The 42,972-nt window shown below is 39.4% G+C and carries 41 protein-coding genes and 2 tRNA genes; 21 read left to right on the top strand and 22 right to left on the bottom strand.

Annotated features, from left to right (window positions below):
• Positions 1 to 153: 153 nt before the first annotated feature.
• The 7 genes from QL229_RS18945 to QL229_RS18915 are packed head-to-tail and all read right to left on the bottom strand — an operon-like array spanning position 154 to position 6,406.
• On the bottom strand, positions 154 to 1,008 hold the full coding sequence (locus QL229_RS18945) for a fumarylacetoacetate hydrolase family protein (RefSeq protein ID WP_138558457.1): 855 nt from the start codon (positions 1,006 to 1,008) through the stop codon (positions 154 to 156).
• A 20-nt stretch (positions 1,009 to 1,028) separates the two neighbouring features.
• The gene (locus tag QL229_RS18940; RefSeq protein WP_138558458.1) at positions 1,029 to 1,805 is read right to left on the bottom strand and encodes a glucose 1-dehydrogenase; all 777 of its coding nucleotides are present in this window, start codon (positions 1,803 to 1,805) and stop codon (positions 1,029 to 1,031) included.
• 22 nt (positions 1,806 to 1,827) lie between these two features.
• Positions 1,828 to 2,685: an amidohydrolase family protein gene (locus tag QL229_RS18935; protein ID WP_171040456.1), complete on the bottom strand. Its 858-nt coding sequence runs from the start codon at positions 2,683 to 2,685 to the stop codon at positions 1,828 to 1,830.
• An 11-nt stretch (positions 2,686 to 2,696) separates the two neighbouring features.
• The gene (locus QL229_RS18930) at positions 2,697 to 3,728 is read right to left on the bottom strand and encodes an aldo/keto reductase (protein ID WP_281547313.1); all 1,032 of its coding nucleotides are present in this window, start codon (positions 3,726 to 3,728) and stop codon (positions 2,697 to 2,699) included.
• A gap of 23 nt (positions 3,729 to 3,751) precedes the next feature.
• Positions 3,752 to 4,900, bottom strand: a complete 1,149-nt coding sequence (locus QL229_RS18925) for an alpha-hydroxy acid oxidase (RefSeq protein ID WP_281547312.1) — start codon at positions 4,898 to 4,900, stop codon at positions 3,752 to 3,754.
• Between the two features lie 20 nt (positions 4,901 to 4,920).
• Positions 4,921 to 6,105, bottom strand: a complete 1,185-nt coding sequence (locus QL229_RS18920) for a UxaA family hydrolase (RefSeq protein ID WP_138558462.1) — start codon at positions 6,103 to 6,105, stop codon at positions 4,921 to 4,923.
• Position 6,106: 1 nt separating this feature from the next.
• Positions 6,107 to 6,406 carry a UxaA family hydrolase gene (locus tag QL229_RS18915; RefSeq protein WP_138558463.1) on the bottom strand — a complete coding sequence of 100 codons (300 nt, stop codon included), beginning with the start codon at positions 6,404 to 6,406 and terminating at the stop codon, positions 6,107 to 6,109.
• Between the two features lie 317 nt (positions 6,407 to 6,723).
• Between QL229_RS18915 and fucP the strand changes: the two genes are divergently transcribed.
• The 3 genes from fucP to QL229_RS18900 all read left to right on the top strand — a co-directional run bounded on the left by fucP (position 6,724) and on the right by QL229_RS18900 (position 9,389).
• Positions 6,724 to 8,139: an L-fucose:H+ symporter permease gene (fucP, locus tag QL229_RS18910; RefSeq protein ID WP_138558464.1), complete on the top strand. Its 1,416-nt coding sequence runs from the start codon at positions 6,724 to 6,726 to the stop codon at positions 8,137 to 8,139.
• Between the two features lies 1 nt (position 8,140).
• Entirely contained in the window at positions 8,141 to 8,494 is a 354-nt protein-coding gene (locus QL229_RS18905) for an L-rhamnose mutarotase (RefSeq protein WP_138558465.1), read from the top strand.
• A gap of 109 nt (positions 8,495 to 8,603) precedes the next feature.
• Entirely contained in the window at positions 8,604 to 9,389 is a 786-nt protein-coding gene (locus tag QL229_RS18900; RefSeq protein ID WP_249930250.1) for an IclR family transcriptional regulator C-terminal domain-containing protein, read from the top strand.
• A gap of 155 nt (positions 9,390 to 9,544) precedes the next feature.
• Here the strand turns inward: QL229_RS18900 and QL229_RS18895 are convergent.
• The 4 genes from QL229_RS18895 to QL229_RS18880 all read right to left on the bottom strand — a co-directional run bounded on the left by QL229_RS18895 (position 9,545) and on the right by QL229_RS18880 (position 12,274).
• Positions 9,545 to 9,621: transfer RNA gene (locus tag QL229_RS18895), tRNA-Val, on the bottom strand.
• 110 nt (positions 9,622 to 9,731) lie between these two features.
• Positions 9,732 to 9,808 (bottom strand) — tRNA-Val (locus QL229_RS18890).
• A gap of 113 nt (positions 9,809 to 9,921) precedes the next feature.
• Entirely contained in the window at positions 9,922 to 10,941 is a 1,020-nt protein-coding gene (locus tag QL229_RS18885) for a DUF3080 family protein (protein ID WP_138556869.1), read from the bottom strand.
• Positions 10,916 to 12,274, bottom strand: coding sequence for an MATE family efflux transporter (locus QL229_RS18880; protein ID WP_138556870.1), 1,359 nt, complete (start codon positions 12,272 to 12,274; stop codon positions 10,916 to 10,918). Before QL229_RS18880 ends, QL229_RS18885 begins: the two co-directional genes overlap by 26 nt.
• Positions 12,275 to 12,372: 98 nt before the next feature.
• Between QL229_RS18880 and QL229_RS18875 the strand changes: the two genes are divergently transcribed.
• Complete coding sequence (locus tag QL229_RS18875; protein ID WP_135924366.1) at positions 12,373 to 13,014, top strand: riboflavin synthase subunit alpha; 642 nt, start codon at positions 12,373 to 12,375, stop codon at positions 13,012 to 13,014.
• Here the strand turns inward: QL229_RS18875 and QL229_RS18870 are convergent.
• Both QL229_RS18870 and QL229_RS18865 read right to left on the bottom strand, forming a co-directional pair.
• Entirely contained in the window at positions 13,011 to 13,214 is a 204-nt protein-coding gene (locus tag QL229_RS18870; protein WP_135924367.1) for a CPXCG motif-containing cysteine-rich protein, read from the bottom strand. The genes QL229_RS18875 and QL229_RS18870 overlap by 4 nt on opposite strands.
• A gap of 209 nt (positions 13,215 to 13,423) precedes the next feature.
• On the bottom strand, positions 13,424 to 14,284 hold the full coding sequence (locus QL229_RS18865; RefSeq protein WP_138556871.1) for a fructosamine kinase family protein: 861 nt from the start codon (positions 14,282 to 14,284) through the stop codon (positions 13,424 to 13,426).
• A 112-nt stretch (positions 14,285 to 14,396) separates the two neighbouring features.
• On the opposite strand from QL229_RS18865, the gene QL229_RS18860 reads away from it, so the two are divergent.
• Positions 14,397 to 15,092 carry a DUF445 domain-containing protein gene (locus QL229_RS18860; RefSeq protein ID WP_138556872.1) on the top strand — a complete coding sequence of 232 codons (696 nt, stop codon included), beginning with the start codon at positions 14,397 to 14,399 and terminating at the stop codon, positions 15,090 to 15,092.
• 56 nt (positions 15,093 to 15,148) lie between these two features.
• On the opposite strand, the gene QL229_RS18855 is transcribed toward QL229_RS18860, so the two are convergent.
• On the bottom strand, positions 15,149 to 15,511 hold the full coding sequence (locus tag QL229_RS18855) for a DUF3718 domain-containing protein (RefSeq protein WP_135924370.1): 363 nt from the start codon (positions 15,509 to 15,511) through the stop codon (positions 15,149 to 15,151).
• A 355-nt stretch (positions 15,512 to 15,866) separates the two neighbouring features.
• Here QL229_RS18855 and QL229_RS18850 point away from each other — a divergent pair, with 355 nt between their 5' ends.
• From QL229_RS18850 to QL229_RS18840, 3 genes are all read left to right on the top strand, one after another.
• On the top strand, positions 15,867 to 16,652 hold the full coding sequence (locus tag QL229_RS18850) for a hypothetical protein (protein ID WP_135924371.1): 786 nt from the start codon (positions 15,867 to 15,869) through the stop codon (positions 16,650 to 16,652).
• 112 nt (positions 16,653 to 16,764) lie between these two features.
• The gene (locus tag QL229_RS18845; protein WP_135924372.1) at positions 16,765 to 18,147 is read left to right on the top strand and encodes an amidohydrolase; all 1,383 of its coding nucleotides are present in this window, start codon (positions 16,765 to 16,767) and stop codon (positions 18,145 to 18,147) included.
• An 11-nt stretch (positions 18,148 to 18,158) separates the two neighbouring features.
• Positions 18,159 to 19,397, top strand: coding sequence for an amidohydrolase family protein (locus tag QL229_RS18840; RefSeq protein ID WP_135924373.1), 1,239 nt, complete (start codon positions 18,159 to 18,161; stop codon positions 19,395 to 19,397).
• A gap of 57 nt (positions 19,398 to 19,454) precedes the next feature.
• Here the strand turns inward: QL229_RS18840 and QL229_RS18835 are convergent, their stop codons facing one another.
• Complete coding sequence (locus tag QL229_RS18835; RefSeq protein ID WP_135924374.1) at positions 19,455 to 20,654, bottom strand: Nramp family divalent metal transporter; 1,200 nt, start codon at positions 20,652 to 20,654, stop codon at positions 19,455 to 19,457.
• A 292-nt stretch (positions 20,655 to 20,946) separates the two neighbouring features.
• Between QL229_RS18835 and QL229_RS18830 the strand changes: the two genes are divergently transcribed.
• The gene (locus QL229_RS18830) at positions 20,947 to 21,363 is read left to right on the top strand and encodes an MAPEG family protein (protein ID WP_138556874.1); all 417 of its coding nucleotides are present in this window, start codon (positions 20,947 to 20,949) and stop codon (positions 21,361 to 21,363) included.
• 62 nt (positions 21,364 to 21,425) lie between these two features.
• Here QL229_RS18830 and QL229_RS18825 read toward each other — a convergent pair whose 3' ends face one another.
• The 3 genes from QL229_RS18825 to QL229_RS18815 form a co-directional block, all read right to left on the bottom strand.
• Positions 21,426 to 22,718, bottom strand: coding sequence for an Ig-like domain-containing protein (locus QL229_RS18825; RefSeq protein ID WP_138556875.1), 1,293 nt, complete (start codon positions 22,716 to 22,718; stop codon positions 21,426 to 21,428).
• A 22-nt stretch (positions 22,719 to 22,740) separates the two neighbouring features.
• Positions 22,741 to 23,253 carry a porin family protein gene (locus QL229_RS18820; protein WP_135924377.1) on the bottom strand — a complete coding sequence of 171 codons (513 nt, stop codon included), beginning with the start codon at positions 23,251 to 23,253 and terminating at the stop codon, positions 22,741 to 22,743.
• Positions 23,254 to 23,424: 171 nt separating this feature from the next.
• Positions 23,425 to 25,272 (bottom strand): ABC transporter ATP-binding protein, encoded by a 1,848-nt coding sequence (locus QL229_RS18815; protein WP_138556876.1) that lies wholly within the window; start codon positions 25,270 to 25,272, stop codon positions 23,425 to 23,427.
• 159 nt (positions 25,273 to 25,431) lie between these two features.
• Here QL229_RS18815 and QL229_RS18810 point away from each other — a divergent pair, with 159 nt between their 5' ends.
• The 4 genes from QL229_RS18810 to QL229_RS18795 all read left to right on the top strand — a co-directional run bounded on the left by QL229_RS18810 (position 25,432) and on the right by QL229_RS18795 (position 29,206).
• Positions 25,432 to 26,262: an alpha/beta hydrolase family protein gene (locus QL229_RS18810; RefSeq protein WP_138556877.1), complete on the top strand. Its 831-nt coding sequence runs from the start codon at positions 25,432 to 25,434 to the stop codon at positions 26,260 to 26,262.
• A 1-nt stretch (position 26,263) separates the two neighbouring features.
• Positions 26,264 to 26,662, top strand: coding sequence for a VanZ family protein (locus tag QL229_RS18805; RefSeq protein WP_348649210.1), 399 nt, complete (start codon positions 26,264 to 26,266; stop codon positions 26,660 to 26,662).
• A 61-nt stretch (positions 26,663 to 26,723) separates the two neighbouring features.
• Positions 26,724 to 27,626: a GGDEF domain-containing protein gene (locus QL229_RS18800; protein WP_135924380.1), complete on the top strand. Its 903-nt coding sequence runs from the start codon at positions 26,724 to 26,726 to the stop codon at positions 27,624 to 27,626.
• Between the two features lie 182 nt (positions 27,627 to 27,808).
• Positions 27,809 to 29,206, top strand: a complete 1,398-nt coding sequence (locus QL229_RS18795) for a M28 family peptidase (protein ID WP_138556878.1) — start codon at positions 27,809 to 27,811, stop codon at positions 29,204 to 29,206.
• Here QL229_RS18795 and QL229_RS18790 read toward each other — a convergent pair.
• Positions 29,199 to 31,355, bottom strand: a complete 2,157-nt coding sequence (locus QL229_RS18790; protein ID WP_281547311.1) for an ATP-binding protein — start codon at positions 31,353 to 31,355, stop codon at positions 29,199 to 29,201. The genes QL229_RS18795 and QL229_RS18790 overlap by 8 nt on opposite strands.
• 224 nt (positions 31,356 to 31,579) lie before the next feature.
• On the opposite strand from QL229_RS18790, the gene QL229_RS18785 reads away from it, so the two are divergent.
• The 4 genes from QL229_RS18785 (at position 31,580) to gdhA (ending at position 35,687) form a co-directional block, all read left to right on the top strand.
• Positions 31,580 to 32,728 (top strand): hypothetical protein, encoded by a 1,149-nt coding sequence (locus QL229_RS18785; protein ID WP_281547310.1) that lies wholly within the window; start codon positions 31,580 to 31,582, stop codon positions 32,726 to 32,728.
• Complete coding sequence (locus QL229_RS18780; RefSeq protein WP_281547309.1) at positions 32,725 to 33,768, top strand: LruC domain-containing protein; 1,044 nt, start codon at positions 32,725 to 32,727, stop codon at positions 33,766 to 33,768. The genes QL229_RS18785 and QL229_RS18780 overlap by 4 nt, the downstream gene beginning before the upstream one ends.
• A gap of 2 nt (positions 33,769 to 33,770) precedes the next feature.
• Entirely contained in the window at positions 33,771 to 34,253 is a 483-nt protein-coding gene (locus QL229_RS18775; protein ID WP_138556883.1) for a hypothetical protein, read from the top strand.
• A gap of 81 nt (positions 34,254 to 34,334) precedes the next feature.
• Complete coding sequence (gene gdhA / locus QL229_RS18770; RefSeq protein WP_138556885.1) at positions 34,335 to 35,687, top strand: NADP-specific glutamate dehydrogenase; 1,353 nt, start codon at positions 34,335 to 34,337, stop codon at positions 35,685 to 35,687.
• 150 nt (positions 35,688 to 35,837) lie between these two features.
• On the opposite strand, the gene QL229_RS18765 is transcribed toward gdhA, so the two are convergent.
• The 3 genes from QL229_RS18765 to QL229_RS18755 all read right to left on the bottom strand — a co-directional run bounded on the left by QL229_RS18765 (position 35,838) and on the right by QL229_RS18755 (position 39,292).
• Positions 35,838 to 37,553: an AMP-binding protein gene (locus QL229_RS18765; protein ID WP_281547308.1), complete on the bottom strand. Its 1,716-nt coding sequence runs from the start codon at positions 37,551 to 37,553 to the stop codon at positions 35,838 to 35,840.
• A gap of 214 nt (positions 37,554 to 37,767) precedes the next feature.
• A complete protein-coding gene (locus QL229_RS18760; RefSeq protein WP_135924387.1) occupies positions 37,768 to 38,214 on the bottom strand; it encodes a DUF3010 family protein in 447 nt (148 codons plus the stop codon).
• 64 nt (positions 38,215 to 38,278) lie between these two features.
• Positions 38,279 to 39,292 (bottom strand): endonuclease/exonuclease/phosphatase family protein, encoded by a 1,014-nt coding sequence (locus tag QL229_RS18755; RefSeq protein WP_138556888.1) that lies wholly within the window; start codon positions 39,290 to 39,292, stop codon positions 38,279 to 38,281.
• Between the two features lie 246 nt (positions 39,293 to 39,538).
• On the opposite strand from QL229_RS18755, the gene thrS reads away from it, so the two are divergent.
• From thrS to rplT, 4 genes are all read left to right on the top strand, one after another.
• Positions 39,539 to 41,449, top strand: coding sequence for a threonine--tRNA ligase (thrS, locus tag QL229_RS18750; protein WP_135924389.1), 1,911 nt, complete (start codon positions 39,539 to 39,541; stop codon positions 41,447 to 41,449).
• A gap of 57 nt (positions 41,450 to 41,506) precedes the next feature.
• Positions 41,507 to 42,070, top strand: coding sequence for a translation initiation factor IF-3 (infC, locus tag QL229_RS18745; RefSeq protein ID WP_082389338.1), 564 nt, complete (start codon positions 41,507 to 41,509; stop codon positions 42,068 to 42,070).
• Between the two features lie 211 nt (positions 42,071 to 42,281).
• Positions 42,282 to 42,482: a 50S ribosomal protein L35 gene (gene rpmI / locus QL229_RS18740; RefSeq protein ID WP_054554888.1), complete on the top strand. Its 201-nt coding sequence runs from the start codon at positions 42,282 to 42,284 to the stop codon at positions 42,480 to 42,482.
• A gap of 15 nt (positions 42,483 to 42,497) precedes the next feature.
• Positions 42,498 to 42,857, top strand: coding sequence for a 50S ribosomal protein L20 (rplT, locus tag QL229_RS18735; RefSeq protein ID WP_036968189.1), 360 nt, complete (start codon positions 42,498 to 42,500; stop codon positions 42,855 to 42,857).
• Positions 42,858 to 42,972: the final 115 nt, after the last annotated feature.

The following is a 42,972-nucleotide window of genomic DNA, read 5'->3' as shown; positions in this document are numbered from 1 at the left end:
AAAGCCGAATATATGGCAGCAATGAACTTTGAAATTCTATCAATTACTGTCTTGCAATCGGAGATAGTCCATATATGGTATTAAATAAAAATCCGATATGCTGTCGCTCTATCGGATTTTGGTCCTGATCAAATGTAATTTGGGATTTATTACTTAGTGTAATTTCTTATAATCAACGACCCGTTGCTGTTGTACACCTAAGCCTTCAATGCCTAGGGTTACAACATCACCATCGTTCAAATAAATTGGCGGAGTTTGCCCTAAACCAACTCCCGGTGGAGTGCCTGTAGAGATAACATCGCCTGGTTGTAGGCTCATAAATTGGCTGAGATAGCTAACAATAAACGCAGGATCAAATACCATGGTTTTAGTATTACCATTTTGGAATTGGGTATCGTTTACTTTTAACCACATATCTAAATTAAGTGGATCAGCAATCTCATCTTTGGTTACTAGCCAAGGACCAAGTGGACCAAATGTGTCACAGCCTTTACCCTTATCCCATTGGCAGCCACGCTCTAGTTGAAAGTTACGCTCAGATACATCATTACAAACACAATAACCAGCTATGTAGTCATTGGCATTTTCAACATTGACATAGGAGGCGTGCTTACCAATGACGATGGCAAGTTCAACTTCCCAGTCTAATTTTTCGCTGTTTTTAGGTTTGATAATATTATCGTTAGGTCCACTGATGGCGCTGGTGGCTTTACTGAATACTTCAGGCTCATTTGGGATTGCCATGCCAGATTCTGCAGCATGATCTGCGTAGTTCAAACCAATGCAAATGAACTTACCAACGTTAGCAACGCATGCGCCGATTCTTACTGACTCATCTACAATAGGCAGTGATGTAAGGTCTAAGCGTTTTATTTTTTCTAGGCTCTCAACTGAAAGAGCGGCTCCATTAACATCATTAATAATGCCACTTAAGCAACGAATTTTACCGTCACCATCTATAATACCGGGTTTTTCTTGGCCTTCAGGGCCATATCTGAGTAGTTTCATAATGATTCTCTTTACTTCAGTTAATTATTAAGTGTGACGAAACCGCCATCAATCGGGAAATTACTGCCTGTTATAAATGCAGCGTCGTCTGAGCATAAGTAATCAACAAGTCCTGCGATTTCTTCAGGTTTACCCATGCGACCAATAGGTTGGCTTTTTGAGAGCTTTTCAAACATCTCAGCCTGATTATCTGGGTAGCTTTGTGCTAAAAAGTTATCAACAAAAGGGGTATGAACACGACCAGGGGCAATACAGTTACAACGAATACCGTATGATAAATAATCCTTTGCTACAGAGTAGGTCATAGTTAAAACGGCACCTTTAGTCATTGAATAGGCAAACCTATCGGCAATTCCTACGGATGAAGCAACAGATGCTAGGTTAATGATGACGCCGCTCTGTTTTTCTTTCATACTTGCAATGGCTGCATGCATACAGTTATAAACACCTTTAACATTGATGTTATAGAGTCTGTCTAAGTCTGACTCTGTGGTATTTTCGATATTGCCAATGTGGGCTATACCTGCATTGTTTATCAGAATATCAATGGCATAGTGTTTTTTTATAGTTGCAAACAACTCTGCAACTTGTTGATGGTTCGCTACATCCACTGCAAATGCTTGTGCAGATCCACCGTTTTCATTTATTTCTTGCATCACTGTGTTTGCAGCATCGATATTTAAATCAACAACAAGAATATGTATATTCCGTTTCGCTAAACGTAAACAGATACTTCGACCTATTCCGCTACCACCTCCTGTTACTAAGGCAATTTTTTTTGAGCTTTGCTGATTCATAATGTGTCCTTAAAAGGTGTGATTAGAGTAACTTATAAAAATTTCGCGCATTTTCTGACCATATCAACTGCCGTTCTGCTTTGGGCAATTCATTGATCAATGCCTGACTAATGTCATGCCACAAAGCATAACTGCCATTCATGTTGACAACAGGCCAATCACTTCCCCAAAGAATTCTTTTCGGACCAAACAATTGATAAATGAGCTGAAAATATTGACGATAAATAGCAACATCAACACAATCTGTTGCAGCTTGTGTCATTAGTCCTGAAAGCTTAATAGAAACATTTTCTAACTCTGCCAAGCAGGTTAACTGGCGTTGCCATTTCGTTGACATAGGTTTTGTTAAGTCAGGTTTAGCAAGGTGGTTAACTACAATATTTAATTGTGGATAGCGCTTTGCAATTGATGTTATCTGCTCAAGATGTATATCAAGTATAAGTGCATCAAATGTAAGGCTGTTGTTTGCTAAAAAATCAAAAATAGCAGCAAAATCGTCATTGAGTATCCAGTCAGGGTCGTCAATATCTTGCAACATTGGACGAATACCTTTGAAATAGGGATTTTTACTTAATGACGCTAAATGAGAAATGACATCGTTGGCTTGAAAATCAACCCAACCGACGACACCTGCTATGAAATCAGTTTTTTTAGCTAGCTCAAGCAAGAAGTATGTCTCATCTATTGAATCTGCTGCTTGAACCACAATTGTGCTCGTTATGCCATATAACTCTAATGCTGGAGCTAGTAATTCAGGCAAATAATCTTTATAGATACAAGTAAAGTCAGAAGTTAGCCAGTTATAGTCTCCTCGGCTTAATTGCCAAAAGTGTTGATGGCTATCTACTTTTTCTATTATTGAGCTAGATGTTGATTTCATAATTACGCTCATTACATCGGTACTGGGGCATTTTCAGCAAGTAACTGTTCAGATTTTAAATCTTGCCAAAATGCACAAGGGATCACTTCATTAAATAGCTGTACAGTTTTTGCAACTCGCTTTGCATTGCCAAGGCCTGGAATAACCGATGCAACTGCCGGGTGTGCAAGCGGAAATTGCAGTGCAGCAGCAGCGAGAGTGACATTATGGTCTAGACAAATTTGCTCAATTTTATCTACTTTTAAAATTACTTCTTTAGGGGCAGGGTTGTAGTTATAAAAGGGCGTTTTGTTAGTGCGAACGCCAGTTGCTAATATGCCCGAGTTGTAAGGACCACCGAGAATTATCGACGTAGCATTTGCAATGCATTGAGGAAGAAACTCGTTGACTGGTTCTTGTTCAAGTAATGAGTATCGGCCGGCTAATAAAAAACAATCAAACTGGCCAATATTCATGGCACGCTTACAAATTTCTACCTCGTTTACACCTAAACCAATCGCTTTGATTTGTCCGCTACTTTTAAGTTCATCAAGTGCTCTATAACCACCTTGCTCGAACTGCATAAAATAAAATGAATCTCTATCTCCATGAGTATCTCTACCAAGATCATGAACCAGAAGAATATCAATTTCAGCGAGCCCTAAACGTTGCTGACTATCCTCGAATGAGCGCATAATGCCATCGTAGCTGTAGCCATATTGAGCATCAAAAGGCATTGGAGTAGCAAAACCATGGCGAAGCTGCGTTACATCCGCTTTCGCGTCTGGTTTAATGAGTCTTCCAACTTTTGTGGATAATATATAATCCTGTTTTGGAAGTTCTCTTAGTGCATCTCCCACTCGACGTTCACTTAGTCCTGCACCATAACGCGGAGCTGTATCAAAATAGTTAATACCTATATCAATCGCAGATGATAAAGTGTTTTTAGCTTCTTCATCACTGACTGGTTGATATAAATTACCCATAGACGCAGCCCCAAAACCTAACGTTGATATATTTAGGTTTGTGTTACCAAGTTGACGAGTGTTGAAAACGTTTTTCATAATACTCCTACCATATTGTTCAGCTATTTAACTAGGAAGCTTGGTAAGTCCGTTACTTTTTCACAGCCTAATTGGTTCATTATCTGCGTTACCTGCATCATCAATGCATTAATGGTATGAATGCCTCCTTTATCACCTAATGCGCCAATGCCATATACAAAAGGTCTACCCAGAAAAGTAAAATCTGCTCCACTTGCTAGGGCACTCACAATATTAGTGCCGCTTCGTAAACCGCTATCCATAAATATCTTTATGTCTTTTGAATACTTAGATGCGATAGTTTGTAGTGGTTTTACTGGTGATTCACCTGCATCAAGTTGTCGACCACCATGATTAGAAATTACGACAGCATCAGCGCCAAGTTCTATAGCCGATTTCACATCTTGTTCACTAATTAATCCTTTTATTACTAATGGCCCTTGCCACATATCTCGTATAGGCTTTAGTCCCTCAATATCTACACGGCCCATAACCGTTTTATTCATAAATGCTGCAAGTTCATCAGTTGGCATGTCTTTAGGCATATAGGGTTTTAGGGTTTGCATTTCAGGCTTGCCGGCAAGCGCTGTTTCGTAAAACCAACGGGGTCTACTTAGCATTTGCATGATGTTTGAGAGTGTCATTTTAGGTGGCATCGCCAAACCATTGCGGATATCTCTTGGGCGATAGCCAAATGTTGGCACATCAACTGTGACAACCAATACAGGGTAGTGTGCTGCTTTTATGCGACTTAATAGATCTTTACGAATGCTCTCATCTGTTGGGTTGTATAATTGGAACCAAGCATGACCCTCAGACACTTCTGCAATACGCTCAAGGCTAGATGACGAAACAGTACTTAATACATAAGGGATATTTTTTTCAGCGGCAGCTTTAGCCAGTATCTCAGGCGCTTTTGGCCACATTAGGCCTTGCAAACCAACGGGTGCAATTCCAAAAGGAGCTGAGTAGGTGTGGCCAAATAGTTCAACGGATTGATCGCTGCCAGAAAAGGGCTTTAATAATGTACTACGCAATTGTACAGCATTGATCTCGTCTCGATTTCGCTGAACACTTCGCTCTTCCATACAGCCACCTTCAAGGTAATCAAATGCAAAGCGTGGTATGCGTTGTTTGGCTTTTTTCTTGAGGTCCGATATATCAGGGTATTTATGATTAAAGTAATTATTCATGATGATGTCCTCTGCTCACATTAATTCAAGCAAGCAGGTCCTATGCTGTCGAATGTTTTATAAGTTAACAAAAATTCCTGATGTCCCATTTGTTCAGATTTACTTTGTTCACCACTTGCAATGCGGACAATAAGATCAAAGATTTCATCTCCCACTTGCTCTACCGTTTTCTGACCTTCGATAATACTTCCAGCATTTATATCCATGTCATCACTTAAGTTTTTGTATGTTTCAGGGTTTGCGCAGATTTTAATTACTGGCGAAATAGCTGAACCAACAACGGAGCCACGACCGGTTGTAAATAATGTGATGTGGGCACCTGATGCAATCATTTCGATGATTTCTTGATTATCAGAAATGTTTGGAAATCCAAATTTAGGGTCTCCATCAGGGACTACATCCATCAAGAATAAGCCTTTTTTGTGGGGCTCTTCACCCGGTTTAATAATGCCATTAATTAACGAGCCACCTGACTTAGCATAAGCTCCCATTGATTTTTCTTCTTGTGTTGTTAAGCCACCCTCTGCATTACCCGGAGCAAAGCTGCCATAGCCCATTTTTGTGTAATATTTCTCAGCTTTTATGACACAAGATACAAGCTTGTCTGCAAGGTCTTTCGATTCGGCCCTTTGCGCCATTATTTGCTCGCAGCCCACAAGTTCGCCGGTTTCTTCAAAAATGCAGGTTGCATTTTGCGTAATTAAACGGTCGAAACACTTACCAACAGCAGGGTTTGCGCTGATACCACTGGTGCCATCTGAACCACCACAAATTGTGCCAATAACTAATTCATCAACTGTCATATCAACAACAGGGCATGAAGAAATTTGTTCTAGCATAGCCGCAGCTTCTTGAACCCCTTTATCAATGGTGTTTTTTGTTCCGCCATTATTTTGAATAACAAGCGTACTAACGGGGCGACCAGACTGACTGATAGCTTCACTTAAGTGTTCACGGTTGAACCCTTCACATCCCAAAGAAACGAGTAACACACCGCCAACATTAGGGTGGGTACACAGTTTAGTCATCATAGAAAGTGCATAATTGTTTGGATAGCAGCCAGGAAAGCCAATAAGTTGGATGTCTTGGTTATTTGACTTATTAACAATTGTTCTTGCCACATGGTGTGCACATTCAACTAAGTAGGCTACAACCACTGTGTTACGAATACCTTTTTTACCATTACTTCTTAAATAGCCCTGCATATTAATCTCCACTAACTGAGTGCCTAGTGTGGCTTGCTATATAGTCACTCTTCATATTGTGAAGGTGCACATGCTGTCCTTTTTCAATATCGTCAGTGGCAGATCCGATAGGCACACCGTATTTTAAAATTTGTTCGCCTTTTTGAATTGCACGGCAGGCAACTTTATGACCAACAGTGACATCTGTATTTAGCGTTAGATCATCATTTGCAATGGTGATCGCTTCACCAAGGTATGCAGCCTGACAACAAACAATGACGTTGTCTTGTTCATGCAGTAACACAAATTTATTTCCAGACATTCAATCCTCACAATTAAAGTTTGTTGGTACACTAGCAAATTATTTTAAGTATGAATTATTTTTTCATATTTAAAATATTTGTAATAATTAAACAAGTCAACATCTTTCTTTCGTCTCTAGCCACTGTCATTTGTTGCTACAGACAGAAACCTTTAAAAAAACAGTAAATAAGTAATTGTTTTTTATAGATATATATAAAATAATATTTTTCTTATATGAAATTTAATTGTATATATGAATTTATCGTGCAATCTTTTAAACATGAACTGTACTAAGCAGTTCGTATTAACAGCATCTAACTAAGAGCGTAATTAACAATGAACACATATCAATTAGGTACAAAAGATGGAGGGGAAACTGCACCATTAATCGCAACGGATATGCTGATACCTTTTATTCTGGTTGCAGCACTTTTTCCTCTTTGGGGCTTTGCAAATGACATTACCAACCCGCTGGTAAAAGCGTTCAAAGATATTTTTCTAATTTCAAATGCACAGAGTTCTCTTGTGCAATTTGCTTTTTACTTAGGGTATGGAGTGATGGCTATTCCTGCCGCATTGTATATTCGGCGCTATTCGTATAAATCTGGGATACTACTTGGACTTGGGCTATATGCACTGGGTGCATTACTATTTATTCCTGCCAGTTATTACATGGAATTTAATTATTTTTTGGCTTCTTTGTGTATTTTAACCTGTGGATTGGCACTCTTAGAGACAACTGCAAATCCTTATATTTTATCGATGGGAGATGAGCGGACAGCCACAAAGCGGTTAAATTTAGCGCAAGCATTCAACCCTGTTGGTTCGTTGATGGGCATGTTTGTTGCTTCAACTATGATTCTAAATAAGCTTGAAATAGAACAGTTTAGAGCTGAAGAAAAGTTACAACATCCAGAATATGCACATTGGCTCCCCGCAGTTGTTGATGAAAAGCTTACCGAAGCACTTTATACCTTTTCAAAAGAAGAACCATTTAATCATATGGCGATGCAGGCAGCTGATTTGGCGACAATACGCGACCCTTATGTGGTAATTGCGATGATTGTTATTGTCTTATTTTTTATCTATTTATTTTATCGCTTGCCTAATACACAGGCTGTTAAAGTAAATCAAAGTGACAATAGCGCGAAGGAGGTTTTTGTAAAACTTATTAAAAATAAGCGCTATGTTGAAGGTGTGATTGCTCAAGTTTTTTATGTTGGCGCACAAATTATGTGCTGGACTTTTATTATCCATTACGGGATGACTGAAGTAGGCTTAACCGCTTCTGAAGCGCAGAATTACAACATTGTTGCTATGTGTGTTTTTCTGGCCAGTCGCTTTATTTGTACGTTTTTACTTAATTGGGTTAATGCCGCATTACTGCTGATGATCTTTGCAATTGCTGCAGCGAGCTTGACGTTTGCTGTCATTTTTACTGGGGGCATGCTCGGATTGTATTGTCTTATTGCTGTTTCGGGGTGTATGTCTTTAATGTTCCCAACAATTTATGGTATCAGTTTAGGCGGTTTAAAAGCCGATGCAAGTATCGCATCCTCAGGCTTGGTTATGGCGATTGTCGGAGGAGCGCTAATGCCACCTCTACAGGGGCAGATGATTGATGCAGGGCCACTGATTAAGTCACTAAGTGCAGTACAAACCTCTTTTTTACTACCTTTAATTAGTTTTATGGTGATAGCTGTTTTTGCTTATCGCGTTATCTATATACATAAAACATCAGTGGAGAAATGAAATGCAATATTGCTTAACATTAGAGCTAGAAAACAACGATGATTTAATAGCCGAATATGAGAAATACCATGCCCCGGGAAATGTATGGCCTGAAGTTGTAGCGGCAATCAAAGAAGTGGGTATAACGAACATGGCGATTCATCGGCTAGGCACACAATTAATTATGATACTTGATACCAGCGATGATTTTAGTTTTGAACACAAAGCCAGATTCGATGCTCAAAATAGTAAAGTTCAAGAATGGGAAGCATTAATGGAAAAGTTTCAAAAGGTTGATACGTCATCCAGTAAATCTGCTAAGTGGAAGCTTGTTGAGCGGATTTTTTCACTGGATGAACAAATAGCAGCTTATTAAATGGGTATGGCGCTTTTTCTCATAAATGAAACTAATGTATACTTTTGTTATCTGAGGAAATTTTATAACTAGTCTCAAAAACTAGTGAGTTATATTAAGGTGAATATCAGTGGAAAAAGAAACGGATTCTAAATCACGGAAAAAAGTGTATTCAGCTCCTGCGCTTGAAAAAGGATTGGATTTGCTTGAATTGCTGTCAAGTGAAGTGGACGGTCTCAATATCACAGATATCACAGCACGACTCGATCGTTCGGTCGGCGAGTTGTTTAGAATGTTGGCGGTATTAGAGCAACGTGGCTATATTGAAACGCCAGCGGGAAGTGATAGGCATAGATTAACCTTAAAGCTTTTTGGGCTAGCCAATCGGTTTCCACCTATTAAGCGTTTAACATCGCTAGCTAACCCTTTGATGCACAGATTATCTTATACCATAGAGCAATCTTGCCATTTAGTGATTTACTACGAAGGTAAAGGTCATGTTGTAGTGCAGCAAGATTCACCTTCGGCGCGTATCTTTAGCGTTAGACTTGGCGCTGAAGCACCCTTAGTAAATACCTGTTCAGGGCATTTATTGTTGGCGTTTTCTGAACGAGAAAAGCGTGATTTAATGCTAAGTCGTGTGCCAAGTGACCACCCACAAGCAAATTCTGAACAACTCGAGGATATAATCAATCGCGTTAAAAGTCAGGGTTATGAGAGTGTAATTAGTGCGCAAGCTCATGGAGTAAATGATATTGGTTATCCGGTGTTTGATGCCACAGGTCAAATCGCAGCGGCATTAGTTGTGCCATTTATTGATTTCACTGACGGCTCTCATACAACTGATATGGCAATGATCCACGAAAATATGCAGGTAACAGCTTCAGAGTTGTCGAAGTTATTAGGGTATGAGTGATCCCAATTATCAAATTAGAATATTTAGAATTGGTACGACTGAGTGGATTCGAACCACCGAGCTTTGGAGCGGGCGATCAAGAGTGGTAGTGCGCTAACTAGCTGAGCTTTGAGATATTGTAAATTAGTAAATTAGTAAATTAGTAAATTTAGAATTGGTACGACCGAGTGGATTCGAACCACCGACCCCCACCATGTCAAGGTAGTGCTCTAACCAACTGAGCTACGGTCGTACAGAAGTGTCAAAATCAAGAGTGGTACAACCGAGTGGATTCGAACCACCGACCTTTGGACCGGGCCATTAAGAGTGGTAGTGCTCTTTCCTTTGGTTATACCTAAATCGTGGTACAACCGAGTGGATTCGAACCACCGACCCCTACCATGTCAAGGTAGTGCTCTAACCAACTGAGCTACGGTTGTATTTTGATTTAAAAAGTTGTCAGCTTGGCTAAACAACGGAGGCTAATATATAGCGACTGCTTGTGTGAATCAAGCAGCTTTAGCTATTTTTATGTTAAGTGCTGGTTTTTTACTCATAACGGACTAATTTCGCACGCTCGATAAAAACCTTGCCACCAAGTTACATGGCTTTTAGCAGAGCGCTTAAGATTACGTAAAATTGCCTCATTACTTTCGCTATCTACTAATGGGCTCATTTCAGTGTCACGCCATATTTGATGATAAAGTGGTTGTAGGGTTTCTAATCTTCCCACCAAGAATGATTGATAAGGTTGTAACTGCTCCAAATAAAACTTTTTAAACACATTACTTAGCGTTTGTGCTTTTTGTTTATTCTTGTTGGCAGGACAGAGTTCATCATTTGTGTACTGCATAAGCAGCTCTGTTAATTGTTGATTGTAATGTGTTTGGGCTCGAGCCGCCGAAATTAACAGCTTGTTGTATTTAAAACGGTTTAACACTTCAAGTTGGCTGATGATTTTATCGGGCTCCATATCGTTTATTTTGCTGGTAGTAATTTGATTGTTTAATTTAGCAATCTGCTCCAATGCGCTCACGGTTTCGCTAAAACCTGACGTATTTTCATCAATATAAGTCGAACTTAGCTGCCAGCTTTGTTTAAACTCGGTTTCGTTGAACAGCATAGCTTTAAAGTAGTTGGCTAAATTTGCTTGTTTTGTTGCTGCGGTGAGTTTTATTTTTTCAAAAAGTTCATCTTGTTCATCAATGCTTTCTAAGCATTTATTTGCGCTTTGTATAAACTTAATTTGATAACTCAAAACATTAGCGGGTGTTGCCGTTTTGCCAAGCTGATTATTGTGCTCAGCAATCAGAGTTGCAAGTTTACACTGACGTAGCTGGGCAAGTTCAAGCATGCCGATCGTTGCTTTGTCTTCATCGTCATAAGCGAAGTGCTTAACAGTTAGCATACTTGGTTTAGATAGCTTAAAACCTTCGTTTTTAAGCACGTTATTTAGTCTTTGCGCATAGGTGTGATTTACATCACCAGAAGAGGGTGTGCAGGCAATAAGTGCCACACACACTAGAGCAATAATAGAGTTTAGAAGGCTATTGGTTTTGCAAAAATGGTGCATGTTTAAATCGCCTATGAACAGTGAACATCAACATAATTGCTGCGGCACTTAACCCCACAATAATGCCTATCCAAAAGCCATGAGGGCCCATTGCTGGAACAATTAAATCTGTACGAGCAAGTACGAATCCAAGCGCAAATCCGATCAGCCAATATGAAACAAATGTTATGTAGCCAATAGGGGCTGTGTGCTTTAATCCGCGTAAAATGCCGTTAGCTGAGACCTGTAAAGCGTCTGGCAATTGGTAGATGCAAGCCAATACCATAATTGAAGAGGCAAGTGCTAATACCTCAGGATTATCTGAATACAATTGGCTGATGATATCACGAGCAAAAAAAGTAATACTGGCTAGCATAAATGCAATTACAGCTGCCAGAATATAGCTAGTTCTTACTGCATTTCTTAATTGCTCAAAATGCTGCTGACCAAATAAATTGCCAATACGTATACTTATCGCAATTGAGAGACTTAGTGGCATCATAAATAGCAAGGTGGTAACACTGGCTGCAATCTGATGGCCAGCGACTGCGACAGCACCTAAATGAGCTATAAATAAAGGAATACAAGCAAATAAGGTTACTTCAAAAAAGGTAGCAAGTGAGATAGGAATACCTACTTTGGTAATGATCCACATTGTTGAGAATTTTGGTAATGCAAAATTAGCGAGGAGTTCTTTAGCATTCACTTTTTTACTGAAATGACAGTAAATGACTTGAGTTAGTGCCATAGAAGTAAATACAAGTGCTGTGGCTATACCGCATCCGGCACCACCGTAGGCATCAAACCCTAATTTACCGTGGATAAATACATAGTTTGCAGGAACATTTACAGCTAAACCGATTAGACTGATATAGAAGGCTGGCTTTGTCATACCCATACCCTCAGTAATATTGCGATACACGCTAAATAGCAAAAAGCCCAGCATTCCCCATTTAACAAAGTAAATATATTGCTCAGCCAGAGATGTAATCGCAGCGCTGGTGTCCAGTTGATTTAATACGCTATCAGCAAAACCTGCCACTAAGACACCTATGAAACTAAGTATCAGTGCTAAATATAAGCCTTGTTGAAAATAATGACTAATTCCTTGTTTATCATTTGAACCTGAAAATTGCGCAATAATTCCTGTAAGCGCAAGTAAAATTCCTTGAAGGGCAAGCATTAATGGGTTCCAGATACCAGTTGCAATTGATAAAGCAGCTAAGTCAGTTGCGCTTACTTGACCTGCCATTACTGTATCAACCACAGTCATTAAAATAAGTGTAACTTGCGCCAAAAACACAGGGATGGCTAAAGAAATTAAGCGCTTGGCTTCCCAACTACAAAAAAGCATAAAAAACACACAACTAAAAAAACAGACAAACATTGTAATCTATTCATAGATCAATAAAAATCGCAGTTATCTATTTAGTGAAGAAAAGAAGTGTTGCTATGTTTACCGGAATTGTACAAACCCAAGCTATTGTAAAAAAAGCGATTCACGAAGGTGGAATTTTACGACTCACTTTACAGGTAGCTAATGACTATGCTGCTAACTTAACTTTGGGGGCGAGTATTGCTATTAATGGCTGTTGTTTGACAGTCGTGAGTTTTGAAAAACAATCAGCAGAGTTCAGTTTTATTGATTTTGATGTAATAGATGAAACACTAAGACTAACTAATTTAGGTGCATTAACTGAGCATGACACAGTAAATTTTGAGCGTTCAGTTACCTTTGGCACAGAATTAGGAGGGCATATTGTTTCTGGTCATATTCATTGTATGGCAGAAATTATTGCAATTAATCATGATCAAAATAATTGTAAAATGCACTTATCACTAGCAGCTGATTGGCAAAAATACGTACTCTACAAAGGTTTTGTTAGTGTTAATGGCGCAAGTTTGACCGTTGGCGAAGTTGATGAACAGGGCTTTTGGTTGCACCTAATCCCAGAAACACTCGCAATCACAAATTTAGATAAGTACAGTGTTGGTGATAAGCTTAATATCGAAGTTGATCAACAAACCTATACCATTATAAACACCGTAGAAAATTACCTATCCCAACAAGAACATAGCAAACGAGCAAATTAAAAAATTTGCTCGTCGTCGCTGTCAACGAAAAGTTCTAGTTTGTTGTGTGCGTAATCAATATGCATATTTAAGTGGATCGGGTTACAGCATGCGCTGCAATCTTCGTAGTAATCCTGGTCACCGTCGCTTGCATCAAGAGCAACATGTATATGGTGGCCACAATGAGGGCATGAAATACGTTGTGTGAAATGTTCTTTCATCAGCTTTTACCTTAATCAGGCATGCCTGAGTTCGTTAAATTGCAATCAGAATTAAACCTTAACCCATGAAAAATGAATCTAGATTTAATCAGATTGGTATAACTTACTAACCGCTAAACAAGCGGCTAGCACCTGTATCTGAACGCGTTATAAGTAAACTATAGCCACGATTAACGGTTTATGACATTCGTTTTACAACGATTTTAATGTTATTTAAGGAGTAATTCGATTTGTTGTTTTGCTTCAGTAAGATAGTGTCCTGCAAAAATGTTTGCATGGTTAAGAACAGGGTAAAGTTGATAGATGAGTTTTCGTTGCTCATATCCAGATTGTAATGGGTATAAGGCATTGTATGCCTCGTAAAAGGCTTCTGGCAGTGGAGCAAATAATTCGCTCATTGCGATATCACATTCCCGATCACCATAATAACAAGCTGGATCGAAAATACTGGGTACGGTGTTATAAAACCCCATATTTCTTCGCCAAAAATCACCATGGAGTAGAGATGGTTCCACTACATGGCTATGCAGTGCATCTTTAATAAAGGCGATGAACATTTCTTGGTTTACTAACTCAATGCCTTTTTCTTGTAACAATTGCAGTTGCCAGCCTATTCGTTCCTCTGCAAAAAAAACATCCCACTTTCTGTGCCATCGATTGGGCTGAACAGTTGGACCTAAAAAGTTATCATTATCAAAACCAAACATGGCTTGAGTATGTTTTTGATGAAGCATGGCTAAATGTTCACCCATTTGATACCAATTTGAATGTGGTTGCTTATCAAGTTCTAACCATTCTAGAACGATGAATGAATACTCAATGTTACAACCTGTAGTGATGCAATCGGGTATCATAAATAAACTCTCTTGCGTGAGCAGCTCTAAATTAAAAGCTTCACATTCGAGTCGCTCTAAATCACTTAAGTGAGCTACCTTAACAAAGAAGTGGTGTAGATCATCACCAATATGGAAGTATTTATCGTTATTGGGTGATTGTAACTGGCGTTTAAAAGTATGCTTAAACTCAAAATGCATCGCTTGGCTTATCTGCTCATTCACCGAATTCCACATAATTCTGTTCACCTTTTAACCATATAATTAAACTATGGCAAAAAGACGGTGAATTAACAAACCCATGGCGTTAATATTATTAAAGTTTAGTAATTAATTTACGAGGATTCAGATGAATAAAAGTCTCATCACTAATTTAGTGGCAGTTGCCTTAGTATTAGTCGGATTTTTATTTGATCAAACAGTTGTCTTAACGGTTGGTTTATTTGCCTTATCTGGGGCTGTAACAAACTGGCTTGCAATTCATATGCTGTTTGAAAAAGTCCCTTTTCTTTACGGAACAGGTGTCATTACTCTTAAATTTGCCTCTTTTAAAGTTGCTATACGTAACTTAGTTATGACCGAGTTTTTTGCAGAAGAGAAAATTGATCAAGTCATGGCTTTAGCGAAACCTAATATTGATCTTGAGCCAGTTATTAGTGAAGTTAATTTAAGTCCGGCTTATGATTCTTTAATTGAGGTCATTGAAAACTCACAATTTGGTGGCATGCTGTCTATGTTTGGTGGCCGAGATGCGTTAGAGCCTATGCGTGAACCTTTCATTGAAAAAATGAAAGCGGCGGTGATTGATATATCAAAGAGCGACGAATTTAAAACGATTCTTGATGAAAAGCTATTTGCCAACTCTCATCTAGGTGGGTCATTACATGGTACAGTTGAGCGTTTAGTTGATGAGCGTTTAAATGAACTTACGCCAACTATGGTAAAAGATATTATTCAAACCATGATCAAAGAACATTTAGGTTGGTTAGTGATCTGGGGCGGGGTGTTTGGCGGCTTATTTGGTCTTATCGCTGCGTTAATATAATAGGGGTAGGGTGTGTAGCAGGCCGGTATCGGCCTACTACTTATAATTCATCATAATTATTTAGAACCAGCAATAACAATGACTGTATCGTCAGATACTTTAGCAATATCTTGGATACTGGTTTTTGTTGTTGTTTCAAAATTTAAATAACTTGCTGATTTATTAAACCCATAGGTGCTAGCAAACTTTTCAGTGCTCATTTCATTACACTGTAGCTTTTCTGTCATAACCCGTTTGCTTAAGCGTAAATCACGCATTGTGTTTATTACGTTTAATGGTTTGTTCGAAGCAATTGCCATACACGCTTGAGTACCAACATTGTCATCTGCTGCTACAAATTGTGCGGCGTTTGTTTCTGTTGCTACTAATGAAGAACCTAAAATTAATGCTGTACCGAGTGCTGTTGTTAACGTATTCATCTTTCTCTCCAGTTGTTTGTCCATGTGACACGTCATATGTGCTACCTCGCTTTGGATACTGCACACTTCCTATTTGCTGGGCACAGTTAAAGTATGCGCTAACCGAGAGTAATTGCTGTTAATGAAAATCGACAAGTTGTAAGTAAGTATGTAGATGTGAACAACAAAAAATAACCGCTTGATAAGGTATATTTTTAAGTGTGAACTTTGACACAATTCGAGAAATATTTTTCTATTTTTATTATTAAAAAATCTTTATTGGCTAGTATTAAAGGTTTGGTTTTTACGTAATGGTTACATTTACGTTTTAACTCTACATTTTTTAGTCGCGCTATTTAAAGTATAAGGAGTACCAGTGGCCACGAAATTAGCAGGCTATTATCAACAAGCTTATGCATCTGAATCAAAACATTTTAATCAATGCTTCTATTGCGGTTGTGAAGCCACTGAGCGAGATTTTTGCCCACCACTACATATGCTACAAAGCATTATAGATTTAGGTGAAGACGCAGAATTTATATCTATTCCAGCATGTTATGAATGTTTTGCGTTACTACATAACGAACGGATACTGACCATTGATGGGCGAGTGACAAAGCTTAAAAAGAAACTTTCAGCAAAATACGCTAAAGCGTTGAGAATTTATCACATGTGGCATGAAAGTGAGCTTCACGATATGAGTGATGAATTTGTACATAGCATTAAAGCAGGTATGAAGTTAGGTGCAGAGGCTGCAGAGCGGCTTGCGTTTCAAGGTTATAGTTATGCAACAGAAGAGGCCAGTGTAACTATTCGTCAGAAGCGTGCCGAATTTGATGTGCAAGGCAAAGTCTTTTATGACTTTAAAGACGCGCTAAATTACTGCATTAACGATTTGAACGTAGACAGAACAGAATTCTATAAGCTGGTGGTTGAAGATTATAACGGTGATTTTAATCGTGCTTTAAGCCAATATCGCCATCGCCACGAGAAGGTAACAGCAGCAAACGATGCTGATTCACTGATTAAAAGTTTTGCGAAGCAGCATAAACAAAATTCAGACTTTGTAACTCGCACTGTGAAGCATTTTATTAACAAAGATCCGAGTTTAACTACCGAAGGTGCTTTAGAGCAGCTATATAACAATTACATTAAAAAATAGAGCAAAACAAAACAGGTAATTCGTCCCAATAAACTGCTACTTGCCTCGTTTGTTCGCATTGAAATTAACATTTGGTTAAGGTGGTTCAATAATAAAAAGGAGAAACAACATAATGCAAAAATTTGCTCCATCCGTATTGGTCATGGCGCTTGGTGTCGCGTTAGCGGGATGCCAAGACAATGGCCCTCAAGATCCAAAAGTAACTATAAATAAAAACCCATACCCAAGCACCTATAAGCCTCTTGCATCACAAAGCACATTGATCACAAATGCAACAGTACTAACTGGCACAGGTGAGCGCTTAGATGATGCAGATGTTTTCTTTGTTGATGGCAAAGTACAGCAAGTTGGTAAAGATTTATCAGTTCAAGCTGATAAAACGATTGATGCACAAGGCAAATGGGTAACACCAGGTATTATTGATGTGCATTCACATTTAGGTGCATATCCAACACCATCGGTGGCATCTCACCAAGATGGTAACGAAATGACAAGCCCTGTTACAGCTGAAGTGTGGGTTGAACACTCTGTCTGGCCACAGGACCCAGGTTTTAATCGTGCTCGTGAAGGGGGCATTACGTCTTTACAAATTCTACCCGGTTCTGCAAACCTGATTGGTGGTCGTGGCGTAACGCTTAAAAATATTCCTTCTCATACGATGCAAGGGATGAAGTTTCCTGATGCACCATATGGTTTAAAAATGGCATGTGGTGAAAACCCAAAACGTGTTTATGGTAGTAAAGGTGTTTTACCATCAACGCGTATGGGTAATATGGCCGGCTATCGTACAGCTTGGATAGAAGCAGCAGAATATAAGCGTCAATGGGAAAAATACGAGAGCGATTATGCTGCAGGTAAAAACCCCGAAGTACCGCATCGTGATATCAAGCTTGATACCTTAGCGGGTGTTCTTGATGGCGAGATACTCATTCATAACCACTGCTACAAGGCAGAGGAAATGGCTATGATGATCGATCTTGGTAAAGAATTTGGCTATCACTCAGGTACATTCCATCATGGTGTTGAAGCTTATAAGATTGCTGATCTATTAGCTGAAAATGGCAACTGTGCAGCACTTTGGCCAGATTGGTGGGGCTTTAAAATGGAAGCCTACGACATGGTTCAAGAGAACGTAGCAATTGTTGATGCAGTTAAAAATTCATGTGCAGTGGTTCACTCAGATTCCGACACAACAATTCAGCGTCTAAACCAAGAAGCAGGGAAAGTTATGTACCGCGCCAATGATGTTGGTTATAACATTTCTGAACAACATGCAATCAAGTGGATCACATCAAACGCTGCGAAATCACTAGGCATTGATGACAAAACAGGTTCACTAGAAGCGGGTAAACAAGCTGATGTGGTTATTTGGAATCAAAACCCATTCAGTGTTTATGCGAAAGCTGAACAAGTGTTTATTGATGGTGCCAAAGTTTATGATCGTAATGATGATAAATATCAAGCACAAAGCGATTTCATGCTAGGTCAAAAATAGGAGTAACATTGATGACAAAATTAACTCAATCATTAAAACTGTCTCTCGTTGCTGCTAGCCTGGTCTCGGCAACTGCGAGTGCTGCATCTGTAGCGATTGTTAATGCAACACTGCACACGTCAACAGAACAAGGCGTTCTAGAAGGCGCGAGCGTAGTTATTGACGAAGGTAAAATTGTTGCAATCAACCCTGCATCTATTGATGCTGATACAACCATTGATGCAAAAGGTCAAATTGTAACCGCTGGTTTTATTGGCACAATGAATCAATTAGGTTTAGTGGAAGTGGGTGCTGTTGCAGGCTCGCGTGATGGTGGGGATGATAAAGCAGGGATTGATTTCGATCCTAGCCTTGCATTTAACCCGCGTAGTAGCTTAATTCCTTATGCACGTAAAGGCGGCATTACTCAGGATCTAATCGTACCAAACGGTGGTGAAAGTATCTTTGCAGGTCTTGCCTCTGTTGTTGATTTATCTGGTAGCTTTGACAGCGTAAATAAAAAGCAAGTTGCACTTGTTGTTCACTTAGGTGAAAAGAGCAAAGGTTCCCGTGCTATGTCGATGAAAACACTTATCGACAAGTTAGAAGGTCAAAAGTCAGCCAAAAAGGATGACAAAAAAGACGACAAAAAAGAGCCTTCGACTGAACAAAAAGTGTTAGATGCAGTGCTAGCTGGCGAAATGCCTCTTATTGCAAGCGTGCAGCGCGCATCAGACATCTATGAACTTGTTAAGTTAAAACAAAGCTATGGCATTAATTTAGTGATTCATGGTGGTGATGATGCGGTTGTTGTGGCTGATACGCTAGCTAAAGCTAATGTACCTGTGATCATCAGTTCAATGGCTAACTTACCGGGTAGCTTTGATTCATTACATGCAAACCTTGCTAACGCAGGTAAGCTTGAAAAAGCCGGTGTAAAAGTCATTATTGGTGTAGCGGGCGATTCTAGCCACAATGTATACCAGTTACGCTTTGATGCGGGTAATGCTGTATCTTATGGTATGAGCCAGCAAGGTGCACTAAGCGCTGTTACAAGTAACATTGCTGATGTATTTGGTTTAAACTCAGGCGCAATTGCGACGGGTAAACGTGCCAACCTTGTAATGTGGTCTGCAGATCCATTTGAGCTTAATTCACACGTCAGTAAAATGTGGATCAACGGTGAAGAGGTTTCAACCGAAGCGCGTCAAGATAAACTACGTGAACGTTATACAACTGATTCAGCGATGCCACGTGCTTATACAAAATAAGCGCACGAGCACTTAGAGAAAAGGCCGCGATTGCGGCCTTTTTTGTATTTAAAGTGTTTATATTACCAAGTTTACAAGCTTATAGAGGCTTAGCCCGAATATCAGCAATAATACAGGCACAATCACCAGATTAACTAACATCGAGTTGGTATGCTCTTTCATTACAGATTTTTGATTCACTAACCAAACAAGGTAACAAGTAACAATAGGTAATAATAAACCATTGGCAGCTTGCGCGAAGATGATCACCGCAACAGGATCAAGCCCTAGCGATGCGACAAAAGCACCAAAAAGCAAAATAACAATAGCGACAAGCTTAAACCGTGTATCGCTCATTTGTGTTGACCAGCCAAGCATACCACATACCGCATAAGCACCAGCGAGTGGGGCGGTGATGGCACTTGTAAGGCCTGCGGCACACAAACCGATAGCAAAGAAATAATGAGCCATACCCCCAAGCAGAGGCTCAAGTTGCACGGCCATATTAGCAGCTGATATTTTACCTGCGTCAGTCCCGTAAAATGCCACTGAGGCCGTTGATAAAATGGCTAATGTGATTATGCCACCTAAAGTAATCGAAATACCGGTATCAAGATTCGTTTCTTTAATAACTTTATCGATGTCTTGTGAGCTATCGTGTTTTTCGGCAAGTACCCCTGAATGTAAAAACAGGTTATAGGGCACAATAGTTGTGCCTATCAAGGCAAGCACCGTAGTAATTGAATCATCAGGTAGACTAGGTATAAAACCCTTCATAACTTGGCCAAGAGGCGGTGCCGCCATCACCAGCGTTGAGATAAACACCAAGCTCATTAAAACTACTAAAACAATCAGTGCAGTTTCAATTACTTTATGTTTACCTGTGTATAATAATGCAGCACTTAATAGTGCAATAAGAGGTGTCCAGATCAATGGGTTTATTGATGGGATAATTTCTTGTAACCCCATACTTGCACCAGTCAAATTTCCCGCCTCGTAAGCTGCACTGCCAATACCAATCGCACTGATCACTAAGATCGCAGCAAGGACTTTAAAGATCGGTGTTTGAATAGTGGTTCTAAGTGCAGTTGCTAAATCTTTCCCAGTAGCCACACCAAGACGAGCAGCCATTGATTGCAACAAAATAGTCGCTATAACAGAGAATAATAACGTCCAAATAAGAGCAAAGCCAAAATTAGCACCTGCAACACTTGCAGTGGTGATTGTACCTGGGCCAATAAAAGCGGCGGTGACAAGAAGTCCGGGACCTAAACGCATGACAAAACCTTTTATTATTATTTTTAGTGCATTAACAGTTTAAACAAAGCAGATCTTAAGGGTATAGAGAGTATTTGCAAGGGTAAAGTAAATAGATGAGTTGTTTAGCGTTAGTGTGTTGAACTTATAACTAATCCACACTGTAATTTTTATACACTTTACGTAGTAATGGCACAGCATGTTTAGCTTTAAATATCATTAATCATTATAAATCAGTTGGTTATATTAACTGGAGTGTTGGTTGGATTATTGCAAGGTATAAGTATATTTGTTATCAGCAAAAGGAAATAAAATGCCTGAACTCACTTTTTCAGCTTACGCGGCTGTGTATGTTTATCTAATTATGTTGACTATTCAGTGGATAGTTGCGGCTGTAACTAAAGCAAAACAACCCAATGCGGTGCCAGGTAAACTCGACAGTTCCTTAAGTCATGATAGCTTTGTGTTTCGAGCGCATCGCACCTTTATGAATAGCCTAGAGAATAGCCCATTATTTTTAGCCTCTGTGTTTTTAGGTTTTTTTCTTAACTTGAATAGCATGGCATTTGCTTTGTGTATCTGGATATATGTAGCTGCGAGGCTTATCCATATGATTCTGTATTATGCGATAGCAACAGAAAAGAACCCAAGTCCACGCAGCTATTTCTTTTTGATTGCAGCAATGGCTAACATGGTGATGTTGGTATTAATAGGCTTACGTTTATTGTAAAAGGGTGGTGAGGTATTGTGATTCAATGCCTCACCTGAGATTTATTTAAATTGATAAAGTCATTATTCGATATTTATTAAAACACTGCTAATTTCTGTGTCATATTGAACAGTAATCAATGCTGTTCCTAATGTATTTGAGGTACTTGTAACTCTGTAGCCGGCTTGAGCTGTGCCCGCATTTACTAATTTAGTCGTTACTAGATTACTGTTATTAATACTCCAATTAGCAAACTCAGTTACATTTAAAGATGATTGATTTGAGCTGTAGTTAGCGAACAATTTGAGTTCAATCGTTCCTAAAGGAGAAATTGAATACTCGCTAGAGCCATCATTAATTTCTAAAGAATCAAGTTCAGCGTCACCTTCAATTTGTACTGTTGTAATCTTTTGCTTAGTACCACAATCGGCTAACAGTTGCGTGGTACCAGGTTTAAGTGCAAGAAAACTAGCTGTCGAATCACTGTCGTCAATACTTTTTGGTGTTAAACCAATAAAGTTACTGTTGATTGCAGACCACTTGATACTTGAGCTAATGTCTTCGGTTTGCTCAGAATTGCCATTTTGATATACCGCTTTGGCAGCAAGTTGGATTCGATCTCCAACGCTGATGTTTAACTCACTGTCTTGTTCAGAATTAAACGAAACATTAATTTCTTTTAAATTGCTAGGATCTGCAACAACAGATAATTGATCGGTAACATTGCCAATTGCAGCTGTAATTACAGTGCTTTCAACAGCTGCAGCAGATGTATATACAAAGCCTTGCTGATTGATTTTGGCAGTAGTATTTTCATCGACACTTAGATTTATATCTCTCAAGCTATTTAATGCAGTATATCCATCAACGTAGGTTATATCGGCCGATACTCTCGCAGGCGTGCATGTATTGATAGAGCCTGTTGCAGGAATGACTTGTTTTAAATTAATTGATTCTGCCGCCACATCTGCAATAGATATTTGTTTTTCATCACTAATATCATTTATAGTCGTCGCGGATATAGTAATTAACCCTTGGCTAGATGGCGAATTTTTTAGAGCAGTTAACAAGCCATTACTATTGATTTTAGCAATACTCTCGTCACTTGTTTGCCAGGTTATTTCATTGGTTACGTCTCTAGATTCACCATTTGAATCTATACCCGTTACTTTCAATTGATGGGTGTCACCTTCTTTTAAACGAACTTGGTAGTTTTCAATACTAAGTGACTCAATGATAGTGCCTTCTTGGCGTAACTTTTCAAGTTCAACTTCTTTTGCTAACTGAGTTGAGTCAGTTTCAGATCCGCAACCCAAAATAGCGCTAACAATTATTGAGATACTGAAAAGTTTTGATACGTTCAACTGCGTGTTCATGAAAATCCTTGCGATTAGCTATTTAAAAATGGTAAGTAAGGCCAAGTGTTACACCACTGATTTCTACGTCGTCTCCTTTGAATAAAGATTGGTAGGCTAATCTCACTTGTGTATTTTTGATATAAGGTATCTGCTGGTGAACTGCCACTCCCCATGCAAAGCCATCATAATTATAATTTGTGGGGAGCTTTTCAGATGCTGAATTAACGATCATTTCGTTTTTTGCATAGCCTAATGAAATATCAAGTCCAAAGCCGTTAACCACATCAGATTGCATAACAAAAAAGAGTGCGGCGCTTTTTTCAAGTTCAAACTCTAAATTGTAAATGTTGTCGTCATCACTTGATATTAAGTACTGTGCCTCAAATGCCATATTATTGTTGCTGGCGCCTGCTCTTAAGAAGGTAGCAGTTGGTTTAGCACTTTCACTACTAATTTCAATATCACTGAGCATATAGTCAGCACCTAGATAGTACGTATCTGCCTTAGTCTGAAAACTAGCTGCAAATATAAAAAGCAAAATATACTTTTTCATAATTTAATTTCTTGTGTTTATATTAGGGTCGATACTAGCGTTTAGTATTAGTGGAATCAAGCAGCGTAATTGTTAATTTAAATACAACTGGTTGAATTATATTTGAAACTGTAAATAACTAGCTTGCAGATACAAGTACCAGTTAGCTAGTTAAATACAGCAAAAACTTAGTTACTCAACACCAATAAAACCACCGGTTTGATGTGACCACAGGGCAGCGTAGATGCCACCTTGTGAAATTAATTGTTGGTGAGAACCTTGTTCAACCACGCCACCTTCATCAAGTACAATGAGTCTATCCATTTGTGCAATAGTTGATAAGCGATGCGCAATTGCTATAACCGTTTTACCCGTCATTAAATCGTCTAAGCTGGTTTGAATTGCCGCTTCTACCTCTGAATCAAGGGCACTAGTTGCTTCATCTAATATCAAAATTGGAGCATCTTTTAGAAGGACTCGGGCAATAGCAATACGCTGTCGCTGACCACCTGAAAGCTTCACACCTCGCTCACCGACTTGTGCAGCAAAGCCTTTATTACCTTTGCTATCTTCTAAGTCTTCGATGAACTCAAGTGCCTTAGCTTGCTTTGCAGCAGCGAGCATTTCTTCTTCAGTTGCATCTGGCCTACCATAAAGAATGTTGTCTTTTACAGAGCGATGTAACAGCGAGGTATCTTGCGTCACCATCGCAATATGTTTACGTAAACTTTCTTGGCTTACATCTGCGATGTTTTGACCATCAATACGAATAGTGCCCGAGTCAACATCATAAAAGCGCAGTAATAAGTTCACTAAGGTCGACTTACCAGCGCCAGAACGACCCACTAAACCAATTTTTTCACCTGGTTTTATATCAAGGTTTAAGCCATTGATAACAGGGCCACGATGGGTTTCGTTAGCTGCTTTACCATAGTTAAATTGTACATTCTCAAAACTTATAGACCCTTTATCAACGTTAAGGGTGCTCGCATCTGTTTTATCATCTACTTCAATCGGCGTTGATAGGGTTTTCATACCATCAGCAACAGTACCAATGTTTTCAAACAGGCTACTGATCTCCCACATGATCCATTGTGCCATACCGTTTAATCTAAGAGATAAACTCACTGCAATAGCGATAGCCCCAACACTGATGGCACTAATAGACCACAGATACAATGACAAAGCGGCAATGCTAAATACCAGCAAATAATTAAGAGTATTGATAGAAAAGTTCAAGCTGGTAACTAAACGCATCTGCTTATATACCGGCTGTAAAAACACATCCATGCTGTCTTTTGCGTATTGCTCTTCACGCTGCGTATACGAGAATAATTTGATTGTTGAAATGTTAGTATAACTATCAACTACACGTCCGGTCATTTCTGAACGCGCATCTGCCTGCGAGCTGGCTACTTTTTTGAGCTTGGGTACAAAATACATCTGAATTGCAGCATAAAGTACTAACCAAACTAACAATGGTAGCATCAAACGCCAGTCAGATTCAGCGACTAAAAATACCATGGCACCAAAGTAGACTACGATATACATTAGTACATCGAGCAGTTTCATCACTGACTCACGAACGGCTAATGAAGTCTGCATGACTTTTGTCGCAATACGACCAGCAAATTCGTTTTGATAAAAGCTAACACTTTGACGAAGCAAATAACGGTGCGCTAGCCAACGGATAGACATAGGGTAGTTACCCAGTAGCGCTTGATGTAACACTGCTGAGTGAAAAAATACAACTATGGGCAATACTACCAGCAGCACAATTGCCATTTTTGTAAGCTCAGCCTGCTGCTCAACAAAAAGGGTATCAGGGGTGTATTGACCGAGCCAATCAACTAATTGCCCCATATAACTAAAAAGCGAGACTTCTAAAATAGCAAGTGCAGCTGCGCTTAAAGACATCAGTAGCAATGAAAGTTCCATGCCACGGGTATAATGACGACAAAATGCAAATAAGCTATTAGGTGGTTGAGATGGTTGCTCTTTCGGAAACGGATTAGTCATCCGTTCAAATAAACGATACATAGACGACGCTTTTTAAAAATCAAAGTAGCACTACTATATCATTTGAGTGGTTTTTTAGCAGTTCATTTAGCTCAAAAACTGAGATCAAAATCTATCCTCTATTCAGTTATTTACATCTTCTGTGAGAAGTGAAAATATAATAAGAAAAAGGAATTAAATATGAAAAAATTGCTCTTTACTCTTTCGCTTGTTATTAGCTTACCACTTTGTGCCTACCAAACCGAAACCCATACATTTAAGGGTAAACAAACGGCCATTGAGAAACCCGTTACGGTAACGTTACCGGATGGCTATCAAGAATCTAATAATTACAATGTTATTTATGTATTACATGGCTATAGCGGCAACCATACTGATTGGACAAAACTAACAGATATCGAAAAACTTGCCGATCAATATAACGTCATTATCGTTAATCCTGATGGAAACTTCGGCTCTTGGTATCTCGATTCTGAAATCGATAAAAGTTCGCAATACGAAACTTACATCGCTGAAGATTTAGTCAATTATATAGACTCAACCTATTCGACCAATCGGTCTAAAAATGGCCGTTCAATAACAGGTTTATCGATGGGGGGATTTGGTGCTTTGCATATTGCCATTAATAACCAAACACGTTTTGCCGCAGTATCGGGAATCTCGGCAGGTGTTGATGTAAGACCGTTTAGTGCTGAATTTGGCCTTGCAAAAGTATTGGGTGGCTATGCCGATAATCAAGAAAAGTGGGATAACATTGCCATTATTAATAACTTACATAAAATAGCTGCAGGTAACACAGCATGGAAAAAAGGCGCTGATACTCTCGCTATCATGCTCGATATAGGTGTAGATGATTTCTTTGTAGAGCAAAACCGAGCGCTGCACCAAGCTATGCTTAAGCTGCGAATTCGTCACGATTACATAGAGCGTCCGGGTTCTCACGATTGGCATTACTGGAATAAAGTAATCCCTTATCAGTTTCTGTTTTTAACAACACATATGGGGCAATAAGATGATGTTGCAACGACTGCTGTTTTTAATGGCGCTTAGCTTTTTTGGATTTATTGGTTGGGTAATTTATTTAGCAAATACGGGGCAAAAATCACTGCTTTTTGATTTAGTTGCTGCAATTCCTTATGGCGATAAACTGGGCCATTTTTGCCTGTTTGGTTTGCTGACTTTATTCATTAACCTTGCGTTTAAATTTAAAACTATCAAAGTTGTTGGACATGAAATTTATTTAGCGGTGCTCATTGTTTCCACGTTCGTTGTATTAGAAGAATTTAGTCAATATTTTGTGGCAACACGTACTTTAGATGTTTTCGATTTAATTGCAGATTTCTTAGGGATTGCTGTATTTAGCGCAATATCACTTTGGCTTAGTAAAAAGTTATACCCAGTTAAGCCCTAAACTTTCAGTCACTTGCTTGGTTTCGTCTATACTTATTGCAAAGCAAACAATTTAGTCGCGTATGAACCAAGAAACATCGGAATATTTATCTGATATTATCACTCTCTTATTAGATGCTGTTTGTGTTGTAGACTCGAAAGGTACTTTGCTTTTTGCAAATCCAGCCTTTGAATCTATTTTCGGATACGCACCAGAAGAGGCTATTAATAGACAGATGCTCGACTTTGTTTATCCAGAAGACAGAGCAAAAACAATTCAGGCTATCAACAAAATAGTGTCTAGCAATGATGATCCACGTTTTGAAAATCGTTGGGTAAGAAAAGATGGCAGAATAGTCCATGTTTTGTGGTCAGTTTATTGGTCAAAAGAAAAACAAGTCAGAGTGGCAATCGCTTATGACATTACTGAGCAAAAAAAATTAGAACAAAAATTAATTTATATGGCAGGCCATGACTCACTAACCGATTTACCTAACCGTCATTATCTGACCACACAACTAGAAGAATCTTTGTCAATTGCGAATACCATTTCAACAGTAATAGGCGTGTTATTTATTGATATTGATGGCTTTAAGCAAGTTAATGATATCCATGGTCATGGAGCGGGCGATAAGCTGTTAAAAACAATTGCCATGCGTATTCGCCATGTATTGAAAAAAGGTGACTCAGTAGGCCGTTTAGGTGGAGATGAATTTGTCGTGGTATTGAAAAGTGTTAAGAACAAAAATGACGTGATAGAAGCCGTTGATAAGTTAAAAGCAGAAATCTGTAAACCACTTATCTATAATGATGCAGAGCTTATTTACTCGCCAAGTATTGGTGCTGTGTTATTTCCAGAACATTATGGCGATGCAGAGTATTTAATTCAGTGCGCTGACAAAGCCATGTATAACGCAAAGTACGCGGGTGGCAATCAGGTGGTGTTTTATAATGATACGATGACATTACCAGGTACAAAATCATAGTGTCACTTACAACTGAGCAGTTACCTTCAATTCCTACGATTCTTACTTATTTTAAACTTCACAGCACCTACACAAAAGATAAACCCAGATTATTCAACCTAATAATTTGTTTTCTAACTCATAACTATTGCGTGAAATGAAATATTAGTTAGCCTTGAATGATTCATTGAAGGAGTGAAACTATGTTTAAGCGTAAAATAATAACAACAACGGGTGCTTTGTTTAGCTCATCGCTGTTATTGGTCTCGGCAGCTCATGCCACAACACCTCAATACAAAGATCAACAAGCTTTGCATGATATTGCAAATGCAGTTTCAAAAACGCGTATAGAGCAAGATATACAAACGCTGGTTGATTTTGGTACTCGTCATACTCTCTCTGAGACGAAATCTGATACCCGCGGCATTGGTGCTGCACGACGTTGGATCAAGTCTGAATTTGAGGCAATTTCTAAAGCTTGCGGAAATTGCCTGGAGATTATCGAAGTAAAAGACACTATTTCCGGTGAAAAGCGTATTCCAAACCCGGTAGAGGTTGTCAATATTGTGGCTATTCAGCGCGGCCAAGTTGATGCAAATCGTATGGTTATGATGTCGGGTGATATTGACTCGAGAGTCTCTGATGTAATGGACTATACCTCGGACGCACCCGGTGCAAACGATAATGCATCCGGTGTAGCAGGTGTGCTTGAATCAGCGCGAGTTTTATCGAAGTATAAATTTAATGGCTCAATTGTTTATGCGGCCCTTTCTGGTGAGGAGCAAGGCTTGTTTGGCGGTAAAATTTTAGCTAAGTACGCACAAGAGCATAATTGGCGTGTCCATGGCGTTTTAAACAACGATATGATTGGTAACTCAACGGGAATCAATGGCGTAACAGATAATACAACTGCACGTATCTTTTCTGAAGGCACCCGCGTTATCGAAACCAAAGAGCAAGCCCATAAACGCCGTTTTACCGGTGGTGAGGTTGATTCTGCAAGTCGTAACCTTGCGCGTTACATAGATACAATCGCAGACCGCTATATTGAAAACCTAGATACTATGCTGGTATATCGCCTCGATCGTTTTGGCCGAGGAGGGCATCATCGTCCATTTAACGATGTAGGCTTAGCAGCTGTGCGTATTATGGAAACAAACGAAAATTATAACCAACAACACCAAGACTTACGTACTGAAAATGGTATTACCTACGGTGACACCATTGATCATGTTGATTTTGCCTATGCAGCGAAATTAACGTCACTAAATGCAGTGACGATGGCATCAATGGCATGGGCGCCTGCACCACCAACAGGGGTCAGTATTTCAGGTGCTGTAAAGCCAAGTACAACCTTAGCGTGGCATGAAAGTGATGACCCAACTGTGGTTAGTTATAAAATCTATTGGCGTTATACCAGTGAGCCACAATGGCAATTTAGTCGTGATGTTGGCAAAGTCACCGAAGCAACACTGAAAAATATTGTTATCGATAACTACTATTTTGGGGTCGCTGCTGTGAACAAAGATGGAATTGAATCACCGGTTGTATTTCCTGGTGATGTTGGTGCATTTGAATGGCCAGACAAATCACCTAAATAGCAATCGTTAAATCATAGCGGACACCACCGAGTTCGCTATGGGCTGCCGTAATACGCCAATTATGGGCTTCGACAATTTGTTTTACTATCGCAAGCCCAATCCCTGATCCTGATTGCTTAACTGTATTTAAGTCAGGCACTCTATAAAGGTGGTCAAAAATCTTTGTTAAACTTTCATCGCTCACGCCAGGGGCTGAATCTTCATAGCGGATCAATAGCTGTGTTTGGCTTTGGCTAATCGTTAAATTAATCTTACCGGGCTGATGCGTGTACTTAAGCGAATTACTGATTAAGTTTGCAAATAACTGTGAAAGCCTTGTTGCATCACACTCTAATGTTAATTCATCGGCTATGTTTTGTGTGAATCCCACTTCAAATTGATCCAGCTGGATCACCATATCTGCGTGTAAACTTTGGAAATACTCAGCAGCATTAATTGCTGTTAGCTTGAGCTGAAAACTACTTTGTTCTAAAAGAGAGATTTTATTTAAATCAGCAACTAAGGTCGCCATGTCGGTGATTTTTTGGTTGAGCTTTTCGTAGGTAAGCTCATTAAATTGAGTAAGACCAGCTTGCAGAGTTTCAAGGTGTAAGCGCAACCCGGTTAATGGACCACTTAGTTCGTGGGCAACTTGTGATAATAACTTACTACGTTGGCTGATTTGTTTATCTAGATAATTCCGGCGTTGTTCAATCAGTTGTTTTCTTTGTTTTACTCTTAATAATGCGATGCCCATTACAGCTAAAAGCAAGCTAAATAATAAAATGCTGTATAAGATTGTTTGACGCTGTGAGGCTATGGCTTGGCTTTTTTCATGGTCTTGCAGTTTTAAATTTTGAATGGCCAAATCTCGGTCGCGAATAGCAATTGAGTTTTGCAGCTCCGCTAAACGTTGATTGTAGTTGTTATGGGCAAAGTTTTTTTCAAGCTCCGTGATAGTGCGTTGATACGACAATGCTTGTTGATAATCAGCTTGCTGTTGTGCAACTGTAATTAGATGTTCAAGGGCAAGGATCTGCTTTTGCAGCCTATTTTTTTGATTACTTAATTGAAAGGCCTGCTGTGCATAATGTTTAGCTTGTTTAAGCTCAGTCGAGCCAATGTATAGTTTTGCTAATGTCAGTAACACATCAGTATATAAGTGATCGTCTTCTTTCAGTTCAGTGATTACTTGTTTTTCAATTGCTAATGCTTGATCAGCTTTATCAATTTCAAGCAAATTTATTGCAATATTATGCTTAGCCCAAGCGGTATTTCTTGTGCTGTTATAACTAGCAAATACTTGCTGAGCATCTTGTGCGTATTCAAGTGCTTTAGTGTAATTGTGTAGCCCATATTCGCATTGTGATAACTTAACTAAGCTATGTCCGATATCTGAAAGTGACCCCGTTTGTCTATCAAAACTAAGCGCTGTAATAAACTCGCTCTTTGCTTTTTCGTATTGGCCTAAATCTAAATAACTTTGCGCAATCGAATAGGTTATGCCTGCTTGTAATGAAATAGACGGTGACATCTGCTGAACTAGCTCACGGCGTTTTAGTTTATACTCCAGAGCAAGCGTTAACCTGTCTAACTGCTCAAGATTACGTGAGTAACCATGGTAGAGCATTTCTTTTTGCTTTAAGGTTAATTCGCGATTGTTGTCGTGAATATAAACCTCAAGCAAGTTCAAGGCGGCTTGATACTCACCAGCATTATGATAGGCACTGACAAGGCTCGCCACGGCGTCAATTTCATAATCGCTAAGTTGCAAACGCTGAAATAGCGCGACATTTTGTTGAGATAACGAAATTGCGGTTTCTAAGTCACTTTTTCTGTAGGCCAGTCGTGCTTTAGCAAGATACAACTCGCTGTATATAGGGGAGTCGTTTTTGTATTTTGGGCCTGCTTCAAGCTCATCTATTATTGTTTGCGCCTGCTTAAACTGCCCCAGCTGTATATGAACGTGAATTAATCTAACGTTAAAACTGATTCTTTCTGCAAGGCTTGCCGATTCTAAAAGTTGTTTATCGATACTTAATAAATACTCATATCGTTTTTGGTAATCACTGATTGCTCTGGCTTCGTCAATATGGTTTTGCAATGATGATGCAAAAGCACAGTTCATTGATAAGGCAAAATACAGAAAAACAGCGGCTTTAAGTTTCATAGTAGGGTTTATTATTTTTTTAAATCCCAACTAGTCTAGCATGTCATACTTTTAAATGGGAATGATTTGCTTTTATAGCTAAAAGGAATTGCATTATGCAATTATTCTTCTCGCAACTTGCGAATAATATTGGCTAGATTTTTATAACGCATTGTTAAAAGGCAATTTATTTTTTGGAATGGTTGCTGCTTTAAGTAATTACACACCCAAAGGAGAGTGTAATTATGAAAATTAACATGTTCATTTACTTAACAGCGGCACTTGCTAACGGCTTGGTAAGTGCAGCACCATTTGAGCAGTGTCCAAGTAAAGCATTTTTAATTCAGGGTTCGCCCGCACAGATGTATGGTGTTGATTTAGTATCTGCGAAAACGACAGTGCTTGCAGCAGCAATGGATTTTGCAAGCGAAGCTAATAACGACAGTGTTAATGCGGTGGGCTTTAATTACCAAGACCAATACATGTATGGTTTTAGTAAGCAAGCCCCTAAAAGTGTGGTACGCATAAATAACCAATACATGTTAGAGCGTTTAAATGTAAGCGGCTTACCAGATACGAACTTTTATGTGGGTGATATTTTAGTTGATGAGCAGCAAAACAAGGCTGTGTATTACTTATATCATCCGCGCTTTGGCCTTTACGCCATTAATTTAACAGCACAAAATGAACAATACCAAGCTGAATTAATTCCAGGCTCTGCTAACTGGAATCTCTCTATTTATGACTTTGCATTTCACCCGCACAGTACTCTTCTTTACGCTGTTGAATCAAACGGCGACTTATATGAGATCAACGTTGAAAATGGTGGCCCTGTTTTTATTACAAATCTCGATATTGCAGGTGATACAGGCGCCAATGGCGCAGCTTACTTTGATTTGCAAGGGCAGTTTTATTTTAGTAACAATCGAAGCGGTAAAGTCCATAGGGTTAATTTAAACATCAGCCCTGTGTCGGGTTATACACCAACTGCGTCTGTGTTTACGTTGGGCCCTACATCTAACCAAAATGATGGGGCACGTTGTGCTATAGCAGAGGTAAAAGTTACAGATAACTCGATTGATTTTGGTGATGCGCCTAGACCTTATCAAACAACGTTAGAAGATAGCGGTGCAAGACACTTGTTCGATCCTAATGAAGACCAATCTAACCTTGTTTATCTCGGCGCAAGTGTTGATGGAGAAAACCTAAACACTGCCAGTGATCTTCTCCAGTCATCAGTAGATAGCTCTGACGATGGGGTCAAGTTTGTGACTGATTTTGTTGCAGGCTCAACAAGCCAAATTATTGTCACATCACCAAATGATAATGGCTATTTATATGCTTGGTTTGATTGGACCAAAATTACCAGTTTGATGCAGACGAAATCACAGTGAGTAAATATCGCCTTAATCAAGGGGATAACAGTGTTCTTGTTGATGTACCAAGTAATGCCGTTATGGGGGCAACATGGGCACGTTTTCGGGTCACAGACGGTAGCGAAGCAAACCCAATAACTGCAACAGGTGGGGTTACAGGCGGAGAAGTTGAAGACTATCCCATTAATACCTACGGTAGTCTTGCTTACCCAAGTGAGAATGGCTGGGTAACTCTGGCTTATGAAGACCAATGGCCCTTCGCTGGTGATTATGACTTTAATGATTTGGTTATGAATTACCGTACAAAGTTGATTGATAAAGATGGACAAGCGCTTGGTTATAAAATTGAAGGAGATCTTGTAGGAATAGGTGCTACTTTTCATAACGGGTTTGCAGTTCGCCTTTATCAATCTAGCGCTAGTGGTATAAACAAACGCATTTTACGCAGTCAAATAGACCAAGCATCAATCAGTTTAATCATTAATGGCGAACAGCAAACACATACGATCCTTGAAGAAGGAACAGAAGACGCAATTTTTATTGTGATGCCAGACACATGGGCCTATGCAAGTAAAGACTCTAGCTGTAGTTTTTTCAGAACAGAAGCGGGTTGTAACATTAATAATAAAGTTAGCTTCACTTTAAGTGTGTCATTAAATACATATATAGCGAGTGTTGATGCACCTAAATATACACTGGACCCATTTATTTTTGCGGCAGAAGGTCATTACCACGGTACTTTTTTAGATGGCTTGAATCCTCGCGGATGGGAAGTGCATATTAAAAACCAACCGCCGACAGAAAAATTTAATCAAAGCTTGTTTTCTTTAGTAGGCAGTGATGATGCAACTAATACTCAGTTTGGGTATTACTTCCAAACGCCATCTGGATTACCTTGGGCCATTGAAGTGGGGTCGTCATGGGCGCACCCAAAAGAAAGTGTTGATATAACCCAAGCCTATAGTGAGTTCCAAACATTTGCTGAATCTGATGGCAGAGAAAGTCCAATGTGGTTTAACAATGCAACAACATCTAAAGTGATTTCGGGAGCACAGTAGCCATGAAACATCTATTAATTACAATGATTTGTTTAATTCTTACAGCGTGTGGTGGTGGCGGTGAAGGTGATGCTGTAAATGAAAACTCAAATACTTTGGCAACATCGGCAACAACCGCCACTACAGAGAACGAAACAGCAACTGAAACAACAGTACAAACGGATACAATGACTGATTTAACTATTTCTCCAACGTTTGATTTGTCTAGTAAGGTGTTACTTTATGTTGATGTTGATATAAATATGGGCAATCCACGTGCGTATATAAATATCTGCCTTAAAGGTGAGGATAACAAAGCGGATTACTCCGAATGTTTGTTACGCTCTTCACTTGTCGAGAGTAAGTTGAATTCGGATATTATGCTTGCAAACTCAGCGGTTGAGCTAGTGGCTGACATATGGTTTTACGATGGCCAGCATGAACCAATGCGCTATTTTTGGCACTTTGATGCTTCGCAAGAGTCTCAACGGTTTGCGATTCGTTAAACTAAGTGATCGTTTAAGGCTGTTTAGAAGTTTAATAGTTATTAGGTGAATAGAATATTTTCAATAGCTTGAGGAGTTAATATGCAATATCTACAAGATGTACTTAACCAAGTAAAGGAAGCAAATGCAAACGAACCTGAGTTTTTCCAAGCTGTTGAAGAGGTATTTCACTCGCTAGAACAGGTTGTGCAAGACGGGTCCGATTTTCAAAAACAGGCAATATTAGAGCGATTAGTTGAACCTGAAAGGCAAATTATTTTTCGAGTACCTTGGCATGATGATAAGGGCAATCTTAGAGTAAACCGTGGGTATCGAGTCGAATTTAGTTCATCACTTGGCCCCTACAAAGGCGGTTTGCGATTCCATCCAAGCGTGAATCTAAGTGTCATTAAGTTCTTAGGTTTTGAGCAAGTTCTTAAAAATGCACTAACAGGGTTACCTTTAGGTGGAGCGAAGGGCGGCTCAGACTTTGATCCTAAAGGTAAAAGCGACAATGAGATCATGCGCTTTTGTCAGTCATTTATGACTGAGCTTTACCGTCACATTGGCGAAAATACAGATGTACCAGCTGGTGATATCGGGGTTGCTGGTCGGGAGATTGGTTACTTATTTGGCCAGTACAAACGAATCACCAATCAGTTTCAAGGTGTGCTGACAGGCAAACCCGAAATAATGGCGGGATCTGCTTTGCGAACAGAAGCGACTGGTTACGGAGTAGCGTATTTTTTAAGTGCTATGCTTGATGCCAAAAATGACTCATTACGTGGTAAACGTTGTTTAGTATCAGGCGCTGGTAATGTGGCGCTCTATTTAATGGAAAAACTAGCGCAGCATGACGCGGTTGTGCTTACCTGTAGTGATTCGCAAGGCACCCTATACTGCAAAGATGGATTAGATGTTGAGTTAGTCAAACACCTAAAACAAGAAGAAGGTGCGAAGCTTCGTGATTATTTAAATGAACACCCAGATGCTGAATTTACCCCTGTAAATCAGTACCCGAGTGATGCCCATCAAGTGTGGCAATATGAGGCTGATATTGCTTTACCATGTGCAACACAGAACGAAATAACTCAAAAGGATGCAAAAGCACTTGTTTCAAACGGCTGTATGACCGTGTGTGAGGGCGCTAACATGCCAACGACTGCAGACGCACTTGCCGTCTTTAAAGAGCATGATGTTTACCTAGGGCCGAGTAAGGCTGCAAACGCTGGTGGAGTTGCGACCAGCCAATTTGAAATGGCTCAGAATGCCAGTATGCAGAAATGGCGCCCACAGCAGGTCGATGAAAAACTTCAACAAGTTATGAAAGAAATTTTTGATCGAGTATCATCAACTGCAAAACAATACGACCATGAAGGTGATTTATTGTTAGGGGCTAATGTTTCAGGGTTTGAACGTGTTTCACAGGCTATGATCAAACAAGGCGCTGTTTGATATCACACACTGCTAGCGCAAACCTTAAAATAGTTGACCATAACTCAACCAAATAGTGGATTGGGCGTTAGAGCTCAATAGAACTACAAATAAGTTAAATTGAATTAAACGAGTTAAAGCTCAGCATGGCTGAGCTTTAATACTGAATGCTTACGAAAATGCGTTTTCTTTAAGAAGCTCTTGCATTTGCTCGCGCATTTTAAATTTCTGCAATTTACCAGTTACAGTCATAGGGTATTCTTCAACGAAGCGAATGTGCTTTGGTACTTTAAAATAGGCCAGCTTATCTTGTAGGAAATCACGTATAGCATTTTCATCAAGCACTGCGTCATCTTTAGGTTGGATCCACGCACAAACTTCTTCTCCATACTTTTCATCACTTATACCAAAAATAGCGGCATCTTGAATACCAGGGTAACTATAAAGCACTTCTTCTATTTCGCGAGGGTATATATTCTCACCGCCACGGATGATCATATCTTTAATACGACCAACAATAGCAACAAAGCCTTCTTCATCCATTACACCTAAATCACCCGAGTGTAACCAACCTTCGTTATCTATGGTGGCATTGGTTTTCTCTTCATCATTCCAATAACATCGCATAATGCCTGCACCACGGCTGCAAACTTCACCAGGAACACCGATTTGTTGAATATCCCCAACTTCATTAATAATTTTAACTTCTGTATGTGCTAGTGCACGCCCTACAGTCGTCACTTGCTTTTCAAGAGGTGAGTCAGTTTCAGTTACATTGTTGATAGGGCTACACTCAGTTTGACCATAGCCTATTACTACTTCTTGCATATGCATTAATGAGTGAACTTTACGCATCACTTGTTCTGGACATGTCGAACCGGCCATGACGCCTGTTCGTAAGCTTGAAAGGTCATAATTGCTAAACTCTTTTAGTTCAAGTTCAGCGATAAACATGGTAGGAACACCATGTAAACCCGTACAGCGCTCTTTTTCTACCACCTCTAGGGTTGTTTTAGGGTCAAAAGAATCTCCTGGGAAAACAGCTGTAGCCCCTTTACTTATACAAACCAAGTTGCCTAGTACCATACCAAAGCAATGGTACAAGGGCACGGGGATACACAACTTATCTTGATGAGTAAGCTTCATCGCTTCGGCCATTAAAAAGCCATTATTTAGAATGTTCTTATGGGATAAAGTGGCTCCCTTGGGGTTACCCGTGGTACCTGAAGTAAATTGAATATTGATACCCTGATCGCAATGCAAAGTGGCAGCGATAGCATCAAGCTCAAGTTTATGGGCATCTGAAGGGCGTTCCATTACATCCGTAAAGCTATACATACCAGGAGAGTTTTTGTCGCCAATTCGAATAATATTTTTTAAATGCGGTAATTTTTTTAGGTTTAATCCATCTGCAGGTAAATGGCTTAATTCAGGTGCAAGTTCATTAAGCATTTCAATATAGTTACTAGATTTAAATTGACTTGCAGTGATCAACGTTGAACATTCAACACTATTTAACGCGTACTCTAATTCACTCGGACGGTAAGCAGGGTTAATACAGACCATAATGGCACCAATTTTCGCTGTTGCGAATTGGGTTAGACACCACTCAATATTATTTGGTGACCAAATACCAACTCTGTCTCCAGGTTTAACCCCTAATGATAATAACCCCATTGCTAATTGGTTAATTTGTTGTTGGTATTCTTTGTAGGTAAGACGAATATGTTGATGATGAACCACAATAGCAGGGTGGTCAGGGTAATTGTCGACAATATTATCAAGATACTGACCAATAGTCTGTTCGATTAAGGGTACATCGGTGCAGCCTTTAAAATAGCTTCTCGAAAGTGGAAGATTATTGTTCGGTGTGTTCTTTGTCTGCATTGTTTTCTCCGTGTCCGGCTAGTTAGTTGTCATGGACTTGATGCAATGCGTAATGAGGTAATCAAAAACTTGATTCTCAAAACGTGCGTTCGTATCTAACTAAACACAGATTGTCGACAAAGAAAAGTTTTTTAAGACTAATGTATATGTTGGTTTATTATGAGTAATACTTAATGGGCAATAAAAAACGTGCCGTAGCACGTTTTATTGGAAGTTATTGTTCGTCTTGTTTGTAGGTTTTGCGCATAAGGTAAACGTAGGCGCTAATAAAAGCATTTTCTTGAAATTTCTTTAACCCAGTATCTTCGAAATCAATAGGAATTGGATTACGTTTAAGTTGCTCTTTAATTGTCGTTGCACTAAAAATTTGTACATCTAACTCGTCAATAAGCTGAATAGCAGTTTCCATTTTAAACCCTTTAGCACTGCCAGCAAATTTTCCTTTTGGTTGACGCTCTTTAATTGCGACAGAGTCAATTTGGTAATCTTGCATCAACTTCCTAAAATCAAACTGAAACTTACGCATTACTTCAGTGTCATTGCCATCACCTAAAGTGAAGCGTGTTTGTCTGACATCACGGATATCAAATACGTCATTGTCTTTGGTTAAAATACACAGTAGTACATCACTACCCGTAATTTCTACACCGCATGTTCTCATGGTCATTCTCTAAATAACTTAATTTGCGCAATTATAGCAAGTAACGTCATGAAAAACAGTTGCTTTAAAAATGAATTTTTATAGCAATTGCACTGTGGTCACTGACACTGATGTCTTCAGTTGATTGTGTAGGGTTTAAATGCGCTGCATAGCTTTCATATTCCAGCAGTTTAACCTTAGACATCTGGCAGTCAGGATTAAAGTGAGCAGAGGCCAATATATAATCGAGCACATTCCCTTTGCCATGAAAGTAATGACTAAACGGTTTTTCTTGTTGCTGATGAAATGCCGCACTGAACTCATAGCTATCTGTTAACCCAACAACGGGTTCATTGTGCTCAATGCAAGGTTCACAGCGGGTAGGGTGAAAGCCTTGTGTCATAAACGAAAGGGTTGGGCTGGTAAGTGAATCATTAAAATCCCCCATTACTAGCGTGGCGCATTGCTTTTCTCGTTGAGTTTTTAAGGCATCATAGTAAACAATCGATGCCTCTAGCGAACGAGATATCTGTGATTGCATTGCCCCAACTGTTTGGTGTAGTAGTTGTAAAAGTGGATCTTCAAGATTATGAATATTTAATATATGTGCCATAGACTGCACACGTTGTGATTTAAAATGCACAACATAACAGCATACATCGCCAAACTCAGGGAATGAAAACAAGCATTTTATTGGAGTACGGTTAAATTTAAATTCATTTTGATTATTTAAGTACTCAAGCATCTCTGGGCATGGGCTTAATGCTTCAGCTTTTTTAAATGGAAACTTACTGGCGATTGCAACAATTGGGTTAAATAAAACTTGTGGGTATAGGGCATCTTGAGAAGGAGAATCCACAGTTTTAAAATAGTCGTAGCCCGCTTCTTTGCACTGTACCTCTAAAGCATGAGCGCTAAACACTTCTTGAAAAGCAACAACATCGGCGTTTGTAGTTGATAAAAAGTCAGCGACAAATTGTTGTTTTTGTTGCCACTGAGTATTGTTGTAACGCTCGTGTAACTGATAAAAGGAATAGGGCGGCGCAGTATAATTTAGCAAGTTTAACGTAGCAAACTTGAGCGTATGCATGTGTGGCATTATGGTAACCTTCGAAGTACAGACCTCCTAATTATGAAATGAGTTAAGTAATTGTCAATTTGCTCGCATAACTACTTGTATTTAAGTGCTTGAGCAGCGACAATGGCCGCTTGTATTTGCGAAGACTCAGTAAATACATGCTTAATTAGCAATGCTTATTCGTAAAAGCGTTGCAGAGTTATTCAATTTTTTAAAAAATACTACATGTGATGCATTGTAGGCATCACCACTGTATAAGGATTTATAATGCCAGTTATTACCCTCCCTGACGGCAGTCAGCGTAGTTTTGAAAACCCAGTAAGTACTTATGATGTTGCAAGCGATATCGGTCCAGGTTTAGCTAAAGCAACCATCGCTGGACGTGTTAATGGCACACGTGTAGATGCATGTGACTTAATTACTGAAGATGCGCGTTTAGAAATTATCACAGCAAAAGATGAAGACGGCTTAGAGATTATTCGTCACTCTTGTGCGCACCTTATTGGTCATGCAGTTAAGCAACTTTTCCCTGAAGCGAAAATGGCTATCGGTCCAACCATTGATAACGGTTTTTACTACGATATCGATATGGATCACTCTTTAAGCCAAGATGATTTAGATGCAATTGAAAAGCGTATGCTTGAACTTGCTAAAACAAACTACGATGTGGTTAAAAAGACCGTAAGCTGGCAAGAAGCGCGTGATACATTTGAAGCACGCGGTGAAACTTACAAGATGGAAATCCTAGACGAGAACATTGCAAAAGATGACCGTCCTGGTTTATACCATCACGAAGAATACATCGACATGTGTCGTGGTCCACACGTACCAAACATGAAGTTCTGCCAACATTTCAAAATCATGAAAGTGGCAGGTGCATATTGGCGCGGTGATTCAGAAAACAAAATGCTGCAACGTATTTACGGCACAGCATGGGCGGATAAAAAGCAACTTAAAGCATATTTAAAACGCTTAGAAGAAGCTGAAAAGCGTGACCACCGTCGTATTGGTAAAGCACTTGACTTATGGCACTGGCAAGAAGAAGCGCCAGGTATGGTATTTTGGCATAACGATGGCTGGAGTATTTACCGTGAGCTAGAAGACTTCGTTCGTGAAAAACTACGTGAGTATGATTACGAAGAAGTAAAAGGCCCATTGATGATGGACCGTGGTTTATGGGAAAAATCAGGCCACTGGGATAAATACGCAGATGCAATGTTCACAACTGAATCTGAAAAGCGTGAATATGCAATTAAACCAATGAACTGCCCAGGCCACGTACAAATCTTTAATCAAGGTTTAAAATCGTACCGTGATCTACCATTACGTATGGCTGAGTTTGGTTGTTGTCATCGTAATGAACCATCAGGCGCTTTACACGGTTTAATGCGTGTACGTGGCTTTACCCAAGATGATGCACATATCTTCTGTACAGAAGAGCAAATCATGGATGAAGTATCATCATGTATCAAAATGGTTTACGATACATACGAGACGTTTGGTTTTGAGAAGATTGTTGTAAAACTATCAACTCGTCCAGAAAAACGTATCGGTGAAGACGCAATGTGGGATAAAGCTGAGTTAGCGTTAGCCGATGCATTAAAAGCGAACAACATTGAGTTTGATTACCTACCAGGTGAAGGCGCATTCTATGGCCCTAAAATCGAATTCACGCTTTATGATTGCTTAGACCGCGCTTGGCAATGTGGTACTGTACAGCTAGACTTTGCATTACCAGGCCGTTTAGGTGCGACTTATGTTGCAGAAAACAATGAACGTCGTACACCAGTGATGATTCACCGTGCTATATTAGGCTCGATTGAGCGTTTTATCGGCATTCTAACTGAAGAATACGCTGGATTGTTCCCAACATGGCTTGCACCAAAGCAAGTTGTGATTATGAACATCACCGATAAACAAGCTGATTATGTGCAAGAAATTGTACAAAAATTAAATAAACTTGGAATTAGAGCCGCTGCTGACTTGAGAAATGAGAAGATTGGCTTTAAAATCCGTGAACATACGTTAAAACGTATTCCATATTTACTTGTTGTTGGCGATAAAGAAGTTGAACAACAAGAAGTGGCAGTACGCACTCGCACAGGTGAAGACCTAGGCAAATTTAGTGTTGATGATTTCATTGCAAAAGTAAGCGAAGAAATTAAAAATCGACAATAAATCATGAGCGTGTAGGGCAAAACAAACAGCCAACTACACGCTTTTTATTTTATATTCTTGGAGGATCGTACCATTAGAGGCGGCAAGAAAGGGCAACAAACAGCTCAAAAAAATCGTATCAACGAAGATATTACAGCTAAAGAAGTTCGTTTAATTGGCATCGACGGCGAGCAAGCTGGCATCGTGTCATTAAAAGAGGCGCAAGCTATCGCTGATGATGCGGGTGTAGATCTTGTAGAAATCAGTCCTAATGCTGAGCCACCTGTTTGTAAGGTTATGGACTACGGTAAGTTCATCTTTGAAAAAAGCAAAGAACTAAAAGAACAAAAGAAAAAGCAAAAGCAGATCCAGGTTAAAGAAATCAAGTTCCGTCCAGGTACGGATGAAGGTGACTACCAGGTTAAGCTTCGCAACTTGCGTAAGTTCTTAGAAGCGGGTGACAAAGCTAAAATCACCATCCGTTTCCGTGGTCGTGAAATGGCTCACCAAGAAATTGGTATTGAATTATTAAACCGTGTTAAAGCCGATTTAGAAGATGTTTCACAAGTTGAATCATTCCCTAATCGTGTTGAAGGTCGTCAAATGGTTATGATGATGGCCCCTATTGCTAAAAAGCAATAAACAGGTTATATTACGCACCGATTTTATTTCAGGTCTGCAAGTAACAGTTTACTGTTCACCTGAAATAACCGGTTTAAAGTAAGGTTGCAAAGCAATAGCAATGAACCTTCACCGGATTATGGCAGTAAGTTAGGCCTTATAAAGTAGAGCTATTTTATATATCTCTCGCCTGCTTGCTAATGTTTTAAGCAATACATTTGGAGTTATTGCAATGGCTTATAAGCTAAAAACTCACAGAGGCGCGGCTAAGCGTTTCAAGAAAACTGCTTCAGGCGGTTTCAAGCGTAAACAAGCGCATCTTCGTCACATTCTGACTAAGAAAACTTCTAAGCGTAAATTACACTTACGTCCTAAGATGATGGTTCATAAGAATGACCATGGTCTAGTTTCACGTATGTTACCATTCGCTTAATAGGAGTCTTCAGAAATGGCAAGAGTTAAACGCGGTGTTATCGCACGTGCACGTCACAAAAAAGTTTTAAAACAAGCTAAAGGTTACTACGGAGCACGTTCACGTGTTTACCGCGTAGCTTTCCAGGCAGTTACTAAAGCGGGTCAATACGCTTACCGTGACCGTCGTGCTAAGAAACGTACTTTCCGTCAACTTTGGATTGCACGTATCAATGCAGCAGCTCGTCAAAACGGTCTTTCATACAGCCGTTTTATCAATGGTCTTAAAAAGACATCTGTAGAAATCGATCGTAAGATCCTTGCAGATATCGCTGTTTACGACCAAGTTGCATTCGCAGCGCTTGTTGCAAAAGCAAAAGAAGGCCTAGCGGCTTAATTTCGCTTTTAATACAGTTTAAAAAGGAGCCTAGTGCTTAATGCTGATCAGTTAAGAAGTTGATCAGTTGACCGATCAGAATGATCATTCACAATCCGTAGTTAGGCAACTAACT

Source organism: Pseudoalteromonas sp. PAR1 (assembly GCF_947311895.1).
Lineage (GTDB): Bacteria > Pseudomonadota > Gammaproteobacteria > Enterobacterales > Alteromonadaceae > Pseudoalteromonas > Pseudoalteromonas lipolytica_C.
This window is presented reverse-complemented; position numbering and strand designations above follow the sequence as displayed.

Excerpts from the sequence above, each read along its gene's own strand:
- QL229_RS18945 (WP_138558457.1), bottom strand. The coding sequence starts at position 1,008 with ATGAAACTACTCAGATATGGCCCTGAAGGCCAAGAAAAACCCGGTATT.
- QL229_RS18940 (WP_138558458.1), bottom strand. The coding sequence starts at position 1,805 with ATGAATCAGCAAAGCTCAAAAAAAATTGCCTTAGTAACAGGAGGTGGT.
- QL229_RS18935 (WP_171040456.1), bottom strand. The coding sequence starts at position 2,685 with ATGAAATCAACATCTAGCTCAATAATAGAAAAAGTAGATAGCCATCAA.
- QL229_RS18930 (WP_281547313.1), bottom strand. The coding sequence starts at position 3,728 with ATGAAAAACGTTTTCAACACTCGTCAACTTGGTAACACAAACCTAAAT.
- QL229_RS18925 (WP_281547312.1), bottom strand. The coding sequence starts at position 4,900 with ATGAATAATTACTTTAATCATAAATACCCTGATATATCGGACCTCAAG.
- QL229_RS18920 (WP_138558462.1), bottom strand. The coding sequence starts at position 6,105 with ATGCAGGGCTATTTAAGAAGTAATGGTAAAAAAGGTATTCGTAACACA.
- QL229_RS18915 (WP_138558463.1), bottom strand. The coding sequence starts at position 6,406 with ATGTCTGGAAATAAATTTGTGTTACTGCATGAACAAGACAACGTCATT.
- fucP (WP_138558464.1), top strand. The coding sequence starts at position 6,724 with ATGAACACATATCAATTAGGTACAAAAGATGGAGGGGAAACTGCACCA.
- QL229_RS18905 (WP_138558465.1), top strand. The coding sequence starts at position 8,141 with ATGCAATATTGCTTAACATTAGAGCTAGAAAACAACGATGATTTAATA.
- QL229_RS18885 (WP_138556869.1), bottom strand. The coding sequence starts at position 10,941 with ATGCACCATTTTTGCAAAACCAATAGCCTTCTAAACTCTATTATTGCT.
- QL229_RS18880 (WP_138556870.1), bottom strand. The coding sequence starts at position 12,274 with ATGCTTTTTTGTAGTTGGGAAGCCAAGCGCTTAATTTCTTTAGCCATC.
- QL229_RS18875 (WP_135924366.1), top strand. The coding sequence starts at position 12,373 with ATGTTTACCGGAATTGTACAAACCCAAGCTATTGTAAAAAAAGCGATT.
- QL229_RS18870 (WP_135924367.1), bottom strand. The coding sequence starts at position 13,214 with ATGAAAGAACATTTCACACAACGTATTTCATGCCCTCATTGTGGCCAC.
- QL229_RS18865 (WP_138556871.1), bottom strand. The coding sequence starts at position 14,284 with ATGTGGAATTCGGTGAATGAGCAGATAAGCCAAGCGATGCATTTTGAG.
- QL229_RS18860 (WP_138556872.1), top strand. The coding sequence starts at position 14,397 with ATGAATAAAAGTCTCATCACTAATTTAGTGGCAGTTGCCTTAGTATTA.
- QL229_RS18855 (WP_135924370.1), bottom strand. The coding sequence starts at position 15,511 with ATGAATACGTTAACAACAGCACTCGGTACAGCATTAATTTTAGGTTCT.
- QL229_RS18845 (WP_135924372.1), top strand. The coding sequence starts at position 16,765 with ATGCAAAAATTTGCTCCATCCGTATTGGTCATGGCGCTTGGTGTCGCG.
- QL229_RS18840 (WP_135924373.1), top strand. The coding sequence starts at position 18,159 with ATGACAAAATTAACTCAATCATTAAAACTGTCTCTCGTTGCTGCTAGC.
- QL229_RS18835 (WP_135924374.1), bottom strand. The coding sequence starts at position 20,654 with ATGCGTTTAGGTCCCGGACTTCTTGTCACCGCCGCTTTTATTGGCCCA.
- QL229_RS18830 (WP_138556874.1), top strand. The coding sequence starts at position 20,947 with ATGCCTGAACTCACTTTTTCAGCTTACGCGGCTGTGTATGTTTATCTA.
- QL229_RS18825 (WP_138556875.1), bottom strand. The coding sequence starts at position 22,718 with ATGAACACGCAGTTGAACGTATCAAAACTTTTCAGTATCTCAATAATT.
- QL229_RS18820 (WP_135924377.1), bottom strand. The coding sequence starts at position 23,253 with ATGAAAAAGTATATTTTGCTTTTTATATTTGCAGCTAGTTTTCAGACT.
- QL229_RS18815 (WP_138556876.1), bottom strand. The coding sequence starts at position 25,272 with ATGTATCGTTTATTTGAACGGATGACTAATCCGTTTCCGAAAGAGCAA.
- QL229_RS18810 (WP_138556877.1), top strand. The coding sequence starts at position 25,432 with ATGAAAAAATTGCTCTTTACTCTTTCGCTTGTTATTAGCTTACCACTT.
- QL229_RS18805 (WP_348649210.1), top strand. The coding sequence starts at position 26,264 with ATGATGTTGCAACGACTGCTGTTTTTAATGGCGCTTAGCTTTTTTGGA.
- QL229_RS18800 (WP_135924380.1), top strand. The coding sequence starts at position 26,724 with ATGAACCAAGAAACATCGGAATATTTATCTGATATTATCACTCTCTTA.
- QL229_RS18795 (WP_138556878.1), top strand. The coding sequence starts at position 27,809 with ATGTTTAAGCGTAAAATAATAACAACAACGGGTGCTTTGTTTAGCTCA.
- QL229_RS18790 (WP_281547311.1), bottom strand. The coding sequence starts at position 31,355 with ATGAAACTTAAAGCCGCTGTTTTTCTGTATTTTGCCTTATCAATGAAC.
- QL229_RS18785 (WP_281547310.1), top strand. The coding sequence starts at position 31,580 with ATGAAAATTAACATGTTCATTTACTTAACAGCGGCACTTGCTAACGGC.
- QL229_RS18775 (WP_138556883.1), top strand. The coding sequence starts at position 33,771 with ATGAAACATCTATTAATTACAATGATTTGTTTAATTCTTACAGCGTGT.
- gdhA (WP_138556885.1), top strand. The coding sequence starts at position 34,335 with ATGCAATATCTACAAGATGTACTTAACCAAGTAAAGGAAGCAAATGCA.
- QL229_RS18765 (WP_281547308.1), bottom strand. The coding sequence starts at position 37,553 with ATGCAGACAAAGAACACACCGAACAATAATCTTCCACTTTCGAGAAGC.
- QL229_RS18760 (WP_135924387.1), bottom strand. The coding sequence starts at position 38,214 with ATGAGAACATGCGGTGTAGAAATTACGGGTAGTGATGTACTACTGTGT.
- QL229_RS18755 (WP_138556888.1), bottom strand. The coding sequence starts at position 39,292 with ATGCCACACATGCATACGCTCAAGTTTGCTACGTTAAACTTGCTAAAT.
- thrS (WP_135924389.1), top strand. The coding sequence starts at position 39,539 with ATGCCAGTTATTACCCTCCCTGACGGCAGTCAGCGTAGTTTTGAAAAC.
- rpmI (WP_054554888.1), top strand. The coding sequence starts at position 42,282 with ATGGCTTATAAGCTAAAAACTCACAGAGGCGCGGCTAAGCGTTTCAAG.
- rplT (WP_036968189.1), top strand. The coding sequence starts at position 42,498 with ATGGCAAGAGTTAAACGCGGTGTTATCGCACGTGCACGTCACAAAAAA.